This window comes from Bacillus sp. CGMCC 1.60114 (genome assembly GCF_042676365.1).
Taxonomy (GTDB): Bacteria; Bacillota; Bacilli; order Bacillales; family Bacillaceae_G; genus Bacillus_A; species Bacillus_A rhizoplanae_A.
In genome coordinates this window covers 1-57,671 of sequence record NZ_JBHTHG010000084.1, presented here as the reverse complement: position 1 = coordinate 57,671, position 57,671 = coordinate 1, and the positions used below count along the sequence as shown (strand labels likewise).

At 37.0% G+C, this 57,671-nt stretch carries 51 protein-coding genes, 3 pseudogenes and 1 other annotated feature (1 of these 55 running past the window's edge); of the genes and pseudogenes, 40 read left to right on the top strand and 14 right to left on the bottom strand.

The window, feature by feature from the left end; genetic code table 11:
• Together ACFQZ1_RS12115 and clpB are read left to right on the top strand one after the other, a co-directional pair.
• Positions 1–169, top strand: partial view of a YjzC family protein gene (locus ACFQZ1_RS12115; protein ID WP_020059836.1) — the 3' portion only. 11 nt of this gene lie to the left of the window's left edge; the window shows 169 of its 180 coding nt (coding positions 12–180); its start codon lies off the left edge, out of view; it ends in the stop codon at positions 167–169.
• A 167-nt stretch (positions 170–336) separates the two neighbouring features.
• A complete protein-coding gene (clpB, locus tag ACFQZ1_RS12110) occupies positions 337–2,943 on the top strand; it encodes an ATP-dependent chaperone ClpB (protein ID WP_377882423.1) in 2,607 nt (868 codons plus the stop codon).
• 35 nt (positions 2,944–2,978) lie between these two features.
• Here the strand turns inward: clpB and ACFQZ1_RS12105 are convergent, their stop codons facing one another.
• Positions 2,979–3,164 carry a YjzD family protein gene (locus ACFQZ1_RS12105; RefSeq protein WP_377882422.1) on the bottom strand — a complete coding sequence of 62 codons (186 nt, stop codon included), beginning with the start codon at positions 3,162–3,164 and terminating at the stop codon, positions 2,979–2,981.
• Between the two features lie 156 nt (positions 3,165–3,320).
• Between ACFQZ1_RS12105 and ACFQZ1_RS12100 the strand changes: the two genes are divergently transcribed.
• The 4 genes from ACFQZ1_RS12100 (at position 3,321) to ACFQZ1_RS12085 (ending at position 6,933) form a co-directional block, all read left to right on the top strand.
• Positions 3,321–4,052 carry an alpha/beta hydrolase gene (locus tag ACFQZ1_RS12100; protein ID WP_377882421.1) on the top strand — a complete coding sequence of 244 codons (732 nt, stop codon included), beginning with the start codon at positions 3,321–3,323 and terminating at the stop codon, positions 4,050–4,052.
• A gap of 52 nt (positions 4,053–4,104) precedes the next feature.
• Positions 4,105–4,962 carry an NAD-dependent epimerase/dehydratase family protein gene (locus ACFQZ1_RS12095; RefSeq protein ID WP_377882420.1) on the top strand — a complete coding sequence of 286 codons (858 nt, stop codon included), beginning with the start codon at positions 4,105–4,107 and terminating at the stop codon, positions 4,960–4,962.
• Positions 4,963–5,002: 40 nt separating this feature from the next.
• Complete coding sequence (locus tag ACFQZ1_RS12090) at positions 5,003–5,182, top strand: ComZ family protein (protein ID WP_377882419.1); 180 nt, start codon at positions 5,003–5,005, stop codon at positions 5,180–5,182.
• Positions 5,183–5,808: 626 nt separating this feature from the next.
• A complete protein-coding gene (locus tag ACFQZ1_RS12085; RefSeq protein ID WP_377882418.1) occupies positions 5,809–6,933 on the top strand; it encodes an RNA-guided endonuclease InsQ/TnpB family protein in 1,125 nt (374 codons plus the stop codon).
• A 155-nt stretch (positions 6,934–7,088) separates the two neighbouring features.
• On the opposite strand, the gene ACFQZ1_RS12080 is transcribed toward ACFQZ1_RS12085, so the two are convergent.
• Positions 7,089–7,529: a YaiI/YqxD family protein gene (locus ACFQZ1_RS12080; protein WP_377882417.1), complete on the bottom strand. Its 441-nt coding sequence runs from the start codon at positions 7,527–7,529 to the stop codon at positions 7,089–7,091.
• Positions 7,530–7,943: 414 nt separating this feature from the next.
• On the opposite strand from ACFQZ1_RS12080, the gene ACFQZ1_RS12075 reads away from it, so the two are divergent.
• Positions 7,944–8,837, top strand: coding sequence for a mechanosensitive ion channel family protein (locus ACFQZ1_RS12075; RefSeq protein WP_377882416.1), 894 nt, complete (start codon positions 7,944–7,946; stop codon positions 8,835–8,837).
• A 235-nt stretch (positions 8,838–9,072) separates the two neighbouring features.
• Here the strand turns inward: ACFQZ1_RS12075 and ACFQZ1_RS12070 are convergent, their stop codons facing one another.
• Positions 9,073–12,192 (bottom strand): efflux RND transporter permease subunit, encoded by a 3,120-nt coding sequence (locus ACFQZ1_RS12070; RefSeq protein ID WP_377882415.1) that lies wholly within the window; start codon positions 12,190–12,192, stop codon positions 9,073–9,075.
• Positions 12,193–12,466: 274 nt separating this feature from the next.
• Here ACFQZ1_RS12070 and ACFQZ1_RS12065 point away from each other — a divergent pair, with 274 nt between their 5' ends.
• From ACFQZ1_RS12065 to ACFQZ1_RS12045, 5 genes are all read left to right on the top strand, one after another.
• Positions 12,467–13,339 (top strand): TetR/AcrR family transcriptional regulator, encoded by an 873-nt coding sequence (locus ACFQZ1_RS12065; protein ID WP_377882414.1) that lies wholly within the window; start codon positions 12,467–12,469, stop codon positions 13,337–13,339.
• A gap of 78 nt (positions 13,340–13,417) precedes the next feature.
• Positions 13,418–14,350, top strand: coding sequence for a beta-ketoacyl-ACP synthase III (locus ACFQZ1_RS12060; RefSeq protein WP_377882412.1), 933 nt, complete (start codon positions 13,418–13,420; stop codon positions 14,348–14,350).
• Between the two features lie 28 nt (positions 14,351–14,378).
• Positions 14,379–15,617: a beta-ketoacyl-ACP synthase II gene (gene fabF, locus ACFQZ1_RS12055; RefSeq protein WP_377882411.1), complete on the top strand. Its 1,239-nt coding sequence runs from the start codon at positions 14,379–14,381 to the stop codon at positions 15,615–15,617.
• Between the two features lie 90 nt (positions 15,618–15,707).
• A complete protein-coding gene (locus ACFQZ1_RS12050; protein ID WP_377882410.1) occupies positions 15,708–16,493 on the top strand; it encodes a DUF2268 domain-containing putative Zn-dependent protease in 786 nt (261 codons plus the stop codon).
• A 439-nt stretch (positions 16,494–16,932) separates the two neighbouring features.
• Entirely contained in the window at positions 16,933–17,679 is a 747-nt protein-coding gene (locus tag ACFQZ1_RS12045; RefSeq protein ID WP_377882409.1) for a YjbA family protein, read from the top strand.
• Positions 17,680–18,015: 336 nt separating this feature from the next.
• Here the strand turns inward: ACFQZ1_RS12045 and trpS are convergent, their stop codons facing one another.
• Both trpS and ACFQZ1_RS12035 read right to left on the bottom strand, forming a co-directional pair.
• Positions 18,016–19,005 (bottom strand): tryptophan--tRNA ligase, encoded by a 990-nt coding sequence (trpS, locus tag ACFQZ1_RS12040; RefSeq protein WP_377882408.1) that lies wholly within the window; start codon positions 19,003–19,005, stop codon positions 18,016–18,018.
• A gap of 250 nt (positions 19,006–19,255) precedes the next feature.
• Positions 19,256–19,472: a binding site (T-box leader), on the bottom strand.
• Between the two features lie 58 nt (positions 19,473–19,530).
• Complete coding sequence (locus tag ACFQZ1_RS12035) at positions 19,531–19,908, bottom strand: DUF3899 domain-containing protein (RefSeq protein ID WP_377882406.1); 378 nt, start codon at positions 19,906–19,908, stop codon at positions 19,531–19,533.
• A gap of 552 nt (positions 19,909–20,460) precedes the next feature.
• On the opposite strand from ACFQZ1_RS12035, the pseudogene ACFQZ1_RS12030 reads away from it, so the two are divergent.
• From ACFQZ1_RS12030 to ACFQZ1_RS12005, 6 genes and pseudogenes are all read left to right on the top strand, one after another.
• Positions 20,461–20,628 (top strand): annotated as a pseudogene (locus ACFQZ1_RS12030) (peptide ABC transporter substrate-binding protein); the annotation flags it as partial.
• A 128-nt stretch (positions 20,629–20,756) separates the two neighbouring features.
• Positions 20,757–21,686, top strand: a complete 930-nt coding sequence (opp3b, locus tag ACFQZ1_RS12025) for an oligopeptide ABC transporter permease (RefSeq protein ID WP_377882405.1) — start codon at positions 20,757–20,759, stop codon at positions 21,684–21,686.
• Positions 21,683–22,699, top strand: coding sequence for an oligopeptide ABC transporter permease (opp3C, locus tag ACFQZ1_RS12020; protein WP_377882697.1), 1,017 nt, complete (start codon positions 21,683–21,685; stop codon positions 22,697–22,699). Before opp3b ends, opp3C begins: the two co-directional genes overlap by 4 nt.
• A 20-nt stretch (positions 22,700–22,719) precedes the next feature.
• Entirely contained in the window at positions 22,720–23,763 is a 1,044-nt protein-coding gene (locus tag ACFQZ1_RS12015; RefSeq protein WP_377882404.1) for an ABC transporter ATP-binding protein, read from the top strand.
• The gene (locus ACFQZ1_RS12010) at positions 23,756–24,691 is read left to right on the top strand and encodes an ABC transporter ATP-binding protein (RefSeq protein WP_377882403.1); all 936 of its coding nucleotides are present in this window, start codon (positions 23,756–23,758) and stop codon (positions 24,689–24,691) included. The genes ACFQZ1_RS12015 and ACFQZ1_RS12010 overlap by 8 nt, the downstream gene beginning before the upstream one ends.
• 308 nt (positions 24,692–24,999) lie before the next feature.
• Positions 25,000–26,637, top strand: coding sequence for a peptide ABC transporter substrate-binding protein (locus tag ACFQZ1_RS12005; RefSeq protein ID WP_377882402.1), 1,638 nt, complete (start codon positions 25,000–25,002; stop codon positions 26,635–26,637).
• Positions 26,638–26,775: 138 nt separating this feature from the next.
• Here the strand turns inward: ACFQZ1_RS12005 and ACFQZ1_RS12000 are convergent, their stop codons facing one another.
• Positions 26,776–26,979 carry a hypothetical protein gene (locus ACFQZ1_RS12000; protein ID WP_377882401.1) on the bottom strand — a complete coding sequence of 68 codons (204 nt, stop codon included), beginning with the start codon at positions 26,977–26,979 and terminating at the stop codon, positions 26,776–26,778.
• 604 nt (positions 26,980–27,583) lie between these two features.
• On the opposite strand from ACFQZ1_RS12000, the gene ACFQZ1_RS11995 reads away from it, so the two are divergent.
• From ACFQZ1_RS11995 to spx, 5 genes are all read left to right on the top strand, one after another.
• On the top strand, positions 27,584–27,778 hold the full coding sequence (locus tag ACFQZ1_RS11995; RefSeq protein ID WP_377882400.1) for a hypothetical protein: 195 nt from the start codon (positions 27,584–27,586) through the stop codon (positions 27,776–27,778).
• Positions 27,779–28,119: 341 nt separating this feature from the next.
• Complete coding sequence (locus ACFQZ1_RS11990) at positions 28,120–28,563, top strand: YfmQ family protein (protein WP_377882399.1); 444 nt, start codon at positions 28,120–28,122, stop codon at positions 28,561–28,563.
• 241 nt (positions 28,564–28,804) lie between these two features.
• Positions 28,805–30,238 (top strand): MocR-like pyridoxine biosynthesis transcription factor PdxR, encoded by a 1,434-nt coding sequence (gene pdxR / locus ACFQZ1_RS11985; protein ID WP_377882398.1) that lies wholly within the window; start codon positions 28,805–28,807, stop codon positions 30,236–30,238.
• A 264-nt stretch (positions 30,239–30,502) separates the two neighbouring features.
• Positions 30,503–31,978, top strand: coding sequence for an aminotransferase class I/II-fold pyridoxal phosphate-dependent enzyme (locus tag ACFQZ1_RS11980; RefSeq protein ID WP_377882397.1), 1,476 nt, complete (start codon positions 30,503–30,505; stop codon positions 31,976–31,978).
• Positions 31,979–32,550: 572 nt separating this feature from the next.
• Positions 32,551–32,946 (top strand): transcriptional regulator Spx, encoded by a 396-nt coding sequence (gene spx, locus ACFQZ1_RS11975; protein ID WP_230574977.1) that lies wholly within the window; start codon positions 32,551–32,553, stop codon positions 32,944–32,946.
• A gap of 135 nt (positions 32,947–33,081) precedes the next feature.
• On the opposite strand, the gene ACFQZ1_RS11970 is transcribed toward spx, so the two are convergent.
• Positions 33,082–33,504, bottom strand: a complete 423-nt coding sequence (locus ACFQZ1_RS11970) for a GNAT family N-acetyltransferase (protein WP_377882396.1) — start codon at positions 33,502–33,504, stop codon at positions 33,082–33,084.
• 63 nt (positions 33,505–33,567) lie between these two features.
• Positions 33,568–34,236 (bottom strand): TerC family protein, encoded by a 669-nt coding sequence (locus ACFQZ1_RS11965; RefSeq protein WP_377882395.1) that lies wholly within the window; start codon positions 34,234–34,236, stop codon positions 33,568–33,570.
• Positions 34,237–34,674: 438 nt separating this feature from the next.
• On the opposite strand from ACFQZ1_RS11965, the gene mecA reads away from it, so the two are divergent.
• The 4 genes from mecA (at position 34,675) to pepF (ending at position 40,265) form a co-directional block, all read left to right on the top strand.
• Entirely contained in the window at positions 34,675–35,343 is a 669-nt protein-coding gene (gene mecA, locus ACFQZ1_RS11960) for an adaptor protein MecA (protein ID WP_377882394.1), read from the top strand.
• A 75-nt stretch (positions 35,344–35,418) separates the two neighbouring features.
• Positions 35,419–36,963: a cardiolipin synthase gene (gene cls, locus ACFQZ1_RS11955; protein ID WP_377882393.1), complete on the top strand. Its 1,545-nt coding sequence runs from the start codon at positions 35,419–35,421 to the stop codon at positions 36,961–36,963.
• 187 nt (positions 36,964–37,150) lie between these two features.
• The gene (locus tag ACFQZ1_RS11950) at positions 37,151–38,392 is read left to right on the top strand and encodes a competence protein CoiA (protein ID WP_377882392.1); all 1,242 of its coding nucleotides are present in this window, start codon (positions 37,151–37,153) and stop codon (positions 38,390–38,392) included.
• A 46-nt stretch (positions 38,393–38,438) separates the two neighbouring features.
• A complete protein-coding gene (gene pepF, locus ACFQZ1_RS11945) occupies positions 38,439–40,265 on the top strand; it encodes an oligoendopeptidase F (protein WP_377882391.1) in 1,827 nt (608 codons plus the stop codon).
• A gap of 439 nt (positions 40,266–40,704) precedes the next feature.
• Here the strand turns inward: pepF and ACFQZ1_RS11940 are convergent, their stop codons facing one another.
• From ACFQZ1_RS11940 to ACFQZ1_RS11930, 3 genes are all read right to left on the bottom strand, one after another.
• Positions 40,705–41,598, bottom strand: a complete 894-nt coding sequence (locus ACFQZ1_RS11940; RefSeq protein ID WP_377882390.1) for a ClpXP adapter SpxH family protein — start codon at positions 41,596–41,598, stop codon at positions 40,705–40,707.
• A complete protein-coding gene (locus tag ACFQZ1_RS11935) occupies positions 41,598–41,993 on the bottom strand; it encodes a globin domain-containing protein (protein WP_377882389.1) in 396 nt (131 codons plus the stop codon). Before ACFQZ1_RS11935 ends, ACFQZ1_RS11940 begins: the two co-directional genes overlap by 1 nt.
• Positions 41,994–42,590: 597 nt before the next feature.
• Positions 42,591–43,169 carry a CYTH domain-containing protein gene (locus tag ACFQZ1_RS11930; RefSeq protein WP_377882388.1) on the bottom strand — a complete coding sequence of 193 codons (579 nt, stop codon included), beginning with the start codon at positions 43,167–43,169 and terminating at the stop codon, positions 42,591–42,593.
• A 143-nt stretch (positions 43,170–43,312) separates the two neighbouring features.
• Between ACFQZ1_RS11930 and ACFQZ1_RS11925 the strand changes: the two genes are divergently transcribed.
• From ACFQZ1_RS11925 to ACFQZ1_RS11910, 4 genes are all read left to right on the top strand, one after another.
• On the top strand, positions 43,313–43,684 hold the full coding sequence (locus ACFQZ1_RS11925) for a UPF0738 family protein (RefSeq protein WP_377882387.1): 372 nt from the start codon (positions 43,313–43,315) through the stop codon (positions 43,682–43,684).
• 310 nt (positions 43,685–43,994) lie between these two features.
• Complete coding sequence (yjbM, locus tag ACFQZ1_RS11920; RefSeq protein WP_377882386.1) at positions 43,995–44,630, top strand: GTP diphosphokinase; 636 nt, start codon at positions 43,995–43,997, stop codon at positions 44,628–44,630.
• A 21-nt stretch (positions 44,631–44,651) separates the two neighbouring features.
• Positions 44,652–45,449, top strand: a complete 798-nt coding sequence (locus ACFQZ1_RS11915) for an NAD kinase (RefSeq protein WP_377882384.1) — start codon at positions 44,652–44,654, stop codon at positions 45,447–45,449.
• Between the two features lie 88 nt (positions 45,450–45,537).
• Positions 45,538–46,428, top strand: coding sequence for an RluA family pseudouridine synthase (locus tag ACFQZ1_RS11910; RefSeq protein WP_377882696.1), 891 nt, complete (start codon positions 45,538–45,540; stop codon positions 46,426–46,428).
• Positions 46,429–46,443: 15 nt separating this feature from the next.
• On the opposite strand, the gene prpE is transcribed toward ACFQZ1_RS11910, so the two are convergent.
• Positions 46,444–47,184 carry a bis(5'-nucleosyl)-tetraphosphatase PrpE gene (prpE, locus tag ACFQZ1_RS11905; RefSeq protein WP_377882383.1) on the bottom strand — a complete coding sequence of 247 codons (741 nt, stop codon included), beginning with the start codon at positions 47,182–47,184 and terminating at the stop codon, positions 46,444–46,446.
• 76 nt (positions 47,185–47,260) lie between these two features.
• Positions 47,261–48,421: an FtsW/RodA/SpoVE family cell cycle protein gene (locus tag ACFQZ1_RS11900; protein WP_377882382.1), complete on the bottom strand. Its 1,161-nt coding sequence runs from the start codon at positions 48,419–48,421 to the stop codon at positions 47,261–47,263.
• Positions 48,422–49,143: 722 nt separating this feature from the next.
• Here ACFQZ1_RS11900 and ACFQZ1_RS11895 point away from each other — a divergent pair.
• From ACFQZ1_RS11895 to fabI, 9 genes and pseudogenes are all read left to right on the top strand, one after another.
• Positions 49,144–49,959 (top strand): TylF/MycF family methyltransferase, encoded by an 816-nt coding sequence (locus ACFQZ1_RS11895; protein ID WP_377882380.1) that lies wholly within the window; start codon positions 49,144–49,146, stop codon positions 49,957–49,959.
• A 65-nt stretch (positions 49,960–50,024) separates the two neighbouring features.
• Positions 50,025–51,116 (top strand): annotated as a pseudogene (locus ACFQZ1_RS11890) (glycosyltransferase); the annotation flags it as partial.
• A 281-nt stretch (positions 51,117–51,397) separates the two neighbouring features.
• On the top strand, positions 51,398–52,081 hold the full coding sequence (locus tag ACFQZ1_RS11885; protein ID WP_377882379.1) for a class I SAM-dependent methyltransferase: 684 nt from the start codon (positions 51,398–51,400) through the stop codon (positions 52,079–52,081).
• Positions 52,082–52,180: 99 nt separating this feature from the next.
• Positions 52,181–52,861: a glycosyltransferase family protein gene (locus ACFQZ1_RS11880; RefSeq protein ID WP_377882695.1), complete on the top strand. Its 681-nt coding sequence runs from the start codon at positions 52,181–52,183 to the stop codon at positions 52,859–52,861.
• Between the two features lie 13 nt (positions 52,862–52,874).
• On the top strand, positions 52,875–53,612 hold the full coding sequence (locus ACFQZ1_RS11875; protein WP_377882378.1) for a sugar phosphate nucleotidyltransferase: 738 nt from the start codon (positions 52,875–52,877) through the stop codon (positions 53,610–53,612).
• An 8-nt stretch (positions 53,613–53,620) separates the two neighbouring features.
• Positions 53,621–54,166: a dTDP-4-dehydrorhamnose 3,5-epimerase gene (rfbC, locus tag ACFQZ1_RS11870; RefSeq protein WP_377882376.1), complete on the top strand. Its 546-nt coding sequence runs from the start codon at positions 53,621–53,623 to the stop codon at positions 54,164–54,166.
• A gap of 15 nt (positions 54,167–54,181) precedes the next feature.
• Complete coding sequence (gene rfbB, locus ACFQZ1_RS11865; protein WP_377882375.1) at positions 54,182–55,153, top strand: dTDP-glucose 4,6-dehydratase; 972 nt, start codon at positions 54,182–54,184, stop codon at positions 55,151–55,153.
• 11 nt (positions 55,154–55,164) lie between these two features.
• On the top strand, positions 55,165–56,019 hold the full coding sequence (gene rfbD, locus ACFQZ1_RS11860) for a dTDP-4-dehydrorhamnose reductase (RefSeq protein ID WP_377882374.1): 855 nt from the start codon (positions 55,165–55,167) through the stop codon (positions 56,017–56,019).
• Positions 56,020–56,129: 110 nt separating this feature from the next.
• The gene (fabI, locus tag ACFQZ1_RS11855; protein WP_377882373.1) at positions 56,130–56,906 is read left to right on the top strand and encodes an enoyl-ACP reductase FabI; all 777 of its coding nucleotides are present in this window, start codon (positions 56,130–56,132) and stop codon (positions 56,904–56,906) included.
• Between the two features lie 129 nt (positions 56,907–57,035).
• Here fabI and ACFQZ1_RS11850 read toward each other — a convergent pair.
• Positions 57,036–57,671 (bottom strand): annotated as a pseudogene (locus ACFQZ1_RS11850) (collagen-like protein); the annotation flags it as partial.

The following is a 57,671-nucleotide window of genomic DNA, read 5'->3' as shown; positions in this document are numbered from 1 at the left end:
TCATCGATTCCGAGCAGGTCAAAAAGCACCAAACGACGGCATATATGTTGAAATTGGTGAAACAGGAAGTATGGTTAAGGATCCAAAAATGGTAAAGCTTTCTGCTGGAGATAAATTTCCAGAAGTTACAAATCAAAACAGACAGTGGACATATAAAAGAAGACCATAATAAATCCCGCAGTTATAAGCTGCGGGATTTGTTATGATGTAATGAAATGGATTTTTTCAAAAATAAGATCGTGTTATAAAACTGTCTTCATTGTATAAAATACATAATTTGTCGTATAATCAAATCAAAGGTCAAAAAAAGTCAAAGTTAAAGGAGCTGTGGCTGCAATGGACTTAAATCGAATGACGACGAAAACACAAGAAGCGATTATGAGTGCACAATCAATTGCTACTAAGCATCATCATCAAGAAATTGATACTGTACATCTTTTAGATGCGCTTCTTCAGCAGCAAGATGGATTAGCCATCCGTATTTTTCAAAAGATGAATGTAAATATAGATCAGCTTATGCAAGGAGTAGAACGCTTGTTAAAGCAAAAGCCATCAGTTACCGGAGGCGGCGCCGAGGCAGGGAAAGTATATATTACAGGTGCGCTTCAGCAACTGCTTGTAAGAGCTGAAGAAGAAGCGAAGCATTTGCAAGACGATTATATTTCAGTAGAGCATATTCTTCTTGCGTTTTGTGATGAAAAGAAAACGAACGATATATGTCAGTTATTTACATCGCTTCGTATTACGAAAGAAGCGTTATTGCAAGCATTAACAGAAGTTCGGGGGAATCAAAGAGTGACGAGTCAAAATCCAGAAGTAACATATGAAGCTTTGCAAAAATACGGCCGTGATTTAGTAGCAGAAGTACGGCAAGGAAAAATTGATCCGGTTATTGGACGCGATAGTGAAATTCGCCGTGTTATCCGCATTTTATCACGTAAAACGAAAAACAATCCTGTGTTAATTGGTGAACCTGGTGTTGGGAAAACAGCAATTGTTGAGGGATTGGCACAGCGTATTGTCCGTAAAGATGTACCGGAAGGATTAAAGGATAAAACTATTTTTGCGCTTGATATGAGTGCGCTTGTTGCAGGTGCAAAATTCCGCGGTGAATTTGAAGAGCGTTTGCAGGCAGTCTTAAATGAAATTAAAAAAAGTGAAGGGAAGATTTTACTATTTATTGACGAGCTTCACACGATTGTAGGGGCTGGAAAAACAGAGGGAGCAATGGATGCTGGGAACATGCTAAAACCGATGTTAGCACGCGGAGAGCTACATTGTATCGGAGCGACGACACTTGATGAATATCGGAAATATATTGAGAAAGATCCGGCATTAGAACGTCGTTTCCAGCAAGTATTAGCAGAAGAGCCAACGGTCGAAGATACGATTTCCATTTTGCGCGGTTTAAAAGAACGCTTTGAAATTTATCATAGTGTTAATATTCATGATCGTGCTCTTGTAGCAGCCGCGATGTTATCAGATCGTTATATTTCCGATCGCTTTTTGCCAGATAAAGCGATTGACTTAGTGGATGAAGCATGTGCAACGATTCGGACAGAAATTGACTCGCTGCCAACAGAATTAGATGAAATAACACGTCGTATTATGCAGTTAGAAATTGAAGAAGCTGCGCTTAGTAAAGAAACGGATCGCGGTAGTCAGGAGCGTCTGCAAACATTGCAGCGTGAGTTATCGGATTTAAAAGAAAAAGCAAGTAGCATGAGAGCGCAGTGGCAAAAAGAGAAAGAAGAAATTCATAAAGTGCGGGATTTACGTGAAAGTTTAGAACGTTTGCGCCGCGAGTTAGAAGAAGCGGAAGGAAATTACGATTTAAATAAGGCAGCAGAGCTTCGTCACGGCAAAATTCCAGCTGTAGAAAAAGAGCTGAAAGCAGCGGAAGAAGCAAATGCTAATAAACAGCAAGATAATCGTCTTCTTCGTGAAGAAGTAAGTGAAGAAGAAATTGCAAATATTGTATCGCGTTGGACTGGTATTCCAGTTGTAAAACTTGTAGAAGGAGAACGTGAAAAGCTGCTTCGTTTAGAGCAAATCTTATCGGAGCGTGTCATTGGACAAGAAGAAGCGGTCGGTCTTGTGGCGGATGCGGTGTTACGTGCCCGTGCTGGTATTAAAGATCCAAATCGTCCGATTGGTTCATTCATTTTCTTAGGACCTACAGGTGTTGGGAAAACAGAACTTGCGAAAACATTGGCGCAATCATTATTTGATAGCGAAGAACAAATGATTCGAATCGATATGTCTGAGTATATGGAAAAACATGCAGTATCCCGTTTAATTGGAGCGCCTCCTGGATATGTCGGATATGAAGAAGGGGGACAATTGACAGAAGCTGTGCGCCGTAAACCATATTCGGTTATTTTATTAGATGAAATTGAAAAAGCGCACCCAGAAGTGTTTAATATTTTACTGCAAATGTTAGATGATGGACGTATTACAGATTCACAAGGACGTACAGTTGATTTTAAAAATACAGTAATTATTATGACGTCCAATATCGGATCACAATATTTACTAGAAGGATTAGGAGAAGATGGTTCTATTCAAGAAGAAGCAAGAGACCTTGTGATGGGACAACTTCGCGGTCATTTCCGTCCGGAATTTTTAAATCGAGTGGATGAAATCATTTTATTTAAACCACTCACAACAAATGAAATAAAAGGTATTGTCGATAAAATTGTGAAGGAGCTGCAAAATCGTTTAGCGGACCGTCATATTACGGTTGAATTAACAAATGCAGCAAAAGAGTTTGTTGTAGAATCAGGATTCGATCCAATGTATGGTGCACGTCCGTTAAAACGCTACGTACAACGTCAAGTTGAAACGAAGCTAGCGCGTGAACTCATTGCAGGTACAATTACAGATCATAGTCATGTATTAATTGATGTATTAAATAACGAGTTAGTTGTAGAAGTTCGTTAAAAAAAAGAGTCCGGCTGATTCCGGACTCTTTTTTATTAATGCTGCTGTGCAGGCTCGTTTGGAATTAAAGCTCCCAGTACGATTACAAGTACAGCAAGAATTACAGAAAAAATAGACGCTTGTTGGAAATCGTATGTAACGCCTGGCGTCATAGAGCTAAGTACGTAGCTCATCATTTGCACAAGCAGGAACGACCAGATTAAGGCCCAAATTACACGCATCTTTTCACACCTCTATTCGTTCAATTTATTTTTATTGTAACATAACTCTAAAAAGAATATAGAAAAAATATTTGTTGTTTTTGCAAAGCAAATTGCCATTAGCGTCATACATTATAAAAGAGTTATTTTGATGTTGTTATATAAGGCGGGAGAAGTATGGGTATTACGGAGCGTTTCTTCTTTTTAGAGCAAGAGCCATGTGTAATTCATTTGCCGGAAAAACCAAATGGATTCGGTATATTGCTGCTAGGTGATTACAATTATTTCATTGAGAATGGTACAAGTTTATGGCTTCAACATGCAGGGTGGTTGCACTTTTTAAATGAATTGCGGAAGGAAGGCTATACGATTTTTTCTTCTAATTTACACGGAAGACATTGGGGAAATGAACAGGCAGTTCGTTTAGCGAAAAGATTATATCATGTTGTTATGAAAAAGGAGATTTTGAACGAAAAAATTCATATCATAGCAGAAGGAATGGGAGCGCTTGTTGCCCTGCAAATGATGGTGCAATATCCAGAATGTGTTCGTTCTGTTCTTATGTTCAATCCATGTCTTCATTTACCGGCGCATGTTGAACTTGAAAAAGAGCACAAATTTTTTTATAAGCGATTAATTCGTGAATTAATGCAAGCATACGATGCGACAGAATCGGAATTAGAACGGAAAATTGAAAAGAAAGCATTTCCATATTTGAAATCATCTGTTCCTGTAAAAATATTTGTATCCATTCAAGAAAAAAAAGAACGAAAACAATTGTTCAGAGAATATGAAAAACAACGCTTGCAAGAGAATTGTCCAACTGCATTATCCTTTCATTTCCAAGATGTAAAATATAAAATGGCGCAAAATGCGTGTCAGTTTTTTAAGTGGTATGAAGATTTATAAGGCTCCTATATATACATAAGGAGCTTTTTGTGTATGTGAGGAGGGAGACAAAATGAAACGAGTAATTGTTGTGGGTGCATTAACATTTATAGGCTATCATCTTGTGGAGAAGTTTTTTGAAGAAGAGATTGAGGTATACGCATTTGATGTTGATAATATGAACAGTATGTCCAAGGTGAATGAAGAAAAATTATGTTTAATTGGTCGAAATGCATTATTTACGTATTCTTCGCTCCGTGATGATGAAGGGTGGGAAGTGTTGGAGAAAACGGATATTGATACTGTATATTTTTGCTTATGTGAGCCGAATCAGCAAAAGGATTTTCGAAACGAACGTACTATATTGCAATATGTAAAGCGATTTGAGAGTTTTTGCAGAAGAAAAGGAATAAAATTTATCGTTTTATCTTCTGTAGAAGTGAGTCATGCTTGTAACAATGAAAATAATATACTTTTTTCAAAAATTGAGCGAGAGGTAAAGAAGGGGAGTGCAGATTATTGTATACTGCGCGTTCCGACCGTATATGGACCGTGGCAGCCGTTGTTTATGGCATATCATCATGTTATTCTTTCGCAGATGAAGCAACAGACTATTTCTGTTCCCGTAGAGGAATGCACATGTGACCTTATATATGTTGAAGATGTTGCTCGATGTTTATATGAACTCGGTCAAAAAAAGATAGAAAGAAAAATATATTCTCTTTGCAGCGGAGAAGAAAACCAATGGCAAAAAGGAATTGAATTATTACAGGAAGCAGGTAAAATGCAAATACATCATAAAGAGTGTCAAAACAATGAGGAAACAGAGATGATTGTTACAAATCCAATTGCATTAGAAGACGGATTACAGCGTCAAATTTCTCACATAAAACAATATAAGGAGTTATACGAGGGAAGCAGCACGTGGTAAACTAGAAAAGAACGTTTTAATGTTGAAAGGATGAGGAGATATGAATGAAAAAAACATGCAATTTTTACAAATCGCAATGAAACATTTGCCGGAAGCAAAGGCAATTTTAGATGATAATGGTATTGCATTGGATATGGCAAAAGCGCAGCCTGTATTAGAGTTATTAATGAAGGTTATGGATGAAGCTTATGAACTTGGGAAAGCGGACGCAGGAGAGTAATACGTCTGCGAAATACTTATAACTACTAGGTTAATGCTTTTTCTGTAAATGATGAAGCTTTAATAATGAGACCTTTCCATCGGTGAGGATTCACTGATGGAAAGTGTTGCTTTAAAATAAAGTTAAACAGTTTTGAAGAAAACCGAAATTTCCTATCTCAATAAAGAAGGGATTTCGGTTTTTTTGTGGATTAAGAACTTGTTAAGTGATAATAGAGTTATTCCATTAAAGGGCCAGATTGTGGAGGAAAAAGAAAGAGTAAGAATACTGATAAAAAGATCATTATTTGTGAAGTGTTTCACTTAAACTAACATGGCGAAGTTAGTTTAAGTTTTGTCACAATTTTTTTCTAGGTTTTTCTTAAAAATGAACAGTTCTTTTTTAACATACTTCCAAAAGAATTCCCCTTCCTCAAGGAATGAGAAGGGTGAAGCCCGATGAGTAGGGAGGGGATGAATTTTGGTTGGTGTAAGCCAAAGGAATGAAAAAGGAATTTTCTCAAATGAGACAGAAATTATAGAAAGAATACTTTTGATCTCAAAGTTATTGTTTGCTGACTGTAGGCGGTGCACCATTAGAAATTCTAAAACAATACCAAAACACAAGGACAAAACGAATGGGAGGTGATGACAATGTTGTTCAATCAAAAATATGAAATCTTTCCAACAGAAGCGCAAAAAGAAGTGTTAGACCGTTGGCTACAATATTGTCGTCAAACCTACAATTCTGCCTTGTTAGACAAAGAACGGAAATATAAGCAAAACAAAGAAAATTACAATCGTTATGATATGCAAAGACAACTTACATTGGACAAGGAGACGTATCCTTTTCTAAAAGAAATGCCTTCTCAGCCTTTGCAAGAAGTTTTTGCACGTTTGAAAAAAGCGTTTGATCATTTCTTTCGTAAAGATGCAAAGTATCCAAAACAGAAAAAGTATAAAGACTACACGAGTATGACATTTCCTCAATTTGGGTTCAAACGAAATGGAAAGCATCGCTATGCCATGTCTTTTTCTGATAACGGTAAATTATACAATACAAAGTTGGGAGAAATAAATATCCTACTCCACAGACCACTCGAAGGAACAATCAAGCAACTGATTCTCAAACGTCAAGGGAAAAGATGGTACGCTATTTTCTGTGTCGAAAGACAAGTGGCACCATCTGGTATCGATACCAATCGTGCGATAGGAATTGACGTGGGATTACATAAGTATGCCGTTCTTTCTAATGGTTCAGAGTTTGAAAACCCTAGATTTCTCCGTGAAAAAGAAAAACAACTAAAGAAAGCACAGCGAAAACTTTCTAAGAAGAAACAAGGTTCTGCTAACTTCATAAAACAAGTCGAGCGTGTTCGCAAGCTACATGAAAAAGTAGCGAACCAGCGCAGAGATTTTCTTCATAAACTCAGTTACAATCTAGCGAAAGATTATTCCGTTATCGTTGTAGAAAATCTGAACATTCGTAACATGGTTAGAAACAGAAAATTATCAAAGTCTATTTCTGATGCAGGGTGGGGAATGTTTCGAAACATGCTTGCTTACAAATGCGAAAATCATGGCGGTGTACTCATCAAAGTAGAACCAAAGTATACTTCACAAGACTGTTCTTTTTGTGAGAATCGCGTGAAGAAGTCTCTCTCTATTCGTACTCACATTTGTAAAAAGTGTGGAACGGTATTAGATAGAGACTATAACGCGAGCCGGAACATCTTACAAAAAGGATTAGAAGAATTGTTTGCCACAAACTAAAGTCTACAAACTGTAGGGCAAGGTTATGTCCGAACAGTATAATCTATGCCTGTGGAGACTGTGTAAGACGTAGTGGGACACCCGACTATGCAACAGTCTATGAAATAGGAAGCCCCTTCTTCAATCGACTGGAAGGTGGATAAGGAGGGGGTTATTCACTGTGAAATCGCTCTTTTAAAAAGCCCCTTAAATTTCTCCCTATCTTCTGATGTAAATGGTTTTGGCCCCTTTGTACGCTTTCCGCTTTTTCGAGCCATTGCACTCAAATAACGTGTTTGTAATAATTGGTCAATGTTTTCATTTGTATAGCTAGACCCATTATGGTGAAGTACTGCACACCCTTTTGCTAAACCTAGCGAAGCAAGACCATAATCTTGCGTAACGATTATATCTCCTTTTTCTGCTAACTTCATAATCCGATAATCCGCAGCATCTGCTCCAGAATCAACATAAATGGTTTCCACTCCTGATGGTTGTTCCGCATTAGAAAAATGAGAAAAACTACTAACAAGGATAACAGGAATTTCAGCATTCGTACCTTCCGAGATAATGATATCTTTTACCGGACAAGCATCTGCATCAACATAAATTTTCATCTTAACATCTCCCCGTAAATAAGTTTGAGTTGATGATAATGGCAAATTTAGCCTTTGTCAAACGAGAAAGATGGTTTACCTAAAATCATTAAAAAACAGTTGTTCTATTAAAGGGCGCTTTAATTGAGCAAAGAAAAAAGCCTAATTTCTCAGCATTAAATTGAGAAATTAGGCTTTTTAATATTGAAATTTACTTAACGTTGTAAATCCGCATTTTCCTGACAATACTGTGGATTTAAAATAAAGTTGCGATGCTCTATCCCTTTGGATATGGTAATTTAAAGGGGTGTTTTTATAGTGAAAAGGAAAAGAACATCTGATTTTGAGTGACAATAAGTTGTTTCGTTAAAGGGTCATATTGTTGAAGTTGAACTGGGAATAAAAATCAAAATACATAGTTAAGGAAGTGGATGGATGAATTTATTAACTGTTACTGAGGAATTTTTTAATTATGTAAGGGAGTTTTTACTTTTAAGATTTACACTATTTGCTTTGGTCCTCATGACTTTTTCCTTTGTCATAAACCGTATGATTGATTGGTTCTTTAGGAAGTCAAGCTTTTTTGATGAAGAAGTAGAACAGACGATTCAAAGTGTAATTCGATCAATTATTAGGTATGGAATTTTAATCAGTCTTGTTTTTTATCTAATTAGTCAATTTGTAGATATAAAAGGTATTCTTGCAGGTGCAGGGATTGCCGGAGTTGTCGTCGGTTTTGCTGCACAACAGATGCTAAAAGATGTTATATTAGGGTTCGCAAGATTAACGGACAAAGAGTTTCGTGTCGGCGATTTTGTTACTTTTAACGGAACAAGTTCAGGTACCATTGAGGAAATCGGTATTCGCTTTATGCAAATTCGTGAATGGTCGGGAAAACTCCTTACCATCCCACATGGAGAGATTAGAACGATACAGAATTTTAATAAAGGCTGGATGCGGGTTATTGAACGGATTACGGTAAGTTATCAGGAAGATCCTACAAGAATAAAGGAATTGTTAGAAAAAGTATGTGTTATCTGCAATGAAAAATTGGATCAAAGCCTATATAGGATAGAGGACGAGGCTGTTCAATCATTTCAATATATTGGTGTTACAGACTTAAATCCAAATCTTAAGTATGTTGGGTACGAATTTTGTATTGTAGGTTTGGTTAAACCTGAGGAGTATTTTGAAACTTCCAGGCAAGTAAGGTTTGAACTAATGTCTATATTCCATGAGAATCAAGTACAAATGCCAGCAGCGAATATGTTCGTTCATACTGAAAAATTACAGGAGATTCCTGGAGAGCGGTTTTCACCAAGCAGGTAAAGAAAACTAGCTAATAGAAACTCCTTTGTTATTCAATTAAAGGGCGCTTTAATAGAGTAAGAATCACAGAAATAATCAAATTTTTTTATAAAATAATTATTCAATTGAATAGAAAAAAGCGTGTATTGATCATTCTTTTTTCAAAACACGCTTTTTCCTTTTTTATTAAGGTTTACAGGGTTAATTTAATCAAACTTTATTTCAGGGCTACAGAAAGGTCTCACTTTTTACTCAGCTACTTTATTTTTCGTTTGAACTTGCTTAATCCTTCATATACAATCGGTACAATTAATAATGTCAATAGCGTAGAACTTGTTAATCCGCCGATTACTGTTACGCCAAGACCTTTGGAAATAAGGCCGCTTCCTTCAAAGCCTAATGCAAGTGGAAGTAAGGCACCAATCGTTGCGATAGCGGTCATTAAGATTGGGCGTAATCTTGTTGCACCAGCTTCTAGTAATGCTTCGCGTGTTGTAAATCCTTCGCGTTCCTTATGAATGACGCGGTCAATAAGTACGATAGCGTTTGTGACAACAATACCGATTAACATGAGGGCACCAATCATTGCAGAGATGCTTAATGTTTCTCCGGAAATTAATAAGGCAACAACGGCACCGATGATTGTAAATGGAAGCGAGAATAAAATCGCAAATGGTGCTAATGCCCCGCCGAATGTTATAACGAGAACGAAGTATACAATCGCAATCGCAGCTAACATGGCTAAACCAAGCTGTGTAAAGGATTCTTGAATATCTTTAGATACACCGCCCATCGAAACATCAACGCCAGATGGTAAGTTCATTTTATCTACTTCTTTTTGAATGTTTTTGGAAGCTTTAGCTACATCATCTGTCGTTGGTTTTGCAGTTACTTCTGCATATACGCGACCATCACGTCTTGTTATTGTATTAGACGTTTCACCTTCTTTTACAGTCATAATATCTTTTACAGCCACTTCTGTACCTAGCGGTGTTTGTATTTTTCGGTTTGTTAAATCATCGATGTTTTCATAATTTTGTTTTTTAACCTCAACATACACATTCATCTCTTTGTTATCTTCTTTTACTGTTGTTAAGACAGGGCGTTCGTGAGAGTCGGAAAGTCCCATGCCTACTTGCGCAGCAGTTAAACCAAGCTTACTTAATTTCTCTTGATCTGCGACTAATGTGTATTCATCGTATGTTTTTGCAAGGCTAGAGTCGATATTTTTTAACGTTTTATCTTTTTTCATGATATTTTGAATGTCTTTTACGACAGGTTTAATCTCTTGTAAGCTGTCTCCGTATACATATAACTTAATTTCGTTGTTGCTTCCGCCAGATGAGAAGTCTTGGTTTTTCCATTCGCCTTTACCTGTCATCTTTTGTAAGTCTTTAACAACTTTTTCTTTTTCCTTCTCAAAGTTCTTTGTATCGTTTTTGTACTGAACAAAGAATAATGTCTGGTTCGATTTACCTGGGCTCATTGGATTTTCTCCGCCAAGTGAGAATTGAATTGTTTTTACATCTTTCTTCTTCTTAAAGTAATCTTCTGCTTTTGTTGAGATGTTTTCGACATCTTGCAATGTTTGTCCAGGTTCTGGATTATAAGATGCAACTACTGTTTTCTCTTCTTCAGATGGTAAGAAGCTTACACCTACAATTGGGATAAGGGCAATGCTTCCTACTAATAATAAAACCGCGATACTAGATGTAATAATCTTATGATTTAATACCCATTCTAGAAGGCGTTTATACCCATTAGCAAGTTTACTTGTATGCTCTTCATGAGTGTGTTGCTGTTTTTCCTTGGTACTTTCTTTTTTAAATAAAGAATGTGCCATCATTGGAACAATTGTAATAGCTACGAGAAGAGATGCTAATAGGGCGAAAACAATTGTTAAAGCAAATGGTAAGAACAGTTCCCCAATCATTCCTTTCACAAGACCAAGCGGTAAAAAGACCGCAATGGTTACGATTGTAGATGACATAATCGGAACGAACATTTCTTTTGCTGCCTCGCGAATTAAGTCTTTTCCCTTTAACTTTTCATTAGGTAAAGCCATACGCCGGTAAATATTTTCAATAACAACGATCGAGTCATCGACAACGCGGCCGATAGCAACGGTCATTGCTCCAAGTGTCATAACATTTAATGTAATATCCATTTCTTTTAATAGTAAAATTGCAATTAATAAAGAAAGTGGAATGGAAATAACGGAAATAAGTGTTGTTCGAATGTTACGTAAGAACAACATGATGATAATGATGGCGAAAATTGCCCCAAAAATAGCTTTACTTAACATTGTGCTAACCGATTTTTCAATTGGTGCACCTTGGTCAAACGTTGAAATGATTTCGATGTCATCAAATTTCTTTTCGAAATCATGTGCTTTATTTTTAACGGCATTTACAACATCAACTGTATTTGCATCAGCAGCTTTCACAATTTGAAGGCTGATTGCATCTTTTCCGTTTGTACGTGAAATAGACTCTGCTTTCCCAACTTGTTTAATATCAGCAATATCTTGTAATGCTACAGTTGGAATTGCAAATCCTTGTCCCGTTGCAGCGGGATTCATATTAGGCTGCTGCGCCTGAGTTGGCCCTTGTGAACTTCCTTGATTTGCAGAAGGAACAAGCGGGATTTTCATTTCTTTTAAAGCACTTAACGTTGTAATATTGCCATCTACAACAACGGACTTTTCTTTGTCTTTAAATGTATACAGTCCTAGCGGCATAGAAACATTAGAACCTTTAATCATGTTCTTAACTGTATCTTCGCTAAGGCCTAATTCTTTCATTTTTTCTTTGTTGAAGACAAGCTGTACTTCGTCAACTTGTTGACCCGAAATTTGAACAGAGGCAACGCCATCTAATCCTTCTAAACTTGGAACAACATCTTTTTCAACTCTTTCTGTCAGCTTTGCAAGAGACTCATTCTTACTTGTGACGCTTAATGAAATAACAGGAAAAGCGTTGAAGCTAAGGCGAGAAATTTTTGGTTCTTTTACACCTTCTGGTAAAGGTAAGTTAGCGAGTGCATCTTTAATTTCTGTCTCTGCTTTTTCCATATTTTTATCAAAATTATATTCTACTTGAATAGAAGATGCGTTTTGATAAGAGGAGGAGCTTACAACGGTTACTCCATTTAAGTTTTGTAGTCGTTGTTCGATTGGTTTCGAAATCTTTTCTGCTACTTCAGCTGGGGTAGCGCCAGGATACACAGTTGTTACTGTTACGAGTGGTGTGGTAATATCTGGGATTGTTTCCAGCTTCATGCGAAGACCAGAATAGATTCCCGCAATCGTAATCATGATCGTTAATAACCAGACTGCGAACTTGTTATTTAACGAAAAGTTAATGATTTTATTCATCTGTACACTCCTTTTCACGGAAACTGACTAATTGGTCATAACGAACAAATTATAAATGACTGACTGGTCAATAGTCAACTGAAAGGACTGATGCAAAGTGAAACTTCCATAGATAGAGGGTTCTTCATCCGCCGTCTACCTTCTTTATCTTCTCTGAATCTTGTGTGAGGGTCTTATTTCCTGCTGATAGAGGGATAAAATATTGAGAAATACTTGCAATTTTTGACCGATGAGTCATAATGCGAATAAGAGCGTTTTTTTAGGAGAGAAAAAGATGAAGGAAAAAGAACGGTTAATAATTGAAACAGCAATTAAATTATTTGCAATGAAGGGTGTTAGTGCGACGTCTATTCAAGAAATAGCAACAGAATGCGGTATTTCCAAAGGCGCATTTTATTTGCATTTTAAATCGAAAGACACTTTAGTATTGGCAACATTGGAGTATTACTACGACCGGATTCAAAATAAAATGATGGATATTGAAAAAGAATCATTACCTCCACGTGAGAAATTTGAAAAACAATTACATTGCCAGTTTTACGAATTACAACAAAAAAGAGAATTCATTATTATGTGTATGAGGGAAAATGCGATTCCTTTTAATAAAGAAGTAGAAGCATTTATGACGAGAATGAGATTAGAATCACATGCTTTTCACCGCGATGGTTTACTTGCTATATATGGGGAAGAGATTGCTCCTTATCTTATTGATGTAATTATTATGCTAGAAGGGATATCGCATGGGTATTTGGAGTCGGTTATCTTTAATGTGGTAAATGTAGATATAGCATATATAGTGAGATTTATATTAAAAAGAATGGATGATATCGTAGCGGGGTTACAACGTTCAAATGAAAAACCGGTTATTTTAGAGCGGGAACTCAATCACTTTTTGTGCGATGGGAATGTAATGAACGGACATATGGAAGAATCATTTGTAAATGAAATTATTACGTTAAAACGTACGCTAGTAGACCAATTAGGAAATGATGAATTACTGGTTACACTAGATGTGCTAGAGTCAGAAATGAAAACGAATCATCCGCGAGTTCCAGTTATTCAAGGGATGTTGTCTAACTTAAAATCGTATCCTGAATTGCATGATTTCCGTGAAAGACTTGCGTTGTATTATAAAATAACAAATTAATATTATAGACAAAAGGAAACTTATCATTTAAAATTAGTACCAAGTCATAATAATTGATATAAAACGGAGGGTTGCGATGTGAACGTAGGCATTTTAGGGATCGGGAGATATGTGCCGGAAAAAGTTGTCACAAATCACGACTTAGAGAAAGTGATGGATACATCTGATGAGTGGATTCGTACAAGAACGGGAATTGAAGAAAGACGAATTGCCGATGATACAATAGATACTTCACATATGGCTGTGGAAGCTGCAAAAAAAGCACTTGAAAATGCAGGGATGAACGGGGAAGAAATTGATCTTATTTTAGTTGCAACAGTAACGGCGGATCGTTCGTTTCCGGCGGTTGCTTGTGTAGTTCAAGAACAAATTGGAGCGAAGCATGCAGCAGCTATGGATTTAGGTGCTGCTTGTGCTGGTTTTATGTACGGAATGATTACCGCACAACAATTTATTCAAACTGGAACTTATAAAAATATATTAGTAATTGGTAGCGATAAGTTATCTAAAATTGTAGATTGGAATGACCGAAATACGGCAGTTTTATTTGGTGATGGAGCAGGTGCTATCGTTATGGGAGCTGTTTCAGAAGGAAAAGGTATTCTTTCATTTGAATTAGGAGCGGATGGAAGCGGTGGTAAACACCTTTATCGTGATGAATATGTTATGATGAATGGCAGAGAAGTCTTTAAATTTGCTGTTCGTCAACTTGGTGATTCTTGCCTTCGCGTTTTAGAAAAAGCAGGGCATACGAAAGAAGATGTGGACTTTTTAGTGCCTCACCAAGCAAATATTCGTATTATGGAATCGGCGAGAGAGCGATTAAATTTACCACAGGAGAAGATGAGTACGACAATTTCTAAGTTTGGGAATACGTCAGCTTCTTCGATTCCAATTGCTATGGTAGAAGAATTACAAAATGGACGCATTCAAGATGGTGATCTTATCATATTAGTTGGTTTTGGCGGCGGATTAACATGGGGAGCAGTTGCTCTTCGTTGGGGTAAATAAGGACTGAGAGAAAAGGAGTGTATTTTGTATGGAAAAAAAGCGTGTTGTAATTACAGGATTAGGAGCAGTTACTCCTGTAGGAAATGATGTAGAAACTGCATGGAACAACATTAAGCAAGGTGTATCTGGAATTGGACGTATTACACGCTTAGATGCAGAGCAATTTCCGGCAAAAGTAGCAGCGGAAGTTAACGACTTTGAAGTCGAGAAATATATCGATAAGAAAGAAGCGCGTCGTATGGACCGCTTTACACAATATGCTGTTGCAGCTGCAAAAATGGCTGTAGAAGATGCGAAATTAGAAATCACAGAAGAGAATGCTCCACGTATCGGAGTATGGGTTGGATCTGGAATTGGCGGTATGGAAACATACGAAGAACAATTTAAAGTATATATGGAAAAGGGTGCACGTCGCGTAAGTCCATTTTTCGTACCGATGATGATTCCCGATATGGCAGCTGGTCAAGTGTCGATTGCTACAGGAGCTAAAGGAATCAATACTTGTTCAGTAACAGCATGTGCATCAGGAGCCAATTCAATCGGTGATGCATTTAAAGTAATTCAGCGCGGTGATGCGGATGCAATGATTACGGGCGGAGCAGAAGCACCGTTAACAAATATAGCATTTGCAGGGTTTAGTTCTGCGAAAGCATTAACATTTAATGAAGATCCGGCAACAGCTTGCCGTCCGTTTGATAAAAATCGCAGCGGTTTTGTTATGGGCGAAGGTGCTGGTATCATTATCTTGGAAGAGTTAGAGCATGCACTAGCACGCGGTGCTCATATTTACGCAGAAATCGTTGGTTATGGTGCAACAGGTGATGCATTCCATATTACAATGCCCGCTCCTGGCGGTGAAGGCGGTGTACGTGCGATGCGTCAAGCGTTAGCAGATGCAGGTCTTCAGCCGGAAGATATCGATTATATTAATGCGCACGGTACGAGTACAGAAGCGAATGAAAAGTATGAAACGATGGCAATTAAAGAAGTGTTTGGCGAACATGCGTATAAAGTAGCAGTAAGCTCAACAAAATCAATGACAGGACATTTACTAGGTGCAGCTGGTGCGGTAGAAGCGATTATATCTGTTAAAACAATTACAGATGGTGTTGTTCCGCCGACAATTAACTATGAAACACCAGATCCAGAGTGTGATTTAGATTATGTGCCAAATAAAGCAAGACAACAAGAGGTACGTGCGGTATTAAGTAACTCATTAGGTTTTGGTGGTCATAACGCAGCATTAGTATTTAAAGCATATAAATAATAAAGGAAAAAAGTGCAGATGAAAATCTGTACTTTTTTTATGCCTTCTTTCAGTTAGTTGCATATGTATGGAACTAAAGGAGGGAGAAAGATGGGCGTGGTTAAAACGGCAGAATGGCTGCGTACGTATTATCAAGAGCCGGAAAAAATTTGTGAGAAGTTTACAAAATATTTTCCGCTTCAACAAGAAGCATTGTATCGATTTCTTGTTTCAAAAGGAATGTTTCGCCCAGTGATAGATGGCGAGAAAGAAATCGACATATTACAAAAAAAACGAGTATGGGAGAAGTTGGCATTAGAGTATAAAGAATTACGGGAATGGTTAAAAGGACCTGATATACCAGTATTTATTTTATTATCTGATCCATATAACCGAACTATTCAGCGAGAGTATAACGGAAAAGCAGGATTAACAATTCGAGATGCTTTATTTTTATTTGTGAGTTCACAAAATTCGATTGGTGAGTTAAAGGCATTGCTTACCCATGAATACCACCACATATGTCGTATCCATGAAACTGAAATAAAAGAAGAACAGTATACGATTCTGGATACGATGATTATGGAGGGCTTAGCAGAACAAGCGGTGTATGAAAGGTATGGAGATTCTTACCATGCTCCGTGGGTGTCTTATTATAGCAAAGAAGAAGCGATTAGGCTTTGGCATCGGTTTCTACATGATAGTTGTAATGTGAACCGAATGACCCGAGAGCATGATGTGTTGTTAAATGGATGGAGATTCTATCCACGTATGCTTGGATATGCTGTAGGATTTCATATTGTAAAGGATTGTGTAGCGCATACGAAATATAATACAAATGCTTTACTAGAAATGGATGCGAAAACCATCTTAAAAGGTGCAGTTTCTTTTGACTGATAAGAATGATGTATGAACTTAGCTATGGCTAAGTTTTTTTATTTTATCCCACTATTCGCGGGCAGTAGGATTCCCACCTCAAGATTTTGAGAAAAGCATTGTCCAGCTCTAGCGGCTAGAATCTCCGGTCGTTTCGCCCCCCTCGGACAAGGCAAAAGGCGCCTCTCTGCCTTAGGCGCGGGCGTCCTGTGATTCTGAGTGAGCCGCTTCCGCTTTTCTTAAGAAGATAGGTAGGGGATAACTGCTGGCATGAGCCTGATTGGTGAGAGCTTTCCATCAGTGGGAAAGATATTACTGATGAAAGTTTTCCCTTATGAGAATGAATGGTAAGGGAAGATGAAGAAATTAATAATAAGAATATATTTCCTCCCTTGGAATAAATTTTACGAAAGATGACCATAATGAGATTTACAAACAGTTGTGAAGTGAGGGGTAAGCAATGCTATATCTGCATGATGTATGGGTAAATTGGTTTGAAGGTGAAGAAAACGGGTATAACGTCTGTCATTTCTATGAATGGCGGAAGGATGATACGATCGAATTGTTAGATCAAGTACCATTATTAAAAGTAGATTCCACATTATATCATTACATCGAGAACGAATTGCTAGAGCTTCCGCCAAAACTATTGGAAGACGTACATCATAAGACGTACATTCGAAAAAACCATGAGCGGTTGCAGCAAGAGTATTGTTTTGTTGTATCAGATGGAAAAGGAATTATTGCAGTTGATACAATTGGATACAATATTCCGATACGCAAAAGCCGACTGATTCCAAGACAAGAACAAATGGTATATGAAATGGTAGAAAACGTACAGGCAGAAACATATGATTTTCAAGTAGAGGCATCTCAAAAGGAACATCATATTTTATCACCTTCCCCGCATATGATGAATGGGCTAACACGGAAAGAAAGACAATTAAAACAATTGCTCTTTATGGCGCTAGATCAACTACATACAACGAAAAACCCAGCGGAGATTCGCTATTGGTTTACAGAATGGGATCCAGCAGCATATCCGTCTGTGCAACACCTCCCATTTGAGGAAGTATGGAACCGTTTATATGAAGAAGCAAAGCGTGGCTGGTCAGATAAACATGAACAGCTTTGTGAGCGACTTGTAAGAGGACAACCGTTCTTTGAAAAGTTGTGGGAAATGGAAAATGAGCAAAAGGTAAATTAAAAAACCGCCAAAGATTTGGCGGTTTTTTTGCTTATTTTAAACTTAATGGACAGTAAAATATCCTTATGTTAAATAGGTATCTTGTTTTTCTTTGATGTCCAGCTCGAGCGGCTAGAATCTGCGGTCGTTTCGCTCTCTCGGTCGAAGTAAAGAGCACTTCTTAGTCGAGAGTTCCAACGTCCTCCGATTCTGAGCGAGCCGCTTCCGCTTTTCTTGTCCAGCTCTGCCTCCTAGCCCCTCCTGTCTAAGAACCTTCCGCACGAGAAAGTACAAAACACTTTCTGTGCGAAAGAACCTTAGCCAACGGGGCTAAACAGTCGGCTCCGCTTTTCTTCCTTATCGGCGTTTTCTGCTTAATCCCATTGCATTTTCGACTTTACGAAGTTGTTTCATTGCGACGCGGTTTGCTTTTTCAGCACCTTTATCAAGGATTTCATCTAATTCAGCAGAGTTAATAAGTTCATTATACTTATCTTGAATTGGACGGATTGCTTCAACAACAACTTGTGCTAAGTCACCTTTAAAGTCGCCGTATCCTTTTCCTTCATATTGAGCTTCTAGTTCTTCAATTGTTTTCCCTGAGAATGAAGAGTAGATTGTTAATAAGTTAGAAATACCAGGTTTGTTTTCTTTATCGAATTTTACGATACCGTCAGAGTCTGTTACGGCACTTTTAATTTTCTTTTCGATTGTTTTAGTATCATCAAGCATACTGATCATTGATTTTGGATTTGGATCTGATTTGCTCATTTTTTTCGTAGGTTCTGTTAATGACATAACGCGTGCACCTACTTTTGGAATGCGAATTTCCGGAATAGTAAACACTTCGCGATAACGATTGTTAAAACGTTCTGCTAAATCGCGTGTTAACTCAATATGTTGTTTTTGGTCATCTCCAACTGGAACAATCTCTGTATTGTATAGTAAAATGTCTGCTGCCATTAATGGTGGGTATGTTAATAAAGCAGCCGGAACAGATTCTCTTCCTTGTGACTTATCTTTATATTGTGTCATACGTTCTAATTCACCTACGTACGCAGTACATTGCATAATCCATCCAAGCTGACCGTGTGCTGGAACTTCTGATTGCACAAATAACGTAGATTTGTCTGGATCGATGCCACATGCTAAGTATAGTGCAGCTAGACTGCGAATATTTTTGCGAAGCTGTACCGGGTCTTGCGGTACAGTAATTGCATGTTGGTTTACAATACAGAAGTAGCAATCATGTTCATGTTGCAGTTCTGTAAACTGCTTCATTGCTCCTAAATAGTTACCAAGTGTAATTGTTCCGCTTGGCTGAATGCCTGAAAAAATAACTGACATATGTATTTCCTCCTTGAAAAGTTGTATAGTTTTTATTCTTCGATACTTCGGCCTACAGCTCCAACGCCCTACGATTCTGAACGAGCCGCTTTCGCTTTTTCTTGTCCAGCTCCAGCGGGCTAGAATGGTCGGTGGCTTCGCGCCTTCCTGCGAGGTAAAAAGCACCTCTACGTCAGGAGCTCCATCCCCCTCCCATTCTGAACGAGCCGCTTTCGCTTTTCTAATACAAAAAAGCCCATTCATCCCTAAAAATAGGGACGAATGGACCGCGGTACCACCCTAATTATTTTGCTAAAGCAAAATCTCTTTATCCATTGTAACGTTGGATGTAACGCCAAAGCCTACTCCTAAAGTGTTTCGGTTTGGTGCTCAAAAGCCCATTCCATACTGTACAATTACTTGTTTTCACCCACCACAAGCTCTCTGAAATTGCCTCAATATGTACTCTTCTTTCTCATCGCATGCATATAAATTTGTAAGCAAATATTTTTGCACTATTATAACACACAATGAGTGGTTTGCAAACTATATAAGAACAGTGAAGCTAATGACTGTTGACAGTGCCCCTAATATGATACCAGTAATAACGATAGGGTATGTCCATGTAAAAGAATATGTTCGGTACAATATTTCTTTCGGATCGCGCTTTTCTTCATCTTCAATTAAAGATTCTACTTTTTTATTTGATCGACCTAATTTTTTAAAAGCATATATTGTTACATTGAAAAAACCGCGCTGATATAGAAATAAAAATCCTCCGATAATAATAAAGATTAAAGCGATATAAAACATAATATTGACAAAATTCAACAAAAAGGAAGTAGAAAGAATAAAAGCACATACACAAGAAATCGCAATTGTGATGCCTGTTAATATACTAATACGTGAAAAAAGCGTATTCAAATGCTTCACCCCCACAAAAAAATTACTAGAATTATTATACTATAAAAGTTATAATGAGTACTATAAAGAATTTTTAGAAAAATATACATAATTTCGTATTTTGTTGCAATTAGATAACTACAATGTTAGGCTCTGTCTTTACAAAAGATACAAAAAAAAACATTTTAGTTTAAAAATTTTAACAAAAAAATAAAAAACTATATTCACAATCGTCTTATTATATGTATAATGAAAATTGTAGAAACTTGGAGATTATTCTTTCAATTCTATATTTTTACATAGTAGGACGTAGGAGGTGCACTTAGGGGAGGCAATACAACATAAAGAAGAAGCTGCTATTATTCCTTGCATCGACATTAATAGTTAGCATGCTAGGGGCTTGCGGACAAAAAGAGAATAAGCAAGCGAAGGGAAAGCGACAAGCAGTAAGAATGGAAAGCGAGAGTTTGATTTAACAGAAGTATCTGAAATTCCGACAACAGATGTGTTTTCGGAATAATATTCTGAATCTTCTAACGTATAGAGCGATTCGATAGAAGATCTATACCGAGTTGGAATGAACTGTTAAAAGTTGAGAAAGTTTTAATTTAAGAGGATGCAGTTATTGCTCCTGTGTTCCAAAAGGGAACATCATATATGCAAAAAAGTGCTGTAAAGGATGTTGTCAATCATAATTATAGCGGCAAGCTTTTTTACAAACGGGCTTCAGTCCAACAATAATATGCTTTACTCCATCGGTTACAACGAGTATATGCCTATGATGAGCATGTGCTCTTATTTTAAAAGAAAAATAGTAAGAATATTTTAAACTATCTTATTGCTTTTGAGAAAATGGGGAGGTGCTATTTATGGGACGTTATACATTGCAACGTTTCGCGTACATGATTATTACATTATTTTTAATTACAACATTAACATTCTTTATGATGAAATTATTGCCGGGTTCTCCGCTTAAAAACCAAGAGAAATTATCGCCAGCACAAAAAGAAATCATTTTAGAAAAGTATGGTTTAAATGACCCTCTACCAGTGCAATATGCACGTTACATGGGGAATTTAGTTAAAGGAGATTTAGGGGTATCATTCCAATATGACAACCGTCCAGTAACAGAGATGATTGTTGGCCGTATTGGTCCATCTGCACAGTTAGGTCTTCAAGCAATTGTTTTAGGAACTTTTATTGGATTACTACTTGGTATTGTTGCAGCTCTTCGTACGAACACGTGGGCTGATTACGGGGCAACACTCATTTCGGTACTCGGAATGTCTGTACCAGGATTCGTTTTTGCGGCATTATTACAATATTATGTAGCTGTACAAGCTGGATGGTTACCAGTAGCATTTTGGAAAGGATTTGAATATACGATCCTACCAACGATTGCATTATCTGTAGGTGTAACAGCTACAATAGCTCGTTTTGCACGTACAGAATTAATTGAGGTTATGCAAGCTGAGTACATTTTAACGGCAAAAGCAAAAGGGCTTAGTAAAGGTGTAGTCATTATAAAACATGCATTGCGAAATGCTCTTATTCCGATTATTACAATTTTAGGTCCAATGGTTGCTAACTTGATGACAGGAACACTTGTTATTGAGCAAGTATTCGCTATACCAGGTTTAGGGGAACAGTTCGTTAAGTCTATTCCATTGAACGACTATACAGTTATTATGGGTACAACCATTTTCTATAGTGCGATTTTCATTTTTGTTATATTTATTGTCGATGTACTATACGGTGTAGTTGATCCTCGTATTCGTTTAGCGGGAGGGAAAAAATAATGAAAGATATACAAAAATTATCGCCAGATTTATTTCAACCAGCAAATCGCAGCAATACTGATAATGAAGTCATTGCCCGTCCGAGTATAAAGTTTTGGGAAGATGTAAGAAGACGCCTGTTTGAGCATAAAGGTGCAGTTTTAGGGATGATTATTCTCCTTCTAATTACTCTATTAGCGATTTTTGGTCCGATGATGAGTAAATATTCGTATAAAGATCAAGATTTAAACCGTGCGAAATTGCCGCCGAGAATACCGGTGTTAGAGAAGATTCACTGGCTGCCATTTGATGGTGTGGATCAATACGGTGTAGATCAATATGAAAAACATGATGTTAAAGAAAATTTCTGGTTTGGTACAGATGATCTTGGCCGCGACATTTGGACAAGAACATGGCAAGGGACACGCGTATCTTTATATATCGCATTATTAGCAGCGGCAATTGATTTAGTCATTGGTGTTGCATATGGTGGTATCTCCGCATTCTATGGGGGCCGCGTTGATAATTTAATGCAACGTTTCGTTGAAATCTTAAACGGTATTCCGTACTTAATTATTGTAATTTTAATGGTAATTATAATGGATCCTGGTATTTTATCGATTACATTTGCGATGGCTCTTACAGGATGGATTGGAATGTCACGTGTTGTACGTGGACAAGTATTGAAAATGAAAAATCAAGAGTATGTATTAGCATCACGTACACTTGGAGCAACAAATACACAACTAATTGTAAAACATTTAGTGCCAAACTTAATGGGTTCTATCATTGTTATGACAATGTTCACAATTCCGAGCGCGGTGTTTGGAGAAGCTTTCTTAAGTTTCATTGGTCTTGGAATTCAGCCGCCGTTAGCATCATTAGGTTCTCTAGTAAGTGATGGATATAAGTCAATTCAAACATATCCGCATATGATGTTTATTCCAGCGGCCGTAATTAGTATGTTGATTTTAGCACTTAACTTAGTAGCAGACGGTTTACGTGACGCGTTAGATCCGAAAATGCGTAAATAAGGAAGAAAGGAGAGAGAATGATGAAAACATTGTTAGACGTAAAAGATTTACATGTTTCTTTTGACACGCATGCTGGTGAAGTACAAGCTGTGCGCGGAGTTTCTTTTGACTTGAAAAAAGGAGAAACGATAGCAATTGTAGGGGAGTCTGGTTCTGGTAAGTCCGTTACATCTAAAGCGTTGATGGATTTAATTCCAAAGCCGCCAGGACGTATTAAAAAAGGAGAAATTCTTTTTGATGGTCGTGATTTAACGAAGTTAACAGAAAAAGAAATGCAACAAATTCGCGGGAAAGAAATTGCAATGATTTTCCAAGATCCAATGACATCGTTAAATCCAACGATGACAATCGGTAATCAAATTATGGAAGGTCTTATTAAACATCAAGGAATGAATAAGGCTGATGCTCGCAAAGTTGCGTTAGAGCTCCTTGACCTTGTAGGAATCCCAAATCCGGAAGCACGCTTAAAGCAATATCCGCACCAATTTTCAGGCGGGATGAGACAACGTGTTGTTATTGCAATGGCGCTTGCTTGTAATCCGAAATTATTAATTGCCGATGAGCCAACGACTGCACTTGACGTAACAATTCAAGCGCAAATTTTAGAATTAATGAAAGACATTCAGCAAAAAACAGAAGCAGCTATCATCTTTATTACGCATGACTTAGGTGTTGTTGCGAATGTGGCGGACCGCGTAGCTGTTATGTATGCGGGGAAAGTTGTAGAAATTGGAACGGTTGATGAGATTTTCTATAATCCAAAACATCCATATACATGGGGATTGTTAGCTTCTATGCCAAGTTTAGATGGCGAAGAAGCGGAATTGTATGCAATTCCAGGCACACCGCCAGATTTATTAAAGCCGCCAAAAGGTGATGCATTTGCAGCGCGTAATCCACAGGCGTTAAAGATTGATTTTGAAATGGAACCACCTTTATTTAAGGTAAGTGATACACATTATGCAGCAACATGGTTACTTCATGAAGATGCTCCGAAAGTGGAGCCGCCTGAAATTGTCCAAAAACGTATTCGACAAATGAAAGCAGGTGAACAGCATGACTAATAATCGTGAAAAATTGATTGAAGTAAAAAATGTAAAGCAATATTTCAATGTGAACGGCGGAGTTGTAAAGGCGATTGATGATGTTACCTTTGATATTTACCGCGGAGAGACATTTGGACTTGTAGGAGAGTCTGGCTCTGGTAAATCAACAACAGGAAGAACGATTATTCGTTTATACGATGCAACAGCAGGAGAGGTATTATTTGATGGTGAAAATGTGCACGGTAAAAAATCACGTGCTGAATTAAAGAAATTTAACCGTAAAATGCAAATGATTTTCCAAGATCCATATGCATCATTAAACCCGCGTATGAGCGTTGCGGACATTATTGCAGAAGGTATTGATATTCATGGTCTTGCAAAAAACAAAGAGGATCGTATGAAGCGTGTGTACGAATTGCTTGAAACAGTTGGTTTAAACCGTGAGCATGCAAGTCGTTTCCCACATGAATTCTCTGGCGGACAACGTCAACGTATTGGAATTGCGAGAGCATTAGCAGTAGAACCGGATTTTATTATCGCGGATGAGCCGATTTCAGCGCTTGACGTGTCTATCCAAGCGCAAGTAGTTAACTTATTGAAAAAATTACAAAAAGAAAAAGGGTTAACATATTTATTCATTGCGCATGATCTATCAATGGTAAAATATATTAGCGATCGCATCGGCGTTATGTATCACGGGAAAATTGTGGAGCTTGCAACGAGTGAAGAGTTATATGAGCATCCAATTCATCCGTATACAAAATCATTATTATCAGCAATTCCACTTCCAGATCCAGATTACGAGCGCAATCGTAAACGTATCGTGTACGATCCATCTCAGCATCAATACGGTAATGAAGAGCCAAAGATGCGCGAAATTCGCCCAGGACATTTCGTTCTTTGTTCAGAAGCTGAATATAAGAAATATAAAGAAATTTATCAATAAGAGAAGACGAGCACATGAAAAATGTGCTCGTTTTTTTGTTTTTTTAGGTTATTGGATAAAAAACATATACAATAATAATGAATTAATTATATTCTGATAATTTTAATGAATTAAAAAATAAGAGAAAACAGGATTAAAACGCGTTATAAAACGCTTACAAAACACATAACATTAACAGAAAATTTTAATAAGATAGAAAAATAAGTATACAAATAATCAATTTGTATGTATAATATGAATTGTTAGAAATTAATTACTTTTTATTCTTTTTAATGGAAGGGCTAACATTTTTGGGGAGGGTATAATACATGCAGAAAAAGGTGCCGATGCTACTTGCATCAACATTAACAGTAAGTATGATTCTAGGGGCTTGCGGATATACAAAAGAAGACACGCAAGCGAAAGCAAAAGGGGACACAAGCAGTGCAAAACAAGTAATTAACCTTGTTGAAACATCTGAGCTTCCAACGATGGATACAACATTAACAACAGATGCAGCATCTTCAAACGTAATGAACAACACAATGGAAGGGCTATATCGTCTTGGAAAAGATAATAAATTAGTTCCAGGTGTTGCCGAGTCGTATGAAAAATCGGCAGATGGAAAAAAATATACGTTTAAATTACGTAAAGATTCGAAATGGTCAAATGGTGACCCTGTAACAGCGAAAGATTTTGTGTATTCTTGGCAACGAGCAGTGAATCCAGATACAGGTGCAAAGTCTGCTTACATAATGTTTGATGTGAAGAATGCAGAGAAAATTAATATGAAACAATTGCCGGCGGATCAATTAGGTGTAAAAGCGGTTGATGACTATACATTAGAAGTAGAACTAGATAATCCAGTTCCATATTTTGTAGATTTAACAGTTTATCCGTTGTTCTATCCTCTTAATGAAAAATATGTGAAAGAACAAGGTGCGAAATATGGACTAGAAGCAAATACAACATTGTATAATGGTCCATTTGTACTAAATGAATGGAAACATGAGCAAAGCTTCCAATTAAAGAAAAATCCATCTTATTGGGATAATAAAACAGTTAAATTAGAGGAAGTAAACTTTAATATCGTAAAAGATACAGCAACAGCGGTAAATTTATATGAAACAAAAGCAATTGACCGTGCTTATTTATCGGCAGAATTTGTAGATAAATATAGAAAAGGTAGCGATTTTAAAACAACAAGTGATCCAACAGTATTCTTCTTACGTTTAAATGAAAAGAATCCTGCTTTAGCAAATAAAAATATTCGTAAAGCGATTTCTTTAGGATTTGAGCGTGACGGCATGATAAATACATTGTTAAATAACGGTTCAAAAGCAGCTGGCGGCTTAGTTCCAGAAGACTTTGTTAAGAATTCTGATGGGAAAGACTTCCGCAAAGAAAATGGAAAGCTTGCAAAAGTAGATTTGAAAGAAGCGAAAAAGTATTGGGAAGCTGGTAAAAAAGAGCTTGGAACAGATACAATTGAATTATCGTTATTAAACTCTGATTTAGAGCTGAATAAAAAAATTAGTGAGTATTTAAAAGGTGAATTAGAAAAGAATTTACCAGGATTAAAAGTAAATTTGAAAACACAACCATTTGCACAAGTATTAAAATTAGAGAGCAGCGGTGATTATGACATTTCATTTAGCGGTTGGGGACCAGATTACCCAGATGCAATGACATTCCTTGATATGTTTGTAACAAACGGTGCACAAAATAAAATGGGTTATTCAAATGCTCAATATGATGAACTTATTACAAAAGCTAAGAAGGATGGAACTGATTTAAAAGGACGTTGGAATGATCTGTTGAAAGCAGAAAAAATCTTATTTGATGATGCAGCGATTGCACCTATCCACCAACGCGGAAGAGCGTATGTACAGCGCGAAACAGTACAGGATATTTACATCAATAAATATGGTCCAGAGTTAAGCTTTAAATGGGCTTCTGTAAAGTAAGTAAAATGAATTTTTGATTCTAGAGGGTGCTTCGTCATTCCTTACGGATTATGAGTTGAATCGAAGAGAATTTTCATACTTGTTAGTTTAAAATAATGAACATAAAAATGAAGCAGGATTCTAATCCTGCTTCATTTTTTAATACGTGCGTTTTTTATAAATTCCTTTCCCGCCAACTTGATTCCAACCAGCTTGCACTTCAGAGGATTTATCTACGAATTTCATTTTGTTTTTACCACCAAACAATTTTTCTCCAATCCCATTTGTGATAATTCCGACCGTTGCGGTAATCCCAATAACTAATGCTGCAACGATTGCAAAATCAAGAAAAAATGCCCCCATACATAAGCCCCCTTTGTATATGTATATATGTATTGTATGTGAAAGAAGATAGAAAAGAAAGAATCCTCTGATAAAATATATGTGTTTTTATAAAGTGAAACTTCCATCAGTGGGGGTTTTCTTCATCCCCACTGATGGAAAGCTCTCACCAATCGGGCTTTTACGGGCAGTTATCTCCCACCTATCTTCTTCGTTTTTCTCTGAATCTTGAGGTGGGGGTTTTACTGCCCGCGAATAGCGGGATAAACTTATTACGTTGTTTGCTTTTTGCTAGTATTGTTCCTTTTAGCTACTTCAAAAAGAAGTTTACATTTTTTACTGATAGCAATTGCTTATAATGCCACAACATTCCACCTGTAAAGTGGATGAGCAAAATGTTGTAGGATTGGATGGTCCTTTTCAGAAAAGTATTCCTTATTATAGAAGAGAAAGGTAGTAATCTTTAAGTATATTGGTTATGTTCTTAAGCATAGAATGTGTTTTTTACTAGAGAATGATCTCTTAGTATAGATAAATGTCCTCATCTAGAAAATGTAAAATTTTTCGGAAATCTATCTATTAAATTTTTTGTTCAAATAGGCTGATTTTAGAGAGGTGAAAACCAATGAAATTTGCATTTTTATTAGTCGCTATTATTGTTATTGTATCACTCATGGGTACAGTGTTAGTTGCAAGAAATACGGATGAGAATTATGGGAACTCTACGAAGCAGAATGTGACCAATTTGTCTGTTATTTATATCGTACTTTTTTTAATTCTTCTCATAGGAGTTGCATGGTATACGATTGTCATCTTGTAGTCTTTGCCACTTAATAAGGTGAAACTTCCATCAGTAAACGCTTTATCCACTGATGGAAAGCCCGCCCAATCGGGCCCTAACAGGCGGTTTTCCTTCATGAAATATCCCCCCACATACCGCCTGTTAGAGCGGGCTTTCTTTGCTCCTCTCTGAATTGGGATCTTACTGCGGGATAAAGGTTAGCGAATCCCTTTATAGTTTGGCGTCGGTTTCGCCCGTAATTCTATTTATTAAATAAAATCTTGGATCAGCTGTTGTCCAGGATATGATTCAATAGTGGAATCAACAGAAGAATCAAAATCAAAAAATATTACTTTAGAACGTAACGGAGATGATAAAATATGACGACCTGGTTTATACTTTCGTTGATTCTTATGTTTTCTGTAAAAATAATAGTGACGAGTCTACCAACCTCTGTTACGGACTCGTTTGCACAAAAATTTGAATTGCATCCACAACTTAATAATGCGAATGTTACTGTAACCATCGACGGAAAATGCTTGGAAGGTGAAGACAAAATTCAAGTTATTAATTATTTTAACGAAGCACTATTTTTAGAGAAATATTATTTTCCTCCAAATACTAGTGGGACGCCATTGAATATTGATACGAAAAGAGGCAAAAATAATGTTAGGTTTTCTGTGTACAGTTACGACGATCACGTTGATGTAGTCAAACAGTACAAGAAGAAAGTAGTCGCGTATAGTCTGCGTTCTAACGGTCTTCAAAAACGTTCTATGTTAGTAACAGAGGAAATGAATGAAACGACAGCTGAAGCGCTATAAGCATTTGCGAAGACTCTATTTAAATATAGAAAGAAAAGGATTCCTAAAATATAAGGAATCCTTTTTTTTGTTAGTATATAGGGTTGTTTTAGATAAGTGGATGAGCAAAATACCATAGAAGTGGATGGTTATTTTTTTGAGATGTTTGTTTACTATAAGAAGGGTAGTACTTTTAAATTTATTTTAATTATTCATGTCACTAAAGTCATAAATAAAGAAATGATGATAAGGATGAAACCAAATGGAATGGAAACCCGATCGTGCGAATAAGAAGCCTGTCTACAAACAAATAGCAGACTATATTGAATATGGGATTTCTTCGGGAGAATTTGCACCAAATAGTATGTTACCTTCGGAACGTACTTTAGCAAAAGAGTTGCAAGTTAATCGCAGTACGATAGTATCTGCATATCAGGAGCTGCAATCGCTTGGGATAGTAGAGCGAGAAAAAGGAAGCGGAACGCGTGTAAGCACAGATATATGGGGAATATCGCATAAACGCATCCCGAACTGGGGCCGGTATGTAGAGGATGGCTCATTTCTCCCCAATTTGCCACTAGTTCAGCGTATTCGTACAGAAACTCAAAAGACCGATTTAATTAATGTAGCTGGTGGTGAATTGTCGCCGGATTTGTTTCCAACCGATCAATTTCGTGCCATTCTCTCAGAGCAAACATTTACAGGGCATTTAGGTTATGATCATCCACAGGGCAATGAGATATTGAGGGAAACGATTTCTTGGCATGCTGATAGCTATAAAAATATAAAGGTTGATCCTTCCTCTATTCTTATTACGTCAGGCGCTCAACAAGCACTTCATCTTATTGTTCAATGCTTGCTTAAGCCAGGGGATGCTGTTGCGATTGAAGATCCATCTTATTGTTTTTCCCTACCAGTATTTCAATCTGCTGGGTTAAAAACATTTCATTTACCTATGGATCAACATGGTATTAATCCGGATGACATTATCGATTTACACAAAAAACATAGATTGCGAATGATATTTTTAAATCCTGATCATCATAATCCAACAGGAAACGTTCTTTCGTTGGCACGTCGTAAAAAGATTCTAGAATTGTCGTCTGATTTTGGTATACCTATTGTAGAAGATGATCCCTACAGCCTAACTTCTTTCAATGGAAAAGTAAATCCAACCTTAAAATCTATGGATTATAATGGAAATGTTTTATATATTAGTTCATTATCAAAAATTGTAGCATCAGGATTACGAATTGGCTGGGTTATTGGACCTCCGCAAGTCATTCAACGTCTGGCGGATGGGAAGCAGCAAGTGGATTTTGGACATAGTGTATTCCCTCAATGGGTGGCAAATCAATTTTTGAGATCGGAATATTTTAATGCGCATATTTGTATGCTTCGAGAACAACTTAAACAGAGAAGGGACCAAATGACCTCAAGTCTCGATGAACTTTTAGGTAAACAAGTTGAATTTCATGTTCCAGAAGGTGGAATCCATTTATGGTGTAAGATACCGAATGAAATTAATGAATATCATCTATTGGAAGAATCTATACGAAAGGGTATAGTTTTTGTTCCAGGGAGTATTTTTGGTTCGGAAAAAGGATATGTACGTTTTACTTTTGGAAGAGGTGACCTGAACCTTATTCGTGAAGGTATTACAAGATTTGCGGATGCTTTAAATAGCATTAAATAATCATGCATATTGAAAGTAAAAACGAAGGATTTCTCTGAATCTTGAGGTGGAGAGGTTTACTGCCCGCGAATAGCGGGATAGATAGAAATGATTCATGTGAAGTTCATGAATCATTTTTCTTTTCGATAAAAATAAAAAATGTTAACCGCTTTATGTACTGGACAACGAATCGACTGATTATAAGCTGCTAATTCTCCATCTAAGTCTCTAAAACGGATGGAGAAATAAAGGGAAATTAGATAAATAAAGAGGTGGATGCTAAAAATGTGTTCTCAATTTAAAACGCCATTGTTTACTGCACTTGTAGAACATGCAGAAAAAGAACCGATTCAATTCCATATTCCTGGTCATAAAAAAGGAAAAGGTATGGATCCTGAATTTAGAGAGTTTATTGGTGAAAACGCACTTGCGATAGATTTGATTAACATCGCTCCCTTAGATGATTTGCATCAGCCAAAAGGAATTATCAAACAAGCGCAAGATTTGGCAGCTACAGCATTTGGCGCTGATCATACCTTCTTTTCTGTTCAAGGAACGAGCGGTGTGATTATGACAATGGTGATGAGTGTTTGCGGACCTGGTGATAAAATTCTTGTACCGCGCAATGTACACAAATCTATTATGAGCGGGATTATTTTCTCAGGTGCAACGCCCATTTTTATCCATCCGGAGGTTGATCCGAATCTCGGTATTTCGCACGGTATTACACCTGGATCTGTAGAAAAAGCGTTAATACAACATCCAGATGCTAAAGCTGTGCTTGTGATTAACCCTACCTACTTTGGGGTTTCTGGCGACTTGAAAAAAATTGTGGACATTGCTCATGCACATGATATTCCGGTTCTAGTAGACGAAGCGCATGGCGCTCATATTCATTTTCATGATGATCTTCCTCTTTCTGCCATGCAAGCAGGTGCTGACATGGCAGCGACAAGTGTGCATAAACTAGGGAGTTCATTAACACAAAGTTCCATTTTAAATGTGCAAGGAAGCCGTGTTTCACCGAAGCATGTACAAACGATTTTAAGTATGTTAACGACGACATCCACTTCTTATATCTTGCTTGCTTCTTTGGATGTGGCAAGAAAACGATTAGCGACTGAGGGACAAGCTTTATTGGAACGTACGATTCGTTTAGCAGAGCAAACCTGTGCTCAAATCAATGAGATTGCCTATTTGTATTGCGTTGGTCGTGAAATTTTGGGAACGAATGCTGCGATTGCCATGGACCCGACAAAGCTTTTAATTTCGGTAAAAGAACTTGGGATTACTGGATATGATGTAGAGAAGTGGCTTCGTGAAACCTTCAATATTGAGGTCGAATTGTCGGACCTATATAACATTCTTTGTATCATTACACCTGGTGATACCGAAGAAGACTTAGAAAAACTTGTACATGCATTGAAAGAACTGTCAGCTACGTTTCAAGAACAGGCCAATTTCAATATAAATGCTCCTGTACTATTGCCGGACATCCCGGTGCTGGCGTTAACGCCGCGTGATGCCTTTTATGCTGAAACGGAAATGATTCCATTTGAAGAATCGGTTGGAAGAATTATCGCTGAATTTGTCATGGTGTATCCACCAGGTATTCCTATTTTCATTCCTGGTGAAATTATTACAGAAGAAAACTTGATATATACGAAAAAGAATAAGGAAGCGGGTCTTCCTGTACAAGGCGCCGAGGATTATGAGTTGAAATCATTGCGCGTCATAAAAGAACAGCGTCCTATAAAATAAGTGTGAGCGGCATTGTCCTATCTAGAATAGTTACACAAGGGGATTTTTAATAAAGTCAATACAGGCCGGAGACGTCTTAGTAAAGTACTAAGACGTTTTTTAGTTCATCCCGCTTTAACAGGCGGTATGTGGGAATACTTTATGAAAGAAAACCATGTGTAAGAGTCAAATTGGTGAGGACTTTCTATCAGTGGTATAAAGTGAAATATAAATGTAGCATATGTGAATATGCATGTAGACAGAAGGGAAGTAGTTTGATAAAATAGAAAAAAGAACAAATGTTCCTAGGGGATGGGTATACATATTTTTCTTACAAAATGCACTGCTTTTGCATAACTTTTATGTATAATTTGAAGAAAATTTACTGTATATTTCTTTCTTGTTCTATTGTATAATGATTATAGAAGTTACTTATTTAAAGTAATTGTTTTTTTAGAAAGGTTCGCTTACAGATTTTGAAATTCTCTATTTTTAGACAAGTAGTCATGAGCGATACAAAATTTGTTTGAACATAATAATGAAAATGTGAAATAGTACAGAATTTGTACTCTTTTAAGGAGAGTGAGTAATGTATGGTAACACTATATAGTTCTCCAAGTTGTACGTCTTGTAGAAAAGCGAAATTATGGTTAGAGGAAAACCATATTCCTTATACAGAACGTAATATTTTCTCTGATCCATTATCGATTGAGGAAATTAAAGAGATTTTACGTATGACAGAAAGTGGAACAGATGAAATTATTTCAACTCGTTCTAAAGTGTTTCAGGAATTAAATATTAATTTAGAATCTTTACCTCTTCAAGATTTATATAAGCTTATTCGTGATTATCCAGGTATTCTTCGTCGTCCTATTATGATCGATGAAAAACGCCTGCAAGTTGGTTATAACGAAGATGAAATTCGCCGCTTCTTACCACGTACAGTAAGAACATTTCAATTACGCGAAGCACAGCGTCTTGTAAATTAATATAATATGAAAAGGAGCTAATTCTCAATTCTGCTTTAACGGAATGTGGGCCATTAGCTCCTTTTTTTGTATAAATAAAACATGACGTATTTTGCTAAAAGGAGATAACATTTACATAATTCTTGTTATCGAAAGTTATGCTTCCAGTCTTTTTTCTAAAAAATGTTGGCGGAATCCTTTTGGGTGATCCTCAATGAGACCAAATTCTTTATAGCCATGTTTTTTGTAAAATTCAGGAGCTTGGAAACTGAAAGTATCAAGTATAATAAGTCTACATTTCTTCTCTTTTGCAACCTCTTCCATTTTATGTAGTAACTTAGTTCCGTATCCTTTAAGGCGTAATTGATTATCTACCCATAGATAATCAATATGTATGTGACGCCAAAAGATGGTTCCTGTTATACCACCTATTATGTTTCCTTCTTCGTCTCTTACCACAAGGCTTACATTCTCAGAAGGAGATTTTACTTCATCTGGTAGTTGTGAAGTATTATATTCTATAACCTTCTGTCTAATGTAATTACTATCTTCTTGGTTCCATTGTCGGATTATTTGCATGGAAAATTCCCCTTTTCTGATTTTTGCTTCAAACGTCATATCATGCTAAATTAGCTTGTTTGTTCATGTATTTCGCAGCTTTACTTGGTTTACAAAAATTCCAACTAATAACACTGTAATCGTGAAGAGAAAAGGAATACTTGCTGTGAAAAATGGATTGTTCTCGAAAAATGGTGTGAAATTTTTTTCATGTGTTATCATACTGCCGGCTGTGTAAGCTAAAATAGCAGCGCCAATATAGACAAGAAGTGGAAATCTTTCCATGCATAATAAAATGAGTTTACTTCCCCAAATGATAATAGGAATGGAAATGAGTAATCCGGTGATAACTAATGTAATGTCTCCATGTGCGGCTCCAGCAATTGCAAGTACATTATCAAATCCCATAACAAGGTCTGCGAAAACGATTGTCCGTACGGCTTGAAATAAGGTTGTCTTTGCCTTAATACTAGAAAGATCATGACTGCTATCTGTAAGCAGATTGATTGCGATGAGAGTAAGGAAAACCCCTCCGATTAATTGTAAAAAGGGAATGTTAAGTAAATAAACAGCGATTACTGTGAGGAAGATGCGTAGTATGATGGCTAAACCAGTCCCTAAAATAATCGCTTTATTTCGCTCTGTTTCTGGTAAATTCCGGCTTGCGAGTGCGATGACAATCGCGTTGTCTCCGCCTAACACAATGTCGATACCCACGATTATAAAGATGGATGTGAGAAAGTCTAAATCCATTCAGTTTGCCTCCGTTTGTTCTGTCCTAATAGACAGAAACATTGTCCATTAGGAGTGGATTTGTTTTAGTTATAATCACTATGTAAGAGAAGGGTTGTACTTCATATAACGGCAAATGTATTGTAAATCAGAGAAGAAGGAATGTCCTTTTTAGTTTGTTTCGTTTACATCATATGCAGGAAAAAAGAATATAGGACAATCATTTGTATGAAGAACATGTCCAATGTTTTCTTGAAAAAAGGGAGAGTCATTATGGCGTTAAGGGTAATACCTTAATAAAAAATTGGGTAAATGACGGTTTTTTTCTGAAATATGGTGTTTTTATTTCCATTCTGGAGCATCTTATCATAAAATGAGAGTACAAGATTCTAACTTTTTTTGTAATATGATTGGGGAATCCCTTCATAACCATTCCAAATAGGAAGGGAGAGGTGCATTTTGGATATTGAAAGAGTTAATGATCATACGATGAAATTTTATATCTCGTACATTGATATAGAAGACCGCGGATTTAACCGTGAAGAAATTTGGTATAACCGCGATAGAAGTGAACAGTTATTTTGGGAAATGATGGATGAAGCGCGTGACCATGATGACTTTTTTATTGATGGGCCGCTTTGGATTCAAGTACAGGCACTTGAAAAAGGAATTGAAGTACTTGTGACGAAAGCTCAGCTTTCGAAAGATGGACAAAAATTAGAATTACCACTTGGTCTGGATAAAATTATCGATATTCCTCTTGATGAGCGAATTGGATCGTTATTTGAACAGGAGATAGAAGACGCGGGAACAATTTTTAATGAAGATGGTACACTTGGTTTTTTAATTAAATTTGACGACTTTGAGCATGTTATTTCATTAAGCCATCGACTTATATTTGAAGAGATAAAAGATGAGTTATATTCATTTGAAGACCGCTATTATGTATATGTCGAATTTGATGAGGTAGTGCACGATGAAGAGGAGATTGATCGTATTTTAAGTGTAATATTAGAATATGGAGAAGAATCTGCTTTGACAATTCATCGCGTTCGTGAATACGGAAAGCAAATTGTTGCTGAACATGCACTTGAAACAATTCGTAATCATTTTTCTCCTGGAATGTAGGCCGATTTCTTTATACTGAAATCGGCTTTTTAAATGTGGATATACTAAAAGGGATTGTATGTAAGGGGGGCGGATATGAAAAAGATATTGAAGCTATTTTTCTTGTTGATTAGTTTATTCGTTGTGTTTATTTCGTTACGTCTATTTATTGATGTAACATTTTATTCGGATGTAATTGGGATTAAAGATATTTCATTTTTAGGAATTTTAAGTACTTTGTTTACAATATCAGCATTTCTAATTGGATTTGTGATTTTTTTAGAAAATCGTAACCCCTCGAAAACGTTAACTTGGTTAATGGTACTTGGGATTTTTCCAGTAGTAGGTTTTTTTGCATATCTTCTATTTGGACAAAATTTTCGGAGAAAACGAATGTTTCAAAAGAAGGCGCTTTTAGACGAGCAGGCGTTTTTGCAGTATAAAGGGCATGAGCATGATCATGACCGTATATTGAAAAAACATGAACATCAAGAATTATTGTTTCGGCTAGCAGATCGTCTTGGGGCATTAAATATTTCTTTTCATACGGAAACGAAAGTATTAACAAATGGGGAAGAAACATTTCAATCTATTTTAGATGGATTGAAAAAGGCCAAGCATCATATTCATATGGAATATTACATTGTGCGTGATGATAAAATTGGTACAAAAATTAAAGACATTCTCATCCAAAAAGCAAAAGAAGGTGTGAAGGTTCGATTTTTATATGATGCCGTAGGGAGTTTTAAACTGTCAAACACATATATTGAGGAATTAAATCATGCAGGTGTTGAGATGGTGCCGTTTTTTCCTGTACGTTTTCCCATTTTAAATGACAAAATTAACTATCGAAATCACCGGAAAATTGTTGTTATTGATGGAAATGAAGGCTTCGTTGGTGGTTTAAATATTGGAGATGAGTATTTAGGGGAAAATAAATATTTTGGATTTTGGCGAGACACTCATCTATATTTACGAGGCGAAGCAGTGCAAAGTTTACAACTTATCTTTTTGCAAGATTGGTTTTACATGACAGGCGAAGCGGTATTAACATCAGACTATTTACAAGCCGATATCGTAGAAGGTGATGAACAGGGGGGCGTGCAGCTCATTGCCGGAGGACCTGATAGTAAATGGGAAACAATTAAGCATTTATATTTTGCGATGATTGCTTCGGCAAGGAAATCAATTTGGATTGCAACGCCATATTTTATTCCAGATGATGATATTTTATCAGCACTAAAAGTAGCGGCCTTAGCAGGTATTGATGTTCGCTTGTTAATGCCAAGCAAACCGGATAAGAAGACTGTGTTTTATGCGTCTCGTTCTTATTTTCCGGAATTATTAGAGGCAGGCGTAAAAATATATGAATATGAAAAAGGTTTTTTACACAGCAAAGTTGTGATTGTTGATTCTGATTTGGCCTCAATTGGAACAGCGAATATGGATATGAGAAGTTTTCATTTGAATTTTGAGGTGAATGCCTTTTTATATGATACAAACAGTATTCGCAAGCTTGTGGCAGATTTTGAAGAGGATTTGCAGGTGGCGAATGAAATTTATGCAGATCGTTTTAATAACCGTCGTCTTGTGATGCGGATTGTGGAATCAACATATCGGTTATTGTCTCCTTTACTCTAAAGACTCATGAAAATGGGTCTTTTTTTGCTATTTGTGGGCAGTAAGAACCCCACCTCAAGATTGAGCGGAAAGCGAGGAAGATAGGTGGGAGCTTACCTTCAGTGGAAAGATGCGCCCACTGAAGGTATTTGAGCAGGAATTCGCTTGTCGTTGTAGAATAGTCCAAACGGAAGAAAGGAGTGATTCTATGTTTGTTGCAAAAAGAGAGAATGGAGAGGAAATTCATCTTCTTCATGGATGGAAGGAAAAACAGCTTATTATGTTACGGAAGAACGAGCGCTTTTTCTGTCCCATTTGTCACTTAGAAGTACAGCTAAAACTAGGAAAGCAAAAAAAGTGGCATTTCGCTCATAAGAAATCACATAGCTGCAAAATTGAGCTTGAAAATGAATCGGCGTATCATTTGCGGGGAAAAGAGCAGTTATATAAATGGCTTCAGTCACAAGTTTGTTCTATAAAAATGGAGCATTATTTGCCCGCAATTCAGCAGCGACCTGATTTGTTTGTTGTAATTGATAATCGACAAATTGCTATTGAATATCAATGTGCAACTTTATCGACAGAGCAGTTGTTAAAACGAACGGAAGGGTATTGGAAAGAAGGAATTCAAATATTATGGATCTTGGGAGGGAATCAGTTAAAACGTCATGCAACATATTGGGTGTCGCTTTCTTCTTTTCATTCTTGCTGCGTGCAATATCATTCAAGCCCCTATCTCCTCTATTTTTGTCCAGATGCAAAGGCATTTTTCAAATGTAATCTTCTTCTACCTTTTTCTTCGTCTACTGTCTTTTCACATGTAATCTATTTTCCGCTTCATAAGATTACATTAGCATCTCTTCTTACGACATCATCTATATCGATCCAACGTCTAGAAAAAGAATGGTTGAATAAAAAGCAGCGTCTTAGGGCAAATGGTATTCATATGTGGAATCGCAGTGAGCGCTCCTTTTTAGAGCTTCTTTATTATCATCATATATCCCCATCCTGTTTTCCTCCTGAAATTGGTGTTCCTTTACCATCGCTCCTAGCATTTCGTACTCATTCTTTCATATGGCAAGCTTACATTTTAATTGAGCTACTAGGTAAATTTACGATAGGAGAATATTTTTCATTGCATACCATTTTTCAGTATGTTGAAAGGCATAGAGTGATTCGTAGACGGTTACTACCGTATTTTCCGCAAGCATTTTGGCAACAGGCAGTGAGAGAATATATGCAATTTTTATGTTTGATTGGAGAGATTGAGCAAGTTGATGTTTACAAATATCGAAAAGTACGATGTTTTTTTGTACCAAAAACAGAAAAAGAGATACAGAGGTTTGATCGCTTATTTTTAGCAAAAGCTCTTATGCTTGTGGGAGCAAAGTATAACATGAGTGAAGAGAAAACGGATATAATAAAAAAGTACCCAGAAGGAATTGTATAAGAAGAATCGAATTGTACTAGGAGATATGAATAAGGAGGGTTTACACATGGCTGAACAAAAAACAGTGAGAGCACTGCCAGCACGTAGTGAAATTGAAACAGAAAATACGTGGCGCTTAGAAGATATTTTCCAAACAGATGCAGAGTGGGAAACGGAATTTCAAGCGGTGAAAGAGTTACTGCCAAAACTTACGGAATTTAAAGGAAAGCTTGGGGAATCGGCAAATGCGTTGCTAGAAACGCTGCAGTATGAAGATGAAGTATCGATGCGTCTTGGTAAATTGTATACATACGCACATATGCGCTACGACCAAGATACAACAAATTCATCTTATCAAGCGTTAAATGACCGTGCGACAAGTTTGTATTCTCAAGTATCAAGTAGCATGGCGTACATTGTGCCAGAAATTTTAACAATTGCAGAAGAGACATTGCAATCATTTTTACAAGAAAATAAAGAACTAAAGGTATATGAGCATGCATTAGAAGAAATTACGCGTCAGCGTCCTCACGTATTATCAGAGGCAGAAGAAGCGTTATTAGCTCAAGCTTCTGAGGTTATGAGTGCATCTAGTAATACATTTGGTATATTAAATAACGCCGACTTAAAGTTTCCATCTATTCAAGATGAAAATGGGGAAGAGGTAGAAGTGACTCATGGCCGCTACATTCAATTTTTAGAAAGCGATGATCCTCGCGTTCGTCATGATGCCTTTCATGCTGTATATGAAACGTATGGAAAATATAAGAATACATTTGCAAGCACATTAAATGGGGCAATTAAACGAAATAATTTTTATGGGAATGTTCGTAAGTATGATTCTGCTCGCCAAGCTGCACTGAGCAATAATAATATTCCTGAGTCCGTTTATGATCAGCTTGTGGAAACAGTAAATGAAAACTTACATTTATTGCATCGTTACATTGATATTCGTAAACGAGCACTCGGATTAGAAGAATTACACATGTACGATTTATATACACCGCTCGTACCAGAAGTGAAAATGAATGTAACATATAAAGAAGCACAAGATATTTTATTACAATCATTAGCTGTACTTGGCGAAGAGTATGTGGATATTTTAAAAGAAGCTTACGAAAACCGCTGGGTAGATGTATATGAAAATAAAGGGAAGCGAAGCGGTGCTTATTCATCAGGTGCATATGGTACAAATCCATATGTTTTAATGAACTGGCATGATAATGTAAATAATTTATTTACGCTTGCTCACGAATTTGGTCATTCTGTGCATAGTTACTATACAAGAAAAACGCAGCCTTATGTGTACGGTGATTATTCAATTTTCGTTGCTGAGGTAGCGTCTACATGTAATGAGGCACTTCTAAATGATCATTTATTAAAAACGACAGATGATAAGAAGAAGCGTCTATACTTATTAAATCACTATTTAGAAGGTTTCCGTGGTACAGTGTTCCGTCAAACAATGTTTGCTGAGTTTGAACACGTTATTCATCAAAAAGTGCAAGAAGGTCATGCAGTAACGCCAGATATGTTAACGGAAATTTACTATGAGCTAAATAAAAAGTATTTCGGTGATAGTTTAGTCATCGATAAAGAAATTGGTTTAGAGTGGTCCCGTATTCCGCATTTCTATTACAATTACTATGTATATCAATATGCGACGGGCTTTAGTGCAGCGACTGCGCTGTCAAAACAAATTTTAGAAGAAGGTAAGCCAGCGGTAGAACGTTACATTAACGAATTCTTGAAAGCAGGAAGCTCTGACTATCCAATTGAAGTATTGAAAAAAGCTGGTGTTGATATGACGTCACCAGAGCCTATAAAAGAAGCAATGCAAGTATTTGAAGAGAAATTAAATGAATTAGAAGCACTTCTATTTGAAGAGAAGTAGTAGAGAAACGAGAGTCGTATGACTCTCGTTTTTGTTTAAAATCCTTTAAATCGCCTTTGGGTGCTGAAGTATGATACAGCCAATACGATTGCTCCAAATAATAGGGGAAGTGATAAAATGAGTGGAAATACTTGTAACAATGATAGAACGTATAAACAAAAGAAGAGGAAAATGATACAAATAAATAATAAAAGATAGGATTTTTTCAATGGAAACCCTCCTATAATTACTCTCTATATATGGTATTCAAAAATGAAAACGTTTAGAATGTGACAGAAATGTGAAATTCGACAAAAAGGCTTGTCATCTGACGTCGAATCTTGTAATATAATAAACGTGAACGAATTCACATACAAACATATACCCCTTTGTTTGAACGTGAAATTTCTCCCATCCCCTTTAATATTTTTATAAGCCGTAAAGAAAACGACCTAGTGTTTTACACTAGGTCGTTTTCTGTTGCACTCCATTGCCAATAACGCTCTCGTTTTGTATCAATCATGCGTACTTTTCTTTTTAATAACAATTTTTTCATTTCTCGTTCTATCTCATTTTGAGAGTAGTTATAAATAAAGGCAATTTCTTTTGTTGACATAAACTGTACGTGCTCTAGTAATACCTCTAGAGAAGGAAGTGGTTGTGGTTCAATTTCTTCTTTCACAATTTCCTTTAATACTTGTACATATACATCATAAGAGTAAATACCAGCAACTTTAATTCCTTCTTCATTTGAATTCGCATGAAAGAAAACGAGAGAAGGGATTTCTGTAATGTGCATTTCATTTGTAAATTTCAAATCGCATTGAAATGCTTTTGCAGCACTGATAGAATGTAAATCTTGTTTAAATTCTTCAATATCAATTCCGCTTTGTTTCGCACATGTGAGCAGCATATCTATATCTGGCTTTGATATATTTTCAAGCAAAATGGATTCTTGAAGTTTTCGCAAAAATTTCGAACCTGCTTTTCGACCTTGTAATTCTGCTGCTTTAATGGCAAGTGAAGTGATATACGGAGTTGACGAAGCCCCGTGCATAAATACTTTTCCGTCGCAAGAAAACCCATGTAAACTCGTTGTTTTTTCCCACACAAATCGAATATTAGCAGGTTTATTCCATTTGTGTGATGGGGAGGTGGCCCCTTCTACCTTACCGGTAACAATGTGACGGAGTGAAAAATATTTTCCATATTCGAGCCATAGTTTAATCATCAATGGCTCGATGTCCCAACAATCTTTGCAAAGTGGATCAATAAATAAGTACGCTTCTACAGACTTAGGCTCACATTTGGAAGGCGAGATTGGTGCAATATGTTTTGCTTCCTGTTTTTCCATTAAGCTTCACCTGTTTCGGGAGTATTGACCATGTGCTGCGCCGTTAACGTCAGACGTTCAAATACAAAATCACGAATCGGTCCGTGTACATCAGTGTCGTCCATCGCTTGTTCCATACACGAGAGCCAAGCTTTTGCGCGTTTCGGTGTAATTTCGAACGGCAGATGGCGAGCACGTAACATCGGGTGACCATGTTCTTCTGTATAAAGGCTTGGTCCTCCTAAATATTGTGTTAAAAATTGTTTTTGCTTCCTAGCAGTTTCTGTTAAATCGTCTGGGAAGATGGGAGATAAGTCAGGGTGTTTACTGACATAGGAATAAAATGTATCGACTAAATTTGCAATGCCTTGTTCACCGCCAATTGCCTCAAATGGTGTCGTTGGTTGCTTGTTCATCCTTGTAACTCCTTTTTCCATCAAATGTATATCTATCCTGCTATTTATGGGCAGTATCTTTATCCCGCTATTCGCGGGCAGTAAGACCCACACCTCAAGATTCAAAGAGAAACATTGTCCAGCTCTAGCGGCTAGAATCTCCGGTCGTTTCGCCCCCTCGGACGAGGCAAAAAGCTCCTCTCTGCCGGGTACTCCAACGTCCTGCGATTCTGAGCGAGCCGCTTCCGCTTTTCTTAAGAAGATAGGTGGGGGATAACTGCTGGCACGCGCCCGATTGGTGAGAGCTTTCCAGCAGTGGGAAAAAGCGTCCACTGCTGGAAGTTTCACTTTATGCATTTCACGATGCAAACTTGCCCATAAAAGCCCGATTCCCGATTGGCTCAATTAGCCATCAGTGGAAAAAAGCGATCACTGATGGAAGTTTTACTTACTTTATCCCGCTCTAATGGGCAGTATCTATAGGTGTTTCACGATGCAAACTGCCCATTAGAGCCCGATTGGTTCAACTAACCTTTCATGAAAGGAAGTTTAACTTTATTGTAGCAACGGGTTGTTCCGAAGAGCAAATAAATAGCTCTTAATCAATCCTTTGCTAGTTTATTGTTCTTTTTGTCCTTTGGCAAGAAAAAAGCGTTGCACCTTGTTTTTTGTTTGTCTGACAGGAATATTATGTTCTTTTAATAAAGCAGCAAATGCTGCTTGTCCAGCCTGTTCATCGCTTACTTCATATTCAAGTTCATAATCATCATGTTCATAATAAAAACTATGGTCGAACACGAGTGTACCGCCTTCAAATAGTGTTTCTGCTCGCTCTGTTGTTAAGCTTCCCATGTATTGTAATGAAGAAACAGGAATTTGCAGGGTTTCTAATTGTTTGGAAACAGCTCCCCTGATTAGTTTATTTGTTTCAATCATTATTTTAGCTTCTTCTTCTGTTACAGTTTGATGAGTCTCTAATAATCCAATCTCTGCGGGTTGTTTTAGCGTTAGTGTATAAGTATTATTTTTACAACGAATACGAAGTGCAGAGCCAGCGTTCTTTAATGAAAATGTAGGCGTTTCAAAATAATGATTTACTTGTTTTGCGAATGTTGTAATAGAAAATGCGTGACATAAAGAATGGAATTCCTCTTTTGTGACCATATTTTTAAATTCAATCTCAATCTCTTGTTGCATATGCGCTCTCCTTTTATGAAATATCTGTTACTCATTATCGCTTTTTCCTAAATTTCATTCAATGTTTTATTTGTTTCGTTGTATGTTATGTTACAATAAAAGTGTTGATTATGACAGGAAGTAGGATATGGAGGAGTTAAAGCATGCAAAATAAAATTCAAGTTAAGAGCGTAGAAAAAAGAGAAGATGCTCTTATTTTTTGTGCAGAAAATACGGACATACGTGTAGATGGTTTAAAGGCGCGTAGTCATGTGCTTGTAGATTCAGACAATTTATCATTTTTATATATTTTAGAGAATGAAACATCTTTCATTTACGTGAGTATCCCGCATACGTGCTGGGAAGAATTAAAAAATGCAATGAAGAACGATGAAACGATGTTTGTTCGTATTCATGACGTTGAAATCGAATTAGAACAAATGAAAGAAGAACTGGAATATTTAATTGAAAATATTGAAGGAAATGCGAATTACGGTGAGGAACTCGTAAGTACAGTAGAAAAAGTGTTTCTGTAAATTGAAACTGCCATCAGTGGGTGCTTTTCCCACTGATGGTTAGTTGAACGAATCGGGCTCATACGGGCAGTTATCTTTTTTGCTTTCTTAGAATCTTGAGATTGGGATCTTACTGCCCGTTAGAGCGGGATAAAGTGAAGCTTCTATCAGTGAAGGTGTCATCGTATTGATGGAAAGTTCTCATCAATTGTGCTCATACGGACAGTTATTTTCCGTCTATCTTCTCTGATTTCTCAAAATCTTGAGGGGGAAACCTTGCTGTTCGTTAGAGAGGGAGAAAAGAAACTGATTTGTGTTGGTGGTGGTTATATTGAATCGAAATTGGGAAGAGTTTTTAGCTCCCTATCATCAAGCTGTAGGAGAGTTGAAAATAAAATTAAAAGGAATGCGTTCTCAGTTTGAAATGTTGGCTGAACATTCGCCCATTGAGTTTGTAACAGGCAGAGTTAAATCCGTGGCAAGTATTATTGATAAAGCAGAAAAACGCAATATTCCACTTAATCGTTTGCAAGAAGAGATGCAAGATATTGCTGGGCTTCGCATGATGTGCCAATTTGTTGATGATATTAAGCCAGTTGTAGAGTATTTACGAAAGCGTAACGATTTTGAAATTGTGGAAGAACGCGATTATGTGACGCAAAAGAAAGAAAGTGGATATCGTTCCTATCACGTTGTCATTAGTTATCCTGTGCAAACGATTCGAGGAGAGAAAAAAGTGTTAGTTGAAATTCAAATTCGAACGTTAGCAATGAATTTTTGGGCAACAATCGAGCATTCTTTAAATTATAAATATCGTGGGCGTTTTCCAGAAGATATTAAAGTGCGTTTGCAGCGCGCAGCTGAAGCAGCTTATCTATTAGACGAAGAAATGTCTTCGATTCGTCTTGAAATTAAAGAAGCTCAAAAGATTTTTTCGCGCAAGCAAGAGGCGAAAGAAACAGAATAATAAGCTAAAGGGTGTTGGGCGATGAAATTTGCAATTATGTCAAAGGGAGATCAATCATCAAATGCGCTTACAAGTACGATGACAGAGTACTTATGCAACTTTGAATTTACAATGGATGAAGAAGAGCCAGATATTGTAATTTCCGTTGGAGGAGATGGAACACTGCTGCATGCGTTTCATCGCTATCAGAATCGGTTAGACAAAACAGCATTTGTCGGTGTACATACTGGGCATTTAGGATTTTATGCAGATTGGTTACCAACAGAAGTTGAGAAGCTTGTCATTGCGATTGCGAAAACGCCTTTTCAAGTTGTTGAATATCCATTATTAGAGGTCATTATTCGTTACATGAATGGGAGTAAAGAATCACAATTTTTAGCACTAAATGAGGCAACGGTAAAAAGTAATGAAGGAACGCTTGTTATGGATGTAGAAATTCGCGGTGAATACTTTGAGACATTTCGCGGCGATGGTCTTTGCATTTCAACGCCTTCTGGGAGTACAGCGTATAATAAAGCGCTGGGCGGAGCAATTATTCATCCGTCTTTGGAAGCAATTCAAATTACAGAAATGGCGTCTATTAACAATCGAGTTTTCCGTACGGTTGGCTCTCCGCTTGTATTACCGAAGCATCATACGTGTGTGTTAAAACCAGCTACTGGAATGAACTTGCAAATTACAATTGATCATTTGACGATGGTTCATAAAGATGTTAAATCGATTCAATACCGGGTGGCAAATCAAAGGGTTCGGTTTGTTAGGTTTCGTCCATTTCCGTTTTGGAAACGAGTGCGAGATTCCTTTGTTGCAGATCAATAAAGCGAAACTTCTAACAGCGGGTGTTTGTTCCCGCTGTTAGTTAGTTGAGCCAATCTCAGACAATGTTAGAGAGGAATAAGTTATGCAGTTGAGAAGATTTGCTTTAACTTGGTGTATAACAAAAATAGAAGAAGGAATGCTTATTCGAGAGTTTTTAAAAGCGAAAGGTATTTCGAAAGCAGCGTTAACAGATATAAAGTTTCATGGCGGAGCAATTGAAGTGAACGGACACTCAGTAAATGTACGTCATGTTTTGCGAGAAGGTGAAAAGTTAGTAGTATGTTTCCCACCTGAGCAAAGAAGCGAAGGAATGTTAAGTGAAAATATTCCTCTTTCAGTTGTATATGAAGATGACTCTGTTCTTATTATTAATAAACAGCCGTATATGTCAACAATTCCGTCAAGAGAGCATCCAAGTGGAAGTGTAGCTAATGCTCTTTTGCATTATTATGATCAGCAAAACCTGGCAAGCACAGTACATATCGTAACAAGACTTGACCGGGATACATCTGGTTTAATGTTAATTGCAAAAAATCGTTTTATCCATCATTTGTTGTCGCAGCAACATCAGCAAAAACAAGTGAAAAGAACATATGAAGCAATTGTGCATGGAACGATAATAGAGAACAGCGGAACAATTGATGCTCCCATTGCACGAAAAGATGATAGTATCATTGAGCGCATGGTCCGTGAAGATGGGCAGCGAGCGGTTACCCACTTCCATGTGCAAAAGAGATTGAAAGATAAGACACATGTGGCACTTCAATTAGAAACAGGACGTACGCATCAAATTAGAGTACATATGACACATCTTGGCCATGCATTACTTGGTGATGATTTGTATGGTGGGAAAACGGATGAAATAGGGCGGCAAGCCTTGCATAGTACAAATTTAACGTTTTATCATCCTATATTAGAAAAGCAGCTTACATTTCATGCGGAGTTGCCGGAAGATATGAAAAAGCTGATGGAATCATGATTCCATCAGCTTTTTTTAGTCAATAGAACGAAATTTCTCCGGCACAAACGGCATCGAAGAAGGAACGGAAACTGTTTCCATTTCCGGATAACGAAGTCCTGTTAATTTCCCGCCAAATACTGATCCAGTATCGATATTCACAGTATGATTGACGAATCGAGGTTCTTGTACAGGTGTATGTCCATATACAATCCAAGCATCTCCAGTATAATGTTTCGCCCAATCACGGCGGACAGGAGAACCGTCAGGGTGCCTTTCACCAGTAATATCACCGTATAAGACGAAGGTTTGGACTTTTTTATCGCTTCTCCCGATATAATCTTGGCGAATACCAGCGTGACAAACAACGAGTTTTCCGTTGTCCAGTACGTGATAAAGAGGCGACTGTTCGTAAAGATCAATAAATTTTTTTTGCACGATTTTTTGCTCACGTGTACTTAATGCTTCGTATTCTGCAACGGTTGTTTCTAGGCCATGGGCCACTTGCACTTTGCGCCCAAGGAAGTAACGATATAATTTGTTACAATGATTACCAGGGGCATAATATGCTTCTTTTTTATGTAAGACAAGGTCCCACACAATTTCAATCATGCGAAGAGAATGAGGACCGCGGTCTGTAATATCCCCTACGAAAGCAAGTTGCCGTTTTTGTGGATGAACAGGTAACCCGCTATCCCATTTATAGCCAAGTTGTTTTGTTAATGTTTGAAACTCCTCTAAACAGCCATGAATATCTCCGATAACATCATACTTCATATTGGATCACCTACTCTTTTTTGATTAGTATACCGCTACAAGGGTAAGAAAAAAACCATATCCACTAGGATATGGTTTAATCAAACATAAATTTTTTCGTTCGTGACTGGACATTCAGAATGAAGCCAATCGCAATCATATAGGTGAGCAAGGAACTACCACCGTAACTTAAAAGCGGTAATGTAATCCCGGTAATAGGCAGTAGCCCGATTGTCATCCCGATATTTTGGAACACCTGGAATGTAAACATTCCTATGGTTCCCGCACATATATAACTGCCGTATGGATCATTACTTTCTAACGCAATATGAATCATACGGTAAATCAGTAGGAAGTAGAGTGAAATGACGACACTGCCACCTAAAAATCCGAATTTCTCAGCGATATTTGTAAAAATAAAATCGGTATGAGGTTCAGGGAAGTATACTTGTGCACCGTCCCAACCTTTTCCGTATAACTCGCCTGATCCAGTCGCTAAAAGAGCCTGAGTTAACTGATAACCTTGTGTTTGGTATTCATAAGGTGCTAACCAGCCATAGAAACGATCTAGTTGATACTCTTTTAAAATATGTGCTTTAAAAAATGCTGTGTGTGCAAAGTAAATATACACAAGTAGCGCACCAACTGCAGTGACAATACCAGCTAAACCAAAAATAAAACGCCAGCGAATGCCAGATACTAGAATCATTGCTGCAATCATTGCTGAAATTACCATGGAATTTCCTAAATCAGGTTCCTTTGCAATTAACAGTAATGGTGGTAAACTCGCTGCAAATATTTTTCCGAGTAAGATTAAATCTTCTCGCGGCGTTCGAATTACATATTTTTCATTATGGTTTACGATAATACGTCCAATTACAAGAATTAAAAAGAGTTTCATGATTTCTGAAGGTTGGAAATTACCAAGACCTGGAAAATTGTACCAAGCTGTTGCCCCTTTAATTGTTACCGCACCTGGAAAATGAAGCTCAAGCCCAAGAAGAAGAACCATTGCAATCCCGTATAAATACCAGGAAATTTGTTTATATCGATCAAAGTCGACCACCATAACGACGACAACTGCAATCGCACCAATTATATACCATTTAATTTGCTGTGCAACGAAGTTAACCTTTTGTAAATTTGGTGGCAAGGACGGTTGTGCCATTGCGATGGCTAAGCAACTTACTGTAGCGATTGCAAGTACAATCAGTATTAAGACGTAATCTATTTGATATCGAGAATTTTTATCTTTCACCGCACTGTATTCCTTTCTATTACCCATTGTTATTAAAAAAGACACTATTACTATCTTAGCGGATTTTTGGTTGTTTGCAAATATGTTGTTTAGATTTAAGTTGGGAATGTCAGATGTGTAGACGGTTATAACATGAAAGCTTTTATGCGTCTTATCTATATACATATATAAACAGGGGTGGCCTATTAATTGATAATCATAAAGTAAATTTGAAAAACATAAGATTTCTTTAGGTTTATTTTATAAAACTTGAATTATAATTTTGGGGGCAATGTGTTCCTTATAGACGCTATCCTTGAAGGAGAAAATTTACTTTCATTTTAATAATGTTATAGGGATATGAAAGATATGTAGGGAATTGTCGCTTAATTTTTAATTCATTTATCCCGCATTAACGGACAGTAAGACCCCCACCTCAAGATTCAGAGAAAATCGTTGTCCAGCTCTAGCGGCTAGAATCTCCGGTCGTTTCACCCCCTCGGACGAGGCAAAAAGCACCTCTCTGTCGGGAGCTCCAACGTCCTGCGATTTTGAGCGAGCCGCTTTCGCTTTTCTAAAGAAGATAGGTGGGGGATAACTGTCCGTAAAAGCCCGATTGGTGAGAGCTTTCCATCAGTGGGGGATGAAAAAAAAACCACTGATGGAAGTTTCACTTTATGGTTCGGAAAGAAGGAAGCCTCCACTACTGGAAATTGTACGATATTTGAGAGGGAGGAGAGAAAATGCAAGAAGAACGAGGGATAGAGCTATATCTTGAATTGTTAAAAAAAGCAATTTTATTCGAAATTTGGCAAGAGCATGAAGTATATTTACCTGTTACTACTTCAGTTCCGCAATATGTAAAGGAATATATTCAATACAATAATTTAAAGCTTATACAAGAAGTCAAACCTAATCGTGAATCGCGTTTGCAAGGTTTAGATTGGCCGGCCATCGCGCACAGTATGATTGGTCGTATGCGAATGAACCAATTGCAATTAGCAATGGAGACTGTTGTTAAAGAAGATATCCAAGGGGATTTTATTGAAACAGGTGTATGGCGAGGCGGATCATGCATCTTTATGCGTGGTTTTTTAAAAGCATATGGTATAACGGATCGAAAAGTATGGGTGGCAGATTCGTTCGAAGGATTGCCAAAGCCCGATGTTGACAAATACCCGCGTGATGCTGGAGACACTTTGTATACGTTTGATTATTTACGTGTTTCATTAGAACAAGTACAAGAAAATTTCAGGAAATATGACTTGCTTGATGCACAAGTCCGATTTTTGCAAGGGTGGTTTAAAGATACCTTGCCAATAGCGCCTATTGAGAAACTTGCGATTGCTCGGCTAGATGGTGATCTTTATGAATCGACAATGGATAGTTTAACAAACCTGTATGATAAAGTAACAGAAGGTGGCTTCATTATTATTGATGATTATGCTTTGCCAACATGCGAAGCGGCAGTTACAGATTTTCGAAAAGAGAGAAATATTACGGAACCACTTATTAAAATTGATCATTATGGAATGTACTGGAGAAAGAGAACGTCGTAAACTTTGGATCATTCGTTGCTAAATCATAACATGTATAAATAGTACGCGAGGAGGAGGGGCGTTTTATGTTAACGAGTATTGTTATTTTAACTCGTAACCAACTCCATTACACGAAACAATGTATTGATAGTATAAGGAAATATACAAAAAAAGAAAGCTACGAGTTAATTGTTATCGATAATGCATCAACAGATGGAACGGTAGAGTGGTTACAATTGCAGTCAGATATACTTCTTGTAAAGAATGAAACGAATGTTGGGTTTCCACGAGGCTGCAACCAAGGAATTGAAAAAGCGAAAGGTGACAACATTTTATTATTAAACAATGATGTAGTTGTAACAGAAAATTGGTTAACGAACTTACTAAATTGTTTATATGAACAGCCTGATACAGCAGCTGTAGGACCGGTAACGAACAGTGCTTCCTATTACAGTACAATTCCTGTTTCTTATACAACGTTAGAAGAGATGCAAGAATTTGCTGCTGCGTATAATCAAAGTGATACAACGAAATGGGAAGAAAGACTAAAATTAATCGGATTTTGCATGCTTATAAAGAGAAATGTTTTACATGAGATTGGTTTACTAGATGAACGATTTACACCGGGCAATTATGAGGATGACGATATATCACTTCGGATGCGCCAAAAGGGATTTAAATTATATTTATGCCGTGATACATTTGTTCATCATTATGGAAGTGTATCTTGGAAAGAAAATATTCCCGAATTTTATAATTTGTTGCATACGAATGGATTGAAATTTCAACAGAAATGGGGATTTCCTTCGAGTGATCTATTCATTCGCTTTGATTTATTACAATTGTCGGATATGTATTACAAAGAAGGAATGAATATTCTTCATATTGGTGCGGGATGCGGTGCAACGTTGCTTGAAATGAAGTGGCGTTATCGAAATGGAAATTTTTTTGGTGTTGAAGAGAATAAAGAAGCGGTAAATATTGCTGAATATGTAGCACCGACACTGCATGTGAAACTAAATGAATTAGAGGGCAATTTTTCAAATGACAAGTTTTCTATTATCCTCCTTTCATGTCCTGTGCACCGTGAACATATGATAGCTGTCATAAGATGTATTTCCCGTTTATTACATCGAGATGGTGTTCTTATTATGTCATTTCCTAATTCGAATTACTATCCACGAATTGAACAACGATTTCAAGTTCAAGGAAAGAATGAGGAAGATGAGCAGAGTTATAATCTAGAAGAAATCATGATTTTATTAGAAAAAGAGCGATTAAAAGTGACAAATATTATAGAGCTGGCAGGTGATTTGGGAAGATGGAATGAACAATATGCGCCTTATTGCACCTCGCTTATCAGTAAAATGGATGCACATTTAGCAGGGTATAATATTATTGTTTCACATGCATAACATCATTATCGTGTTTTAAGTGGAATATATAGGAGGGGAATAGAATGGGGACAGAAGACTCCTCTTTATATCGAGAAAAACGTGATGATTATTATGAAGGTGCAAATCCTTATTTATTAAAGCATATAAAAGAAGAGTGGAAAGAAGTTCTTGACATTGGTTGTTCGCGAGGTGGATTAGGAGCTGCTATAAAAGAAAAGGGGATACGTGTTTCAGGTATTGAAGCTTTTGAAGAAGCGGCCCAAATTGCAAAAGCAAAACTGGATCATGTTATCAGGGGTAATATAGAAACAATGGAATTACCGTATGAGAAAGAACAGTTTGATTGTATTATTTTTGGAGATGTATTAGAGCATTTGTTTGATCCGTGGGCTGTTTTAGAGAAAGTAAAACCGTATGTAAAACAAGGCGGCGTCATTTTAACAAGTATACCGAACGTTGCACATATTTCAGTGTTGATTCCCCTTCTGAATGGAGATTGGACGTACGAAAAAGCTGGATTGATGGATAAAACACATATTCGTTTCTTTACGTTTAAAGAGATGTTACGTCTGTTTGTAAATGCAGGCTTTTCGATTCATCAAGTGGAACGTGTATACGTTAATTCCGATACGTATACACCGATCATACAAGATTTATATGAAGTTTGTAAGAAATATAATATTGGAAGTAACTTTATGGCGGAGACAATTGTATATCAATATGTAATTGAAGCAATGAAAGTGTGAATGAAGAAGGGAAATGATTCCTTCTATTCGCAGGCTACTGGTGGATTGTTGCATCTGTAAGAGATTGCATTCACAAACAGAAGAGAAAGGATTACCATGATGAAAGAAAAGACGATTTTGGTAGTCGTTTGTGTCAATAACGAAGAGCTCTTTACACAATGTGAGAGGCAAATTAAAAATGTGTTTGTTCCACATGAATATCAAGTTCAAATCCTTCCAATCTATAATGCAACGAGTATGACAAGTGCATATAATCAAGCAATTTCATATCCAGCGAAGTATAAAGTGTATTTGCATCAAGATACATTTCTTATCGATCGGAATATTTTTATTAATCTTATTTCTATTTTTACAGCTAATAAAAACCTAGGACTAATTGGAGTCGCGGGCTGTCAGTATATGCCGGAAAATGGTATATGGTGGGAAGGGGGAAAATTAGCTGGGCAAGTTATTGAGTACAGAAGACAGAATTATCAATTATTAAGTTTTGAAACAGGTTTTTATGAGCCGAATCTTTTTACTCCTGTTCAAGCAATAGATGGTTTGTTTATGGCCACGCAATATGATTTGCCATGGAGGGAAGATTTATTTGATGGGTTTCATTTTTATGATGTTTCACAGTCATTTGAATTTCGTAAAGCAGGTTATGTAGTAGGTGTTTCTAACCAAATACGGCCATGGTGTCTTCATTATAATGGGGATGAATTTGATGCATTGGCCTATGAAAAATATCGGCAAATCTTTTTACAGAACTATGTGAATACTTCATTTCCAACATAAGGGAGCGATTGAGATGAAGGGGATTATTTTAGCCGGAGGAACCGGATCAAGGCTATATCCGATTACGAAAGTAACAAATAAGCATCTCCTTCCAGTTGGACGATATCCGATGATTTATCATTCAGTATATAAATTAAAACAATGTGAAATTACAGATATTATGGTAGTTACCGGGAGAGAGCATATGGGGGCTGTCGTCGACTTTTTAGGGAGCGGGGAAGAATTTGGTGTATCGTTTACTTATCGGGTGCAAGATCGTGCGGGAGGGATTGCAGAGGCTTTAGGATTATGTGAACACTTTGTCAATAAGGACCGAATGGTAGTTATACTAGGAGACAATATTTTTTTTGATGACCTTCGTCCATATGTAGAAGAATATATGAAACAGGAGCAAGGTGCAAAAGTATTATTAAAAGCAGTAGAAAATCCTACAAGATTTGGCGTACCTTCTATTAAAGATGGGAAAATTATCGAAATTGAAGAAAAACCGAAAGAACCAAAAAGTTCATATGCGGTTACAGGCATTTATATGTATGATGCACAAGTCTTTTCATATGTTAAGCAGCTAAAGCCATCAGCAAGAGGCGAGCTAGAGGTTACAGATTTGAACAATTGGTATTTACAAAGAGGAATTCTTACTTACAATACGTTAAATGGCTGGTGGACGGATGCTGGAACTCATACTTCTCTTCAGAGAGCGAATACGTTGGCGCGAAATATAGACTTTGGAAAGCAGTTCAACGGGGAGTAGGTGAGTATATGAAAGTCATTGACACTTCTTTTCAAGATGTAAAACTATTAGAGCCACATTTGTTTGAAGACGAGCGAGGGTTTTTTATGGAGAATTACAATAAAGGAACGTTGGAGAAGATTGGTATTATATATTCGTTTGTACAAGATAATATATCTTCTTCTGCGAAAGCAGGTACGATTCGCGGTTTACATTTTCAAAAGGAACCGAAGGCGCAAACGAAATTAGTTCAAGTTTTACAAGGTGCTATATATGATGTCATTGTTGATTTACGTAAAGGATCCTCCACGTATAAACAATGGCAGGCATATATTTTAAGTGAAGAAAATCGCCGGCAATTGCTTGTTCCAAAAGGTTTTGCTCATGGATTTTGTACGCTTGTTCCACATACAGTTGTTATGTATAAAGTGGATGAGTATTATAGTGCTGAGCACGATAGCGGTGTGCATTGGAGAGATAAAGATTTGAACATTCCATGGCCGGTAAAAGAACCTACTTTGTCAAAAAAAGATCGGCTGCTGCCACCCTTTATTGAGTGCAAAGATTGTTTTTAAGTAGGAGAGTTGTCTATGAATATATTAGTAACAGGCGGAGCTGGATTTATTGGTAGTAATTTTGTTCATTATATATTGAAAGTATACGAAAATTACCATGTTATTAATTATGATGCGTTAACATATAGTGGTAATCTTGAAAATTTACGTTCTGTTGAGCAAGATCCTCGCTATGTTTTTCTAAAAGGCACAATTCAAAATCGTGAGCTTTTAGAATATGTTGTTCAGAAGTATAAGGTAGATGCCATTGTTAACTTTGCAGCGGAATCACATGTGGATCGCAGCATTGCAAATCCTATTCCTTTTTATGATACGAATATAATTGGAACGGTAACGTTATTAGAGTTAGTCAAAAAATATCCTCATATAAAAATGGTGCAAGTTTCAACAGATGAGGTGTATGGCTCATTAGGAGAAGCAGGAAAATTTACAGAACAAACACCATTAGATCCGAGCAGTCCGTATTCTTCTAGTAAGGCGAGTGCAGATATGATTGCTTTATCCTATTACAAAACGTATCAATTACCTATTATTGTTACACGTTGTTCTAATAACTATGGACCGTATCAATATCCAGAGAAATTAATTCCACTTATGATTACAAATGCACTTGAAGGGAAGAAATTGCCGTTATACGGAGATGGATTGAATATAAGAGATTGGCTTCATGTGAATGACCATTGTAGTGCAATTGATGCTGTATTGCATAAAGGAAAAAATGGGGAAGTGTATAACATTGGCGGAGATAATGAAAAAACGAATGTAGAAGTTGTTGAGCAGATTTTGACGTTATTGAAAAAAGGAAAAGATGATGTTTATTATGTTACGGATCGCTTAGGACACGACCGCCGCTATGCAATTGATGCGAAAAAGGTAAAACAAGAATTAGGATGGAAGCCGATGTATACGTTTAAGCAAGGAATCGAAGAAACAGTTCGTTGGTATGAACAAAACGAGCAGTGGTGGCGACCATTAAAAGAAAAGTAAGGGGCTCACAGATGAAAGAGCGGGTTATGATAACGGGAGCAAATGGTCAATTAGGGAAACAAATAGTAGAAGATTTGGGTTCAGAATTGTATGAAATATATCCATTTGATAAAAAATCGTTAAATATTACCGACATGTTACAAGTAGAGCATGTAATGAAAACGATAAAGCCTCATATCATTATACATTGTGCCGCTTATACAAAAGTAGACAAAGCAGAGGAAGAACAGGATTTAGCTTATTTAACAAATGCAATTGGAACAAGAAATATAGCAGTTATGGCGCAAAATGTAGGGGCAAAGCTTATATATATTAGTACAGATTATGTATTTTCTGGTGTTAGAATAGAAGGCTATCATGAATTCCATGTACCAAAACCAGTAAATGTATATGGTCTTTCGAAATATGCAGGGGAGCAATTTGTGGAAAGATTCCATAACCGATACTTTATAATTCGTACATCTTGGCTTTACGGGAAATATGGAAACAGCTTTGTTAAAACAATGTTAAGGGTTAGTGAAGAGAAAGAGAGTGTATCTATTGTTTCTGATCAAGTAGGATCTCCTACTTATGTAAATGACTTAGTTTCCACTATAAAAAAACTCATGCGTACATCATTATATGGTACATATCATGTATCAAATAGCGGAGCGTGTTCTTGGTATGAGTTTGCTAAGAAAATTTTTTCGTGCGCAAACAAGAAAGTAAACGTCTTACCTATCTCGACAGAAGAATTTGGCGCAAAAGCACCGAGGCCCAAATACTCAATTTTGCAGCATAAAATGTTAAAATTAAATGGTTTTTCACAAATGCCATCTTGGGAAGAAGGATTAGAGCGCTTTTTTAGCGAAACAAAGAATCACTAGTGAATTTAGGCTAGTGATTTTTGTTTGCCTTTAGGGTATTTTATGTTAATATAAAAATAGTACCAGGTTCTAATAACAACTATAATTTATAAATATAGGAGGATAAATATATGAATCTTCTCAATGTAAAAGGAAAAAATATTGTCGTGATGGGTGTTGCGAACCAACGAAGCATCGCTTGGGGTATTGCTCGTTCATTACATAGCGCAGGCGCAAACTTAATTTTCACATATGCTGGAGAACGCTTAGAAAAAAATGTACGTGATTTAGCAGAATCATTAGAAGGACAAAAATCACTTGTATTGCCATGTGATGTAACAAGTGATGAAGATATCGCAAACTGCTTCCAAACGATTAAGGAAGAGGTTGGCGCTATTCATGGATTAGCTCACTGTATTGCATTCGCAGAACGTGATGATTTAAAAGGTGAGTTCGTTGATACATCTCGTAATGGTTTCTTGTTAGCACAAAATATTAGTTCATTCTCTTTAACAGCTGTAGCAAGAGCAGCGAAAGAAGTGATGACAGAAGGCGGAAGCATTGTTACATTAACGTACCTTGGCGGAGAACGCGTTGTATCAAACTACAACGTAATGGGCGTTGCAAAAGCATCATTAGAAGCGAGCGTAAAATATTTAGCGAATGACTTAGGAAAGCATAATATTCGCGTAAACGCAGTATCTGCAGGACCAATCCGCACACTATCTGCAAAAGGTGTTGGCGACTTCAACAGCATCTTAAAACAAATTGAAGAACGTGCGCCACTTCGTCGTAACGTAACGCAAGAAGAAGTAGGAAATACAGCGTTATTCTTATTCAGTGACTTAGCAAGCGGAGTGACTGGAGAAAATATTCATGTGGATTCTGGATATCATATTTTAGGATAATATAAAAATTTCATAGTTTAGAATGAAAAAGCCGTTTCTATCCGATTGTTTTATCGGATGGAAACGGCTTTTTGTTGCTATCGAGAAAACGTATAGTCTTGCTATAGTCCATTCAATTTCTAGTATAGGTTACGTGATGCGATGGACGGACCAAATAATACCATTACTATTGGTACCACCTAAATCAAGAGCAATTGTTAATCCATTACCTACATAGAATAAAGCGATTTGATCTCCGGCAGTTAAGTCTAAATCACCAGTTAATGTTATAGTTGCTTCACCAAGAACGGCTCTCAGTGTTAATACTAGTGCAACGTTTACATCTAATACTGGGAATAAGCCACTTATTAAATCATTTGTAGTTGGAGAGATTCTACGGATAACAAATGCTGGCTCAACATTTGCACCGAGTGAAGCAGTAAGCGCAGTAAGTGTTGAGTAGTTAATAGTTGCCTCAAATACATATCTTCCTGTTGTAGGGACTGTAAATACTCCAGTGGCAGCATTAAATGCGGCATTACCGTAATAAGGGGATGTTGTACTCCAGTTATCGAGTGTAGCGCCAGTAGCCCCCGCAGGTATTGAGAAAGTTGAAATATTAGCTGAGAATCCGTTTGCTAGAACGTTAGGTCCAGTAGCCCCGGTAGCACCAGTAGGTCCAGTGTCGCCAGTGGCACCAGTTACACCTTGAATACCTTGAGGTCCGGTAGCACCCGTGTCACCGGTAGCGCCCGTAACACCTTGAATACCTTGAGGTCCGGTAGC

Excerpts from the sequence above, each read along its gene's own strand:
- clpB (WP_377882423.1), top strand. The coding sequence starts at position 337 with ATGGACTTAAATCGAATGACGACGAAAACACAAGAAGCGATTATGAGT.
- ACFQZ1_RS12105 (WP_377882422.1), bottom strand. The coding sequence starts at position 3,164 with ATGCGTGTAATTTGGGCCTTAATCTGGTCGTTCCTGCTTGTGCAAATG.
- ACFQZ1_RS12100 (WP_377882421.1), top strand. The coding sequence starts at position 3,321 with ATGGGTATTACGGAGCGTTTCTTCTTTTTAGAGCAAGAGCCATGTGTA.
- ACFQZ1_RS12095 (WP_377882420.1), top strand. The coding sequence starts at position 4,105 with ATGAAACGAGTAATTGTTGTGGGTGCATTAACATTTATAGGCTATCAT.
- ACFQZ1_RS12090 (WP_377882419.1), top strand. The coding sequence starts at position 5,003 with ATGAATGAAAAAAACATGCAATTTTTACAAATCGCAATGAAACATTTG.
- ACFQZ1_RS12085 (WP_377882418.1), top strand. The coding sequence starts at position 5,809 with ATGACAATGTTGTTCAATCAAAAATATGAAATCTTTCCAACAGAAGCG.
- ACFQZ1_RS12080 (WP_377882417.1), bottom strand. The coding sequence starts at position 7,529 with ATGAAAATTTATGTTGATGCAGATGCTTGTCCGGTAAAAGATATCATT.
- ACFQZ1_RS12075 (WP_377882416.1), top strand. The coding sequence starts at position 7,944 with ATGAATTTATTAACTGTTACTGAGGAATTTTTTAATTATGTAAGGGAG.
- ACFQZ1_RS12070 (WP_377882415.1), bottom strand. The coding sequence starts at position 12,192 with ATGAATAAAATCATTAACTTTTCGTTAAATAACAAGTTCGCAGTCTGG.
- ACFQZ1_RS12065 (WP_377882414.1), top strand. The coding sequence starts at position 12,467 with ATGAAGGAAAAAGAACGGTTAATAATTGAAACAGCAATTAAATTATTT.
- fabF (WP_377882411.1), top strand. The coding sequence starts at position 14,379 with ATGGAAAAAAAGCGTGTTGTAATTACAGGATTAGGAGCAGTTACTCCT.
- ACFQZ1_RS12050 (WP_377882410.1), top strand. The coding sequence starts at position 15,708 with ATGGGCGTGGTTAAAACGGCAGAATGGCTGCGTACGTATTATCAAGAG.
- ACFQZ1_RS12045 (WP_377882409.1), top strand. The coding sequence starts at position 16,933 with ATGCTATATCTGCATGATGTATGGGTAAATTGGTTTGAAGGTGAAGAA.
- trpS (WP_377882408.1), bottom strand. The coding sequence starts at position 19,005 with ATGTCAGTTATTTTTTCAGGCATTCAGCCAAGCGGAACAATTACACTT.
- opp3b (WP_377882405.1), top strand. The coding sequence starts at position 20,757 with ATGGGACGTTATACATTGCAACGTTTCGCGTACATGATTATTACATTA.
- ACFQZ1_RS12015 (WP_377882404.1), top strand. The coding sequence starts at position 22,720 with ATGAAAACATTGTTAGACGTAAAAGATTTACATGTTTCTTTTGACACG.
- ACFQZ1_RS12010 (WP_377882403.1), top strand. The coding sequence starts at position 23,756 with ATGACTAATAATCGTGAAAAATTGATTGAAGTAAAAAATGTAAAGCAA.
- ACFQZ1_RS12005 (WP_377882402.1), top strand. The coding sequence starts at position 25,000 with ATGCAGAAAAAGGTGCCGATGCTACTTGCATCAACATTAACAGTAAGT.
- ACFQZ1_RS12000 (WP_377882401.1), bottom strand. The coding sequence starts at position 26,979 with ATGGGGGCATTTTTTCTTGATTTTGCAATCGTTGCAGCATTAGTTATT.
- ACFQZ1_RS11995 (WP_377882400.1), top strand. The coding sequence starts at position 27,584 with ATGAAATTTGCATTTTTATTAGTCGCTATTATTGTTATTGTATCACTC.
- ACFQZ1_RS11990 (WP_377882399.1), top strand. The coding sequence starts at position 28,120 with ATGACGACCTGGTTTATACTTTCGTTGATTCTTATGTTTTCTGTAAAA.
- pdxR (WP_377882398.1), top strand. The coding sequence starts at position 28,805 with ATGGAATGGAAACCCGATCGTGCGAATAAGAAGCCTGTCTACAAACAA.
- ACFQZ1_RS11980 (WP_377882397.1), top strand. The coding sequence starts at position 30,503 with ATGTGTTCTCAATTTAAAACGCCATTGTTTACTGCACTTGTAGAACAT.
- spx (WP_230574977.1), top strand. The coding sequence starts at position 32,551 with ATGGTAACACTATATAGTTCTCCAAGTTGTACGTCTTGTAGAAAAGCG.
- ACFQZ1_RS11970 (WP_377882396.1), bottom strand. The coding sequence starts at position 33,504 with ATGCAAATAATCCGACAATGGAACCAAGAAGATAGTAATTACATTAGA.
- ACFQZ1_RS11965 (WP_377882395.1), bottom strand. The coding sequence starts at position 34,236 with ATGGATTTAGACTTTCTCACATCCATCTTTATAATCGTGGGTATCGAC.
- cls (WP_377882393.1), top strand. The coding sequence starts at position 35,419 with ATGAAAAAGATATTGAAGCTATTTTTCTTGTTGATTAGTTTATTCGTT.
- ACFQZ1_RS11950 (WP_377882392.1), top strand. The coding sequence starts at position 37,151 with ATGTTTGTTGCAAAAAGAGAGAATGGAGAGGAAATTCATCTTCTTCAT.
- pepF (WP_377882391.1), top strand. The coding sequence starts at position 38,439 with ATGGCTGAACAAAAAACAGTGAGAGCACTGCCAGCACGTAGTGAAATT.
- ACFQZ1_RS11940 (WP_377882390.1), bottom strand. The coding sequence starts at position 41,598 with ATGGAAAAACAGGAAGCAAAACATATTGCACCAATCTCGCCTTCCAAA.
- ACFQZ1_RS11935 (WP_377882389.1), bottom strand. The coding sequence starts at position 41,993 with ATGAACAAGCAACCAACGACACCATTTGAGGCAATTGGCGGTGAACAA.
- ACFQZ1_RS11930 (WP_377882388.1), bottom strand. The coding sequence starts at position 43,169 with ATGCAACAAGAGATTGAGATTGAATTTAAAAATATGGTCACAAAAGAG.
- ACFQZ1_RS11925 (WP_377882387.1), top strand. The coding sequence starts at position 43,313 with ATGCAAAATAAAATTCAAGTTAAGAGCGTAGAAAAAAGAGAAGATGCT.
- ACFQZ1_RS11915 (WP_377882384.1), top strand. The coding sequence starts at position 44,652 with ATGAAATTTGCAATTATGTCAAAGGGAGATCAATCATCAAATGCGCTT.
- prpE (WP_377882383.1), bottom strand. The coding sequence starts at position 47,184 with ATGAAGTATGATGTTATCGGAGATATTCATGGCTGTTTAGAGGAGTTT.
- ACFQZ1_RS11895 (WP_377882380.1), top strand. The coding sequence starts at position 49,144 with ATGCAAGAAGAACGAGGGATAGAGCTATATCTTGAATTGTTAAAAAAA.
- ACFQZ1_RS11885 (WP_377882379.1), top strand. The coding sequence starts at position 51,398 with ATGGGGACAGAAGACTCCTCTTTATATCGAGAAAAACGTGATGATTAT.
- ACFQZ1_RS11880 (WP_377882695.1), top strand. The coding sequence starts at position 52,181 with ATGAAAGAAAAGACGATTTTGGTAGTCGTTTGTGTCAATAACGAAGAG.
- ACFQZ1_RS11875 (WP_377882378.1), top strand. The coding sequence starts at position 52,875 with ATGAAGGGGATTATTTTAGCCGGAGGAACCGGATCAAGGCTATATCCG.
- rfbC (WP_377882376.1), top strand. The coding sequence starts at position 53,621 with ATGAAAGTCATTGACACTTCTTTTCAAGATGTAAAACTATTAGAGCCA.
- rfbB (WP_377882375.1), top strand. The coding sequence starts at position 54,182 with ATGAATATATTAGTAACAGGCGGAGCTGGATTTATTGGTAGTAATTTT.
- rfbD (WP_377882374.1), top strand. The coding sequence starts at position 55,165 with ATGAAAGAGCGGGTTATGATAACGGGAGCAAATGGTCAATTAGGGAAA.
- fabI (WP_377882373.1), top strand. The coding sequence starts at position 56,130 with ATGAATCTTCTCAATGTAAAAGGAAAAAATATTGTCGTGATGGGTGTT.